Raw genomic sequence first — 57,671 nt, 5'->3', positions numbered from 1 at the left:
AAAAAAAATTTGAAGAATTTTTTTATCATTTGAGTTAAATAAAACTTTTTGTGAAGATTCTATTTTTAAATTAAAATCAAATTTTTGAATTAAAAAAGAGGTAAAATCATCATTAGTATATACAATTTTTGTAACTTTATTAAGAGTATTTTCAGCAATAAATTTTCTGTTGGTTGCCATAGGAATTGCTCTTAATGAATCAATAAATGTTGTTTTTGAATCTAATAAAATTGCTTTAATTTTTCTATCATTTTCAAAACACACTACAACATTAGATTTGTTATGGTCTACAGATGTATAACTTTTATCTTCTTTCTTTAATTTTAAAGACATCATTCCTGAAAATTCTTGAGAAAAACCAATACAAAAACATAAAAAACTAATCAGAACAAAAATTGATTTCATATAATCTTAATTAACTAATTGTACTTCCATTTTCAACTATATTACAACCTGTACTGAACGAAGGAGAAGTATCTGGATTTACAAAAACCAATTTTCCATCAGGTAAATTCGTCATTAAAATCATTCCTTCACTTTCAACACCACGCAATACTCTTGGAGCTAAATTTGCTAAAATTGTAACTCGTTTTCCAATTACTTCTTCTGGCGAAAAATGTTCTGCAATGCCAGAAACTATTGTTCTAACATCCATTCCTGTATCCACTTTTAAAACCAAAAGTTTGTTGGCTTTTGGCATTTTTTCTGCTTCAACAATTGTTCCTACACGTAAATCTAACTTTAAAAAATCTTCAAATGTTGCTGTTGGTTTTTGTGGGCTTGTTTTCGCGAAAGCGGAAATCTCTTCCATATTTGCGGTTTTTGTAGCTTCTAATTTTTCTATTTGTTTTTGAATTTCTGAATCTTCTATTTGAGCGAATAGTATTTCTGCATCGCCAATTTTATGACCAGCTTTGGTTAAATTCCAATCTTCAAATTCCAAATTCCAATTATTAGTAGTAATATTCAATATTGTTGCTAGTTTTTTAGAACTAAATGGAAGAAAAGGTTCCGATAATATTGCTAAAGCGGCAGCAATTTGCAACGCAACATACATTTGAGTTTTTACTCGTTCTGGATCAGTTTTGACCATTTTCCATGGTTCTTCATCTGCCAAATATTTATTTCCAAGTCGTGCAACATTCATTAATTCTACTTGTGCTTCTCTAAATCTGTAACGTTCTATCGATGATGAAATTACTGCAGGATATGCTTTTAATTCTGCCAAAGTTCGTTCGTCAACTTCATTAAAATCATTCGGACTTGGTACAATTCCGTCATAATATTTATTGGTCAACACTACAACTCTGTTTATGAAATTTCCAAAAACGGCTGCCAACTCATTGTTATTTCTCGCCTGAAAATCTTTCCAAGTAAAGTCATTATCCTTTGTTTCTGGAGCATTTGCAGTTAATGCATAACGCAAAACGTCTTGTTTTCCTGGAAAATCTATTAAATATTCGTGCAACCAAACTGCCCAATTTTTAGAAGTTGACAATTTATTTCCTTCTAAGTTTAAAAATTCATTTGCAGGAACATTATCTGGCAAAATATAACTTCCTTCGGCTTTTAACATCGCAGGAAAAATTATGCAATGAAAAACAATATTATCTTTTCCTATAAAATGAACAAGTTTGGTACCAGAATCTTTCCAATAATCTTCCCAATTTTTGCCTTCTCTGGTTGCCCATTCTTTGGTTGCAGAAATATATCCAATTGGCGCGTCAAACCATACGTACAATTTCTTTCCTTCTGCACCTTCAACTGGAACATCAATTCCCCAATCTAAATCTCTAGTTACTGCTCTTGGTTTTAAACCATCATCCAACCACGATTTTACTTGACCCAAAACATTTACTTTCCAATCTTTAGCATGATCTACCAATATCCATTTTTGAAGAAAATCTTGGTATCTGTCTAAAGGTAAAAACCAGTGTTTAGTCTTTTTTAAAACAGGAATTTCACCAGTAATTGTAGATTTTGGATTAATTAAATCGGTAGCATTTAATGTAGAACCACATTTTTCACATTGATCGCCATAAGCTTCATCGTTTCCACATTTCGGACACGTTCCAACCACAAATCTATCGGCAAGAAACTGATCTGCTTTGGCATCATATAATTGCTCAGTAACTTCTTCTATAAAATCGTCATTATCATACAATTTTCTAAAAAATTCCTGAGCAGTATCGTGATGAATTTTAGACGAAGTTCTAGAATAATTATCAAATGAAATTCCGAAATCTATAAACGATTTTCTAATAATTGCATCATATTTATCAATCACTTCTTGTGGCGAAATGCCTTCTTTCTTTGCTTTCATCGATATTGCAACGCCATGTTCATCGCTTCCGCAAATAAACGCGACATCTTTTCCTTGCAATCTCAAATAGCGAGAATAAATATCACTTGGTACATAAACACCAGCCAAATGACCTATGTGAATTGGACCATTTGTATAAGGCAAAGCAGCAGTAATTGTGTATCTTTTAGGGTTTTCTAACATTGTAATTTAGGTATATATTCTGCAAAAATAAGCAATAGAATTGAGAGTTTTATTTATCCTGAATTTATTTCAGGATTTGAAGCTATTTCCAGCTTTACACTTCAATCTTTTCATTTTTAAAGAAAAAATGAAAAGGATTTTCGTTTCAATCTGGGCTAGAGCAATCGTTTTCAATTCAACTTAATTTATATATTTGTAGTTCAGTTTTAAAATTAAAAATGAAGAAATCTATAATCTATATTCTAATTTCTATTTTCTCAAGTAACCTTCAAGCCCAAAAAACTATGATTGCACCAGCATATTTAAAAAAAGGCGACACCATTGCTATTGTAGCAACAGCTCGTAAAAACATTGATGACAATTTAAAACCAGCCATTTCTTGGTTAAAAAGTTGGGGTTTAGAAGTTGTAATTGGCAACACAATAGGATTAGATAAAAACCAACTTGCAGGAACAGATGAACAACGTGCAGCCGATTTTCAATCTCAACTTGACAATCCAAATATTAAAGCAATTTGGTGTGTTCGTGGTGGTTATGGTACAGTACGAATGGTTGATTTATTAAATTTTACAAAATTTAAACAATCGCCAAAATGGATAATTGGCTTTAGCGATGTAACGGTTTTACACAGTCATTTAAACACAATGGGTTATCAATCCATTCACGGAATTATGCCTGTAAGTTCTAAAGCTACTGAAGAAGCTAAAGAATCTTTACGCAAATCATTATTTGGCGAAAGCTTGCAATATACAGTTCCGTGTGACCAAATGAACCGATTAGGAAAAGCAAGTGGCATTTTAGTTGGCGGAAATCTTTCCATTTTATACAGTCTTTTAGGTTCACCTTCGGCAATAGATTGTACAGATAAAATTCTTTTTATAGAAGATCTAGACGAATATTTATACCATATGGATAGAATGATGATTAACCTAAAACGCAATGGTTGTCTAGAAAGTTTGAAAGGAATTATCGTTGGCGGAATGACAAAAATGAAAGACAACGACATTCCTTGGGGAAAAAACGTGCTAGAAATTATTGATGATGTTACTAAAACGTATAATATTCCAATAATTTATAATTTTCCTGCTGGACATTTAGCCGATAATCATGCATTAATTCTTGGAAGAAAAATTTCGCTTGAAGCTAATGATTTGGAGAGTACAATTGTTTTTGAGTAATGATTTTTGAACTTTAAATTATTTTTGAAATCTAAAATCATAATTCGTTAATCAACAATCTAAAATCTAATGGCAGAACATAATGAATTAGGAAAACTCGGAGAAGAACTAGCAATAGCATTTTTAGAAAAAAACGGCTATAGAATTCGCGAAGCCAATTGGGTTTTTCAAAAAGCTGAAATTGATATTATTGCCCAAAAAGAAAATATACTAGCAATTGTAGAAGTTAAAACACGTTCAACATTAGATTTTGGTTTGCCACAAGACTTTGTAAAACCTAAAAAAATCCAACTTTTAGTAAAAGCCGTAAATGAATATGTTGTTATAAACGATTTAGATTTAGAAATTAGATTCGACATAATTGCAATCAATAAAGAAGGAAAACAATTTGTTATTGAACATCTTGAAGATGCTTTTTATCATTTTTAATCCTTCAACAAAAGATAAAATTATGTTTATTTAATTAAATGTAAACTTTTTACTCTATTTTTACTATCTATTAAACCAAAATACTATGAAAAAACTACTAACAATTGCCTCATTGTTTAGTTTCTTTTTACTTTTTTCGCAAAATGAAGTTGCCAAAAAAGTTCAAGAGTTACAAAAATTAAGAACTGCATTTAAACCATTTTCGGTACTAACCATCAATCAAAATGTACAAGATGTTGATAATGATAGAATTGTGTCTAACGCAACTTTTGCTACAATAAAAACGCTAACGGTTAATGATATTTATTCTAATAAGTATGAAAATATCGAATTAACAATTCCTTATAATGGTAATGACGTTACTATGCAATTGTATAAAGTTGACGTTTTTTCTGAAGGATTTCACGTAGATTCTGACAAACAAAAAAATATTTCGTATCAAAAAGGTGTTTTTTATAGAGGAATTGTAAAAGGAGATTTCACATCAGTTGCTTCTTTTAACTTTTTTAATAATGAGTTTAACGGAATTGTATCTGGAAACGGATTTGCGAATTTAGTTGTTGGAAAATTAAACAAGACAAATAATACACAAGATTATGTGGTTTATGATGATGCAAATTTAAAAGTTTCTAGCGATTTTAATTGTGAAGTTAAAGATGATGAAACACTTCACTCTTCAGAAAACGCTCAAGAAAATAAAAATATTGGAAGTGCAAGATGTGTAACTGTATATTTTGAAATGGATTTCGATTTATATGAACAAAACGGCAGTGATACAGCAACTACTACCAATTGGATGACTTCACTTTTTAATCATGTACAAACTTTGTATAATAATGATGGAATTACAGTTTCAATAAAATCAATATTTATTTGGACAACTCAAGATCCGTATGATGGAATAGGAACTTCATCATCGGCATATTTGTATAAATTTAATGAAGTAAGACCAGTTTTTGATGGTGATGTTGGACAACTTGTAGGCATTGACGCTGGAGGTTTAGGTGGAGTTGCTGTTGGAATAAATGCCTTGTGTACACAAAGTAATTTTAGTTATTCTGATGTAAGTTATTCTTATGCAGCTTTTCCTTCCTATTCGTTTAATGTTATGGTTGTAACCCACGAATTAGGACATTTATTTGGATCAAGGCACACACACTCTTGTGCTTGGAATAGTAATAATAATACTTCTATAGATGGTTGTGGTACACAAGCAGGATTTGCTGAAGGAAGTTGTGCTCAAGGACCAATTCCGTCAACAACTACTAAAGGGACAATAATGAGTTATTGTCATTTAATTAGTGGAGTAGGAATAAAATTTAGCAATGGTTTTGGACCACAACCTGCAGCTAGAATTTTATCAAGAGTAAATAATGGACCATGTTTAAGTACAGATTGTATAAATACTTGTATAAATACTGTTGGATTAATTGAAGTTAATAATGTTAGTACTAATTCTGCATTAGTAACTTGGGCAGATTCTGGAACATTTACCACTTGGCAAGTTGCGGTTTATCCTTTTGGAAGTACTGCTATTGTTTATGAGACTGTTACTACTAATAGTTACACTGCAATTGGCTTGTTACCAAATACCTATTACGTGGTTGAAGTAAAACCATCTTGTACTACAGGATTAGTTTCTTCTTCTAGAGAAGTAATTTTTGCCACTTCAACAACGTATTGTGCAGGAGTTTCAATAACAGACACTGGTGGCGCATTTGATGTTTACACCAATATGGAAAATATTGTTAGAGTAATGATTCCAGAATTATCAAACAATATTATTACCTTAACTATAAATGAATTTTCATTAGAACTAGATTATGATTACTTATATATTTACAATGGAAATTCTACAAGTGCAACATCATTTGATACTGCTGGATATACAGGAATAACCATTCCAACATCATTTACTTCTACTGCAGCAGATGGTTCTTTAACAATGCGTTTTTATTCAGATCAAGGTGTTGTAGATACTGGTTGGGTTGCAACAACTTCTTGTACTCCAAATTTAGGAATTAATGGTTTTGAAGGAATTGATTTTACATATTACCCAAATCCAACAAACGGAATTGTAAATATAAATTCTAAAACGAATATCACAGCAATTTCTGTATTCAATGTTGCAGGACAATTGTTGTATGATTCTAAAATAAATGATTTAAAATCTAATGTAGATATTTCGGCATTTTCAAACGGAACGTACTTTTTTAAATTAAAATTTGATGAAAAAGAAGTGAATTTTAAGGTATTGAAAATGTAATTTTTTTAGTTTTTATACAAATAAAACATCCCTAAGTCTTTTAGATCTTGGGATGTTTTTTTATAATTTATATTTAGACTTTAAAGAATCTAGAAATTCAAATGCATCAACACCAGATTTTTTGGATTCTAAAACTCTTTTATCTAGCTCGTGTAATTTTGTATTAAACTCATATTGGTAAAATTCAGGATTTTCAGTTTGTTCAATAAATTTAAATTTCATCTTTTCTACTAATTTAATTGATGGAAAGTTTTCTTTTTTGATTAATCCGATGATAACTTCATAATGTAAGTTTTGTAGATAATTTATCATAATAGACATAATTTCAAATCCATAACCTAATCTCCAATATTTCTTTCCAAAGGAACAACCAATTTTACAGATTGTTTTTGATACTGGAGTTATAAGGAAAGTTCCAATTAAGTCATTAGATGATTTTTCTATAATTCCATATCGAAATTCTGTTTTAGTTTTACTATTTTCAATTACGCTTTTAATCATAATTGATGCTTCTTCAATATTTTCAAAACTTTTACTTCCTCTAAATTTCATTGCTTCTTTATCTGAGTAAAGCTCAAAAACTACAGCTACATCATCATTAGATAATTCACGAATATACAATCTTTCAGTTTCTATAATCATTAGTTATTTAAAATTATAAGTTAAACAAATCAGCACCAATTTAAATCAAACTAATCATTTCCAATGCTTTATTAATGCTTTTTACATTCTCAAAAGTTATCAATAATCGCAAACCATTTGGTGTTTGTTTTTCTTTCATTTTTACCAAATGTGATTGTTTTTGTACAAATTGCAACACTTTTTGAAACTGTTTAGAAGCATAATAATCACTTTGTTGATCGGATACAAAATAGCAAACCAACTTGCCTTGTTTCATAATTAATTTTTCAACACCAAGTTTGGTTGCCATCCATTTTATTCTAACACTATTTAAGAGTGAAATGGCTTGTTTGGGCAAAGCACCAAATCTATCAATAAGTTTTTGTTCATATTTCAGTAGCGTTTCATCGTCTTTTATCAAACTCAATTCGTTGTATAAATTCAATCTTTCTGTAATACTATTGATGTATTCGTCTGGAAAAAGCAACTCGAAATCAGTATCAATTTGTAAATCTTTTACATATTCTTTCGTTTCAATATCGTTTTCTGCTGGATATAAATCTTTAAATTCGTTTTCTTTTAACTCGTCTATGGCTTCGTTCATGATTTTTTGATAGGTATCAAAACCAATATCGTTTATAAAACCACTTTGTTCGCCACCAAGTAAATCACCTGCGCCACGAATTTCTAGATCTTTCATTGCAATATTAAAACCACTTCCTAATTCGCTAAATTGTTCCAAAGCTTGAATTCTTTTTCTGGCATCGTCAGTCATTACAGAATATGGCGGACAAATAAAATAACAAAAAGCTTTTTTATTACTTCGTCCAACGCGACCACGCATTTGATGCAAATCTGACAATCCAAAATTATTAGCATTATTAATAAAAATTGTATTGGCATTTGGTACATCCAAACCACTTTCTATAATTGTTGTGGCAACAAGAACATCAAATTCGCCGTTCATAAATGCCAACATTAATTCTTCTAGTTTTTTGCCTTCCATTTGTCCGTGACCAATTCCAACTCGTGCATCTGGAACCAATCTTTGAATCATTCCGGCAACTTCTTTTATATTTTCTATTCTGTTATTAATAAAAAATACTTGACCGTTTCGTTGAATTTCATACGAAATTGCATCGCGAATTAACTCTTCATTAAACCCAACAACATTAGTTTCTATTGGATATCTGTTTGGTGGCGCAGTTGTAATTACAGATAAATCTCTTGCTGCCATTAATGAAAATTGTAACGTTCTAGGAATTGGTGTTGCTGTTAATGTTAAGGTATCAACATTGGCAGTTATGGTTTTTAATTTGTCTTTTACGTTTACACCAAATTTTTGTTCTTCGTCTACAATTAGCAATCCTAAATCTTTAAATTGTACATTTTTATTCACCAATTGATGCGTTCCAATAATAATATCTAGTTTACCTTCGGCAAGTTCTTTTAGCGTTTCTGTTTTTTCTTTGGCAGTTCTAAAACGGTTTAAATAACCAATTGTAACTGGCATTTCTTTTAATCTTTCTGTAAAAGTTCTGTAATGTTGGTAGGCCAAAATTGTAGTTGGAACTAAAATGGCAACTTGTTTTCCGTTGTCAACTGCTTTAAAAGCTGCTCTAATGGCAACTTCTGTTTTTCCAAAACCTACATCGCCACACACTAATCTGTCCATTGGTCTGTCGCTTTCCATATCGTTTTTTACATCTCTAGTTGAGGTAATTTGATCTGGTGTGTCTTCATAAATAAACGAACTTTCTAATTCTTTTTGTAAATAACTGTCTTGTGCGCAAGAAAATCCTTTTTCTAATCTTCGTTTGGCGTACAGTTGTATTAAGTTGAAAGCTATGTATTTAACTCTAGCTTTGGTTTTTTGTTTTAATGCTTTCCACGCACCAGAACCTAATTTATAAATTTTTGGTGGCGCACCATCTTTTCCGTTAAACTTGGCAACTTTGTGTAATGAGTGAATGCTTATGTAAACAATATCATTATCGGCATAAACTAGTTTTATTGCTTCTTGCGTTTTGCCTTCGACTTGAATTTTTTGCAATCCACCAAATTTTCCAATTCCGTGATCTATGTGAGTTACATAATCGCCAACCGAAAGTGAAGTCAATTCTTTTAAAGTAATAGTTTGCTTTTTAGAATAACCATTTTTAATGTTGAACTTATGATAACGTTCAAAAATTTGATGATCAGTGTAGCAAGCAATTTGATTTTCTTCGTCTATAAAACCTTGATATAAAGGAAGTACTATTGATTTGTATTTTTTCACTTCGACTGCGCTCAGTGTGACAGACGATTTGGAATCTTCCTCATCAATATCTTCAAAAATTTCTTTGAAACGATTTGCTTGATTTTCATTAGAACAAAAAAGATAATTTTTAATTCCGTTGAAGTGATTTTCGTTTAAATTATTCAGTAATAAATCAAATTGTTTATTGAAAGAAGGTTGCGGTTTTATACTGAATTGAATGGTTTTATCAATTTTAAAAACTGGCGAATTGCTTAATTCAACTACCGAAAAGTTTAGAGATTTTTTAAGAAATTGTTCTTTGTTTACAAATATATCTTCGGGTTTTGCATGTTTTATATCTTTCGATAATTTTTCAAATGCTTCAATTGCTTTTACAAATGCTCTGTCCAATTGTTGCACTAAAAGCTCGGTATTCTGAATAAAAAGTACCGTTTTTTCATTGATATAATCTAAAAAACTTTCTCTGTTTTCTTCAAAAAATTGATTTTCTACATTCGGAATTATCAATATTTTTTTTAATCGTTCTATAGATAATTGGGTTTCTACATCGAAACTTCTAATGGAATCTACTTCGTTTCCAAAAAATTCTATTCGGTACGGATTATCATTTGAAAAGGAAAAAACATCTACAATTCCGCCACGAACAGAAAATTCTCCTGGTTCAGTTACAAAATCTACACGTTTAAAATTGTATTCAAACAACACTTCGTTAATAAAATCGATTGCCAGTTTATCATTAACAGAAATTTTGAAGGTATTTTTTTCTAATTCTTTTCTGGTAACCACTTTTTCAAAAATCGCTTCGGCGTAAGAAACTATAATTGCAGGTTTTTTTCTAGAATTTATTCTGTTTAAAACTTCTGCTCTAAGCAAAACGTTGGCATTATCAACATCATCAATTTGATAAGGTCTTCGGTACGATCCAGGATAAAAAAGTACATCTTGATCGTTTATTAATTGTTCTAAATCGTTAAGATGAAACGCAGCTTCTTCTTTGTCATTAAACAATAAAAGAAAAGGCAATTCGGTTTTTTCAAAAGCAGCATTTACTACAAATGATAATGATGAACCCAATAAACCTTTGGCATTAATTTTAGCATCGCGTTGCAGTATTTCTTTAGCAAGAAGTTGCACATTGGCTGATTTTTGAAACGTAGAAACTACAGAAGATTTACTCAAGATTACTTATTTTATGCTTAATTATATTTATTTTATTATGGAAGATCATTAATTGTAGTAGTAGGAATTGCTCTTGAAGTATCTTTCATTCTAATGATATCTGGTTCGCCATCTTCCATCGGAATTAAACTTCGTGTAGTAATTTCTTCCATTTGCAATTGCAAAGACATTATTTCTACATTTATTTCATCAACAAATTTCAATACTTTTTTATCTGGAATTTGATTTAAATGAATAAATAAATCCATTGCTTTAATTTTGGTAGTAAGTACTGTAATTCTACTTTTTATTGGTGGTGTATTAAATTCAGGTGGAATGTTATTGTTTAATTCCATTACTTTTTTAGAAAGTACTTTGGCTTTTTTTTGAAAAGCACCGATAGATGCTTTTGGTTTTTGATTAATTTCTATTAAAAAAGCGCGCCATTCTAACCAATTACTTACTTTAGATTGAGTTGTGGCTTGTAAATTGGGTGTAACAAAAGTCCAACCTTGATTAATTCTATCAAAGATTTTCTCTTTTTTTTGGGCTTCTTTTTTTTGTTCAGCAAGTCGTTCTACAGTATCATCTTTACAAGAAATAAGTACTATTGAAAGCAATAAAAAACAGATTAATTTTAATTTCATTGAAAATTATATAGGATTACAAAAGTACAAAAGTAGAAGGAAAGTAAATGCTAAAAATAGTATAAAAAGAGTTGATTTATTTTTATAGAAATTCTAGATTAAGTAAGTTTGACTCGTTGGGAGTAATTAATAAAAATGTATTAAAACTCTCTTTTTCAGTTAAGTATAAAATCAATTAGATGAATAATGTCTGTCTGAGCTTGTCGAAGACCTTTAAAAGCGTACATTTCTACAAGCTCAATGTGACAATTCGTGAAAAATAATTACATTTGATTAATAAATAACTTTGTGTATGCAAAATATAAAATTTGTGTTATCTATTTTATTATTGATTTTTATATCTTGTAATAAAGAAGAAGAAAAACTAACCAATTCAATCGAGGTTAATTATGTTTCTACAGGTCATAAATATGGTAAATTATACAAATATTTTAATTTAACGGAAACTATTATTAAAAACGATGAATATACAATGCTTGTTTATTTAGATACTATTAGTTTTAAAAGAATTGATACTTTGAAATTGTATAAGGATGGTAAAATAATTTTTAATAATGTAGAAGTTAAAAACGTTGACTCTAAAAATATAAAAAACAAAAATAAAGTTATTAATGTTCAAAAAATATATATTCCTCATATAGGAGATGTGTCTGCTGATAATTTTTCTGGAGAAATTATATATCTTAATTTTGATGGTATAATTGCGAGATATGGTATTACGTCAAATTATATTTCTTTATATGAACCAAATATATACTCTGACATACACAATAAAATATTATATCAAAAAATTGATTTTAAAAGGAATAAAAATGAATTAGATGGAAAACCTTAGTTAATTTTAACTCCTCAAAACATAAAAACTAACTTTAACAAATCCCAACATCCCAAACTTTACGAAAACGTTATATTTGTAGCAACTAACAACTACAACTATGAATAAGATATTAATTATTGGCGCTTGCGGACAAATTGGCACTGAACTTACCGTAAAATTACGTGCCGAATATGGAAATGATAACGTAATTGCATCTGACATTAGAAAACTAAATAATGATATTGTAAACAACGGAATATTTGAAGTTGTAAATGCCTTAGACTACAATCAAATTGAACATTTAATAGAAAAATATCACATTACCGATGTGTATTTAATGGCAGCATTATTATCTGCAACTGCAGAAAAAAATCCAGCTTTTGCTTGGGATTTAAATATGAATTCGTTGTTTCACGTTTTAAATTTGGCGAAAGCTAAAAAAATAAAAAAAATATTTTGGCCATCAAGTATTGCCGTTTTTGGACCAACTACACCAAGAGAAAACACACCACAATACACCATAATGGAACCGTCAACTGTGTACGGAATTTCTAAACAAACAGGCGAACGTTGGTGCGAATATTATCATGTTCAATATGGCGTTGATGTGCGAAGCATTCGTTATCCTGGTTTAATTTCTTGGAGTACTGAACCTGGTGGAGGAACAACAGATTATGCTGTAGACATTTATCATAAAGCAATTACTGATGGAAAATTCACGGCGTTTTTATCTGAAAATACCGAACTTCCTATGATGTATATGGACGATGCCATAAAAGCTACGATTCAAATTATGCAAGCTGATGCTGATGCAATTAAGATTCGTTCTTCATATAATTTAGCCGGAATGAGTTTTAATCCGAAGGAAATTGCCGAAGAAATAAAAAAACATTATCCAGATTTTACTATTGACTATGCTCCAGATTTCCGTCAGAAAATTGCAGATTCTTGGCCTGCAAGTATTGATGATGCTGAGGCAAGAAAAGATTGGAATTGGAAAAATGATTACAATTTAGAAGCCATGACTGTTGAGATGTTTGATAAACTTACTCACAATGTTTATTCTAAAAAAGCTTCACTCTGATTTATATTTAAAAATCATTTTTACACTAATCCTCCAAAAAGGCGGACACGTTTCACGAATTTTCACGAATTTTATTGCGGTTATTTATTTCACTAATTTAAATTAGATTTCACACGAATTTCCACGAATTTTTTGCGGTTATTTATTTCACTAATTTAAATTAGATTTCACACTAATTTCACGAATTTCCACGAATTTTTTGAGGTAATTTATTTCACTAAACTGTCTTAATTTCTACTATTTTAATTCTTTAAATCTTTTAATAAATAAAAACGCTACCTAAAAAATTAGATAGCGTTTTCCCTCTAAACAAAACAAACTTATTTCGAAGTAACAAACTTCTATTCTATTTACGTCAAACAAGTTGTTTTGGATTTATTTTTTCTGTAATTTTTCTATAAGTGGATTTTCAATTGCCGATTTTATTTTTATTACTTCATTAGTAGTATCGTTTGGAATGGTCATTGAAAGTACGTAATGGCTAATTTTCCAACTTCCATCTGTTAAAACTAAAACGCCTGATGCTCTACAAATTTTCATTTGTGTATTTAATAATTCGTCAAACCAAGCTGTTTTTTTATCCTTAGAAAAATAAATGTTTCGTTCTAATGCTGTAAAACTCCAAGCTTTTCCTTTGTCAAAATAAGGTTTTGCAAATGCTTCAAATTGTGGTTTTGTCCAGTTTTCTGTTGCATCAGTTCCAATGTAAATAGCATTTGGCGAAAGCATGTTAAAATACTCATTAAAATTAGCATTTGCAGCAGCTTTATGCCAATTGTTTAAAAGTGAATTTATAGTAGTTTTTTGCTCATCAACATTTTTAATAGAAGAACAACTTGAAAATATAAATGCTAGAAAGAGTATTTTTTTCATATTTATAGAGTTTAAACAAATATAATTAAATTGAAAATTTAAAACCTATTTTCTAATTTTAATTGGGTTACCTTGCCAAGATACTTGCAAAATCGAGTGTGTTTATACAATGGAAAACAGCTTTGAAACTTTAATTGCAAGTTATATAGAAAATAATGTAGGTATTGCAAATCACTTTATAAGTGATGAATTGGCCAATCATTTAAAAGAAAATTTGCTTTCGCTAAACGAAAAACACTTGTTGCTTACCGCAGGAACAGGCAATGCAGATAAGTTAATTCACAACACCACAATACGAAACGATGTGATTTATTGGTTGGATAAAAAACACAACAATCAATATGAAAATGAATTTTTCGATAAAATTGAAGCATTTATTTTGTACTTAAATCAAGAATGTTTCGCAGGAATTACCGATTATGAATTTCACTATTCATTGTATGAAAAAGGAAGTTTTTACCGCAAACATTTAGATCAATTTCAAGACAATACCAGCAGACAATTCTCAATGATTTCGTACTTAAACGACAATTGGAAAATAGAAGATGGTGGCGAACTTTTAATTCATAATAAAGATAACAACCAAAAAATTGCACCCACACAAGGTAAGACGGTTTTCTTTAAAAGTAATGAATTGGTTCATGAGGTTTTGGTTACTAATGAGAGAAGGATGAGTGTTACTGGTTGGTTGAAGAGAGGATAGTTATTTCAGAAAAATACTGTCTAAATGATATTCCAAAAACTCTTTTCTTGGTAAATAACTTTGCGGTTCAATTATTTTTCTATTTTCGATTGAAGCGAAGTGATTGTTGAAAAAAGGAGAATCTTTTTTCTTTTTCAATTCGGTAGATAAAATTATTTCATAATTAGTATTTATAGCAATAATTCCTTTATCAAATGCTCTGTCGTAAAGTGGTGAAAGACAAATTCCGTTTTCTGGATTTAATCTTTCTTTTTCATTTTTAGACCAAGGAATTATGTGACTTGCTAATAATAATTGCGGAATATCAATTCCAGTAATCGCGCATTTACTAGCATAATTTGCTAAAACCATTTCTCTAAAAACTGATTGATTTACTCTCGTTTTTACTTCACGAGTTACCATTTCACCTTTTAAATCTTTAATGTCAAAAAGTAATTCTTTGTATTTATTTTCTATGGATGTGTTTTCTTTTTGAGCAAGGATTTGTTCGCTTAGAAAAACTAATTCTTCTTGATTGTAGAAAAACTCATCCCAAATGGGTTTAACGATATTTTTTCCTCCATCCATTCCTTTAATTCCTCTAGCTTGTAAAGCTGGATCAACACTTGCAAAATTTACTAATCTAATTGCAACCGAATTAGAAGTTCGACCTATTAAACTAGCCAAATGGATAATGTCTTTATTTGTACTATGCATTTTTCCAAAAGGAATTTTTAAGTATAAGTTGAATGCTAGGATTAATTCTTCTTTAGTCCAGAGATTTCGGGTTGCCATTTTAATTATCTACATTAAATTTAATGTATTCCAAGAGTTCTTTAAAATTTATTCGATGCTCGATTATATTCCTTCGTATAGAAATACATTGTTCACTGTCAAATTCAAAATCTTCTTTTCCAAATTGGCCAATAAGAACCATTTTTCCCTCTTTTTGTTTTGCTTTAGAATGTGCAAACTTATTTCGGATATCTATAACTTCATTGAAATAAGTTGAGTTTCTTTTTAAGAAAGTAATTATTTCTTTTGATTGAACTTGCTTATTATACTCTCGTAATAAATCTCTAAAAATACTCCATTTTCTATTTGCTTCTATACTTTGAAATATATTATCAAATCCTATTTCGCTGTACCTTTCTTTAAAACTTTCAGAACGAGTTGATAGAAATTTATCTGCATATTCGTCTATAATTTCTTTTAATCTGTCGGTATTAAGTTGAAGCCTATTATTTGCTAATTCTAATGTTAACTCTTCAATGATAACATCAAGTTGACTTGTTTCTGAGGTAATCAAACCTCTTGTAGCATTTAATTCTAGTAATTTATCTAAAGTTAGAATAATTAATTTTTCTACTTTATCTAAAAAAGTATCTCTATTAGTATGAAAAGTAATTCTATCCATAAAAGCAAGTCTTTCTTTAACTTCTGGACTATCTCGAAAATTTGACTTTGCAGAATAAAAAAGTATTTCAGTTGAAAATCGTCTGTTTTCTCTTATTTCTTGAATTATAACATCACCTGTAGTTGTGTTTAAATTGAAATCTGATAAAATTAAATCATATTTGTGTTTAGAAATATAATCATCAAGTTTTGCTTCATCATCTACTGTTTCAACATTAGATTCAAAACCCAATTCATTTAAAAATGTCCTAATACTTTCAACTTCTCCGTTTGCAATATATTCTTCTATATCATTATCAATCCAAAGGATGTTATATTCTAATTGCATATTTTTATTTTTTGAAAGATATTAAAAATTCTACTCCTTTTTTTAATTTATTGTTGACTTCTATTTTACTTTTAAGCTTTTCAATAATTTCCTTTACATGATACAAACCAAGACCAGAACCTCTTCGCGAAGTTGAAAAGCCAAAATCAAAAATATTATTAACAACATTTTCTTTAACTCCATCACCATTGTCTTTAAACGAAAGAATTACAGAATTTTCTTCTTGCCTTAACCAAGAAACTTCAATTTCTGAGGCATTGTTTTTAAATGAATTGCTTATAAGATTGTCTAAAACAATTATCATATCAATTGGGTTAAACTTAATTTTTAAACTTAATAATGTTGGTGTTGAAATATTGATTTTTAGTAATTCTCGATTATTTTTTAAATCTTCCCTGTGTTTATAAACGTTCTCTAAATATTCATTTGTAAAAGTAATTATATCAATTTCCATATTATTTGCGTGAATGTTAAAATTAACTTTCTTAAAATATTTTGAAAAAGAAGTTATTTTTTCATTTTGACGACTTATTCTTTTAGTAATTTCTATTAGATGGTTTTTATCTAAATTATTATTTATTGCCTTAGCAAGATTTTCTATATCAGATTTTATCAAATTGGTAGTTAAACCAATATGATGAAGAATACTTTCAAGATTTTTAGTGTCATCTGTTATTTCATGAGTTAAAAAATTATTTTGAGTTGATACAAATCCAAGTTTTTCAAAAATTTCTTTGTTCTCGTCTTTTACTAACTCAGTTTCTTTCTCAGCTGACCGAACACGTTCGTCAGATTCTTTTAAAATTCTTTCTATTTTTTGACTGTCTGCCAGTAACTTCGGATTATTAGTTTCACTTGCAATTCGTTTAAAATTGCTAACTAGCTTTTTAGCACTGTTTTCTTCTTGTTGACTTATAAGTCTTATTAGATCTTTATTATATTCTATACCAAGAATTGATTTGTCATCAGAAATATTGCCGATAAGTTTAACAAGTTTTTTATTAACTTCATCAACATTTAAATTTTCAATATTATCGTCATTAACTCCCCAAGAAGTTACATCAATTACATATTTTTCTAATCTTTTAAGAGTTTCAAAAAGGTAATATTCTAGTTGACTATAAGCTTTTGTTTTAACTAAACCTCCATCTCTGCTAGTTGTTTCTTTTAAATCCGTTTCTTCTCCTTCAATTTCAATTATTCCTATTAAATTTCTTAACCCAATATATCTATTGTATCCTTGAACAGCTCTGTTGTCAATGCCTAATATGTCATTATTCCTTTCTCCAAAAGGATAGATTCTAAAACCATTTTTATATACAAAAACATTACCATATTCAACTGCATCGATACCAATTCTTCTTTTAAAAATAATCTTTGCTGATCTATTTAAAAAATAAAGTTTGATAGATATTTTATTTAAAAGGTTATGCTTATTTTTCTCTTTAATTGTATAAATAAAGTTTTCTCTATCATTTAAAGAAGTTGTAACAACGTCGCCTAGGTCTGAAATTTCAGTTACTATTTTTGTTGTTTTAATATCAAGCTCTTCGAAAATAAAATTTTCTATTTTTCCATTTACAGTATTTCTATAAATTCTGTGTCCCTCTCCTTTTGATAAAAATTTTTGCTTTTCATTAATATCATTTTGTATTTCGTCAGGAACAACAATATTTATATTAAACGGATTTTCTTTAGCAGATTTATTTAAATCAGGTCTAATAAGTTTAGATAACTTATCTTTTAATTTTTTTAATTCATCTCTATTCCATTCTTCAGTGCTTATACCACTTATTTCCAATATTGTCCCATGTTCAATACCGTATTTATTTTGAGTAATTACACTATGTTCAACAGGTATTCTTATGAATTCTTCGTTTTGATTTTCTTCAAATTTTTTCCAATTAACATTAATGTTTTCGACTTTGCTATTTACTTTATTCTTGATTGTGATCAAATTTAAAAATTGACCAAGTCTATCACAAGAGAATCTACCTACACCTTTTGCACCAGCATAGTGACGATTAGACTTAATTTTGTTTCGATAATCAAAGTCCTCAGTCTTATCTTTTTTTGCAGAATAAGCCACAAATAACCATTTGTTGATCAAATCATTATAATCCATTCCTTTGCCATTGTCTTGGATTATAATCTTTGCATTTGATGAATAAATATTTTCAAAAGTTATATTAACCTCAGATGCATTCGCATCAAATGAGTTTTTCACTAATTCAAAAATTGCAACAAAATTGTCAGTAATTAATTCACTTCCAATAAGATTTTTTAAACCTGAACTTATTTTAAAATACTCTTTATTCATTCATAGGTTTATTAAACTTTTTAAAATCAATCCACTTTGCTCACTAAAAAGTGGTGGAATTGCATTGCCAATTTGAGTATATCTTGGCACTTCCTGAACTCTTAATTTACCACCAGTTGTATATTTTCCTTGAAATTTATACCAATCTGGAAACGATTGTATTCTGGCATATTCACGAACCGTTAGTATTCTTGCTTCTTGATAATGTATATAATCGTCTGGAAGTGTAGTTATTGTAGGTGTTTTGTCTTGAGCATTTAATGGTATAACAGTTCTCTTTTTAATATTATACTTTTCTTGAATTTCAGCACTGATATTAAAATTTCTTCTATCAGTAGTTTCTTCGAGAATGCTTTTAAATCGTTCTATAATTAATTGTGAGTGTTTTGGGAAACGATGACTATCCGCAATTTCATTTTTTATTCCTTGACGCATTAATTTTTGGTAATTACCTTTTTGCTTTCCATAAATTCCTGATTGAAAACTAGGAAAATCTGGAGTAGGTTCTAAACCATTTTGTTTAAATAAATCTGAAATTGCATCTTGAAGATTAGTCTTTTCATTTAACCCTTTTTCTTTTAGAAATTCAAATTTATTGTTTTCTAAAGAACTGAAAAATTCATTTGCTTTTTCTTGCGTAGCATTATCTAAAGTTTTTTTAATACCAACAAGTATAAAACGTGTTCTCTTTTGAGGTACACCATAATCTCCAAAATTCACTAATTGTCCTTTCACAAAATAACCTGCAGCATTTAATTTTTGTGTTACCTGTGAAGAATAGGCAATTCCTTTTTCTTTATTTTTCTTAAATTCCATTGTAAAACCTTTTACATTTTCGAAGAAAATAATTTTTGGTTCTACAATTTTTACAAAATTTATATAGGAATTAATTAAGTCGTTTCTTAAATCGTATTCATTTCTTTTTCCCGCCATTGAAAAACCTTGACATGGCGGTCCGCCTGCAATCATGGTTACTTTACCTTTTAATTTTTCAAGTTTAGATTTATATTTATCTAAAACTTCATTTATTTCCAATGCTTGTTGTGGTAACCATTTTGGCCAATCGAAATGTTTTTTTTGATCTATTAGATTGTATTCTAAAGTTTTGAATGCATCAATGCTTTTTTCAATAGCAAAAAGTCCTTTCCAACCAGACTGATGTAAACCTAATGAAAGACCACCACAACCAGCAAATAAATCGATGTAAGTTAACTTATTTTTCATAATCGAATAAATCTTTTATATTTATTTCGAAAGCGTTCGCTAACTTTTCAATTATTAAAAGAGATACATTCCTTTCGCCTTTTTCTATATCTGAAATATATGTTCTGTCAATATTTGCTATGTTTGCCAAATATTCAATAGAGTAATTTCTTTGTTCTCTTAGCGATTTTATTTTTATCCCAAATTTTTTTCTCAAATCCATAATCTGTAAAATTACATTTGCGAGGACAATTGACCTGTGGACAATAATCCTTTTCTTTTTACTTAAAAATGTTTATTAAAGTAAATAATTCAGATTTAGTCTAATAAAAAAATACAGAACTTCATTTTTAACAAACCCAATAAAATTCCAATCATAAAAAAAACTATATTTGAAATCTTAAAAATAGTATTATGAAAAAGTTAGTTGCTTTATTGGTTATAAGTATGTTGGGGTTAAGTTCTTGTAAAAAAGACGCCACTGAAGTTACAGAAGAAAGTGAAACTACAGTTACAGATACAGCCTTTGTTGCAACAGATAGTGTTGCTTCGGCAAGCGCATCGATGGTTCAGCCAATACAACCAGATGCAACTGGAGCAAATCCAAATACTATAATGAGACAAAATTCGGGTATGCCAATGCAACAAACTACAACTGCTGTGCAACAAGTACAACAACCAGTTGCAACTGCCAAAGGAATGAATCCTGCGCATGGTCAACCAGGTCACAATTGCGGAATTGCTGTTGGTGCGCCATTAAATTCTGCTGTAAAAAAAGCTCCTGTTGCTAGTACATCCGTGTCGCCTGTTCAACAAGTTCAAGCTTCGCCTCAATCAAATACGGTTCCAAATTCGCCAATGAGTTTTAATACTGATGGGAAATCTACTATAACTACAAGTACGCCAACAACTCCTGTTGTAACTGCGCCAGGAATGAATCCGCCACACGGACAAGAAGGTCACGTTTGTGCTGTTGCTGTTGGTGCGCCATTGCCAAAACAATAATTTATTTATAGAATTTTACAACTTAATTTTTTAATTGTGTAATATAATTTATTGAAGCTAGAAATATCTTTGATGTTGCTTTGCAAATGCAATTGCTTTATTTCTAACTATTAAAAATTAGTATTATGAATTTGAAACGTACTTTTGGTTTTATTCTTACCTTACTTGGTATTGGCGGAATGATTTATACAGCAATGTTGTTTGCTCAACCTTCTAGCGAGACCAACAATGTAAAATCTCTTATTATTTATGGAGTTTTAGGAATTGTGTTTTTTGTATCTGGAATTAGCTTGGTAAAGAACACTAAGGATGAAGCATAGGTTTTTAAATAGTGAACTTTTATCTAACGTTTTGCAATTAACATTTTCACTATAAAGAAATAAAATTCTTACACAATTATTTTATGAGTTAGACTGAAGAAAAAGTTTGAATTTTTATTTCTGTTTTATAAAACAACAAAATCTGTTTACAAAAGTGAATGGACTTTATTGTATAAGGGTTTTATTAAAATTAAAATTAATTTTTTAAACAAAAAAAGTCTAACATTTCTGCTAGACTATTAAATTGTTGTCTATTATGTCTCGAACCAATTCCGATAGCTATCGGAACTCTGATTAACAGTTTTTTTAAACAAAAAAAGTCTAACATTTCTGCTAGACTTTTAAATTGCTCCCTCTCTTGGGCTCGAACCAAGGACCCTCTGATTAACAGTCAGATGCTCTAACCAACTGAGCTAAGAAGGAAACTGTATATTTTAATTTTTTTAAGAACTTTTCTGGTTGCTTTTAGATAAATTATCATCGTTTAAGCGGTTGCAAATATAATATGTTTTTTACGTTTTACAAATTAAAAAGTAAAAAAATTATATTTATTTATAAAAGTTTATCTACAACCAATTGATAAATATCTTTTCCGAATGTTAAAGCCATTAGACTCAGTAAGATAATCATTCCAAAGGTTTGAACATAACCTGCAGCTTTTTCATTTAAAGTTTTACCCGTAATCATCTCTACAATTGTAAAAAGTGCGTGTCCACCATCTAATCCAGGAATAGGAAGTAGGTTCATAAATGCTAAACCGATTGAAAATAGTGCTGTAAAACCCCAAATAAATTCCCAATCCCATTCGTCTGGAAGCATTCTTGCAATTCCAATTGGGCTTTTTACTTGAGTGTAAGCTCCAGTTGCTGGTCTTAAAATCAATTTAAAACTATTAATATTATAAATGATTTGGCTCCAAGACAGACGAACTGCCTCATTTATTGAATTAAAAAAACTCATTTTATTCACAACAGTATACTTATCGAGTTTAGAATTGTCAAATTTTATACCCAATTTCCCTGATTTATTTATTTTTGATACTACATTAATTGTTTTATTATCTCTTTTAATTTTTAGTAGAATGGATTTTCCTTTATTTTCTTCTAATTGTTTTTTAAAATCAATATTCGAAATTTTACCATTTGCAGAAATAATTATATCACCAGATTTTAAAGATTCGTTATTTTGAATTTCTTTAATTGTTAAATCAGATAAATTATAATTTTGGTTAATAAAAATATTATTTCCAGTAAATGTTCCTAGAGAGTCTGTCTTAATCATGATATTCAAATCCTTTCCATCTCTGTTAACTAATAAATTTATATAATCATTTTTATGTAATTTTGATTCATTTAGAACTTCATCATAATAGGTATATCTAACTTCGTTAATTCCTAAAACTTTATCAAACCTCTTTAAGCTAGTAGATTTTGAATTTGTTATAGAATCAATAAAAATTTGATCTAATTTTATTCTTGCTTGAATAAAACTTTTACCTTCTTTTCTAATAATTTCTCCTTTTTGAGAATCTGTTAGGTGTAGATTAATTTCTTTACCATCTCTATTTACTTTTATATTATCTCCAAATAAAACTCCCATAACGGCATATTTTAAATCTGGAATAAACTCTCCATCAATAGAGACAATTTTATCTCCATTTTTAAATCCTACTTTTTGACCAACATCACCATAAGCCAAACCATCTTTCTGAACTTTTTCTAGTGAAATATATTTTTGTCCAACTGTAGAAAATAGTGTAGTATATATTACCAATGCCAAAACTATATTCACAAATATTCCACCCAACATAATTATTAATCGTTGCCAAGCTGGTTTAGATCTAAATTCCCATGGTTGTGCTGGTTGTTTTAATTGTTCACTGTCCATACTTTCGTCCATCATTCCCGAAAGTTTTACATAACCACCAATTGGTAGCCAACCAATTCCCCATTCAGTATCGCCAATTTTTTTCTTAACTAAAGAAAATCCTGCGTCCATAAATAGATAGAATTTTTCTACTCTAACTTTAAAAATTTTTGCTGTAATGTAATGTCCAAATTCGTGAAGTATAACTAATACTGATAAAATGAAAATAATTTGTGCAGTTTGTATCATTTAATATGTAATGTGAAATATTTTTAAAAAGCAAAAGTAAGGTTTTCACCTTACTTTTAATCAATTTTCTTGCCGTTGCTTATTTTTTTATAATTTTTTTATGAAAAACACCTTTATCTGTCACAATATCAACAAAATGAATTCCTGTAGAAAGTTGCGAAACTGAGAAATTTAGTTTGGTTGATTCTAAAACTTTTTGACCTAAACAATTAAAAACAATTATATTTTGTACTTCTAAATCACTAGGAACTTGAATGTTTAATTCATTAAAAGCTGGATTTGGAAAAACTGTAATTGCATTTTCTAATTCAAATGCAGAATTAGTTAAAGTAAACGTATTATTTTTAGAAATTATATTTTGATTAACATCAAAAATTACATCTACAACTTGAAATGGTACATTAACTATAAATTCCTGTCCATCAAATGTGTTTTCAACTATTACATCTAAAAAGTTTCCATTTACATCATATAATCTAACAGGAACAGGCATTTCAAAATAGCTCACACTAGCATTAGATTGTGTTTGATTAACTGTAATTTTAGCTTGTCCTGTTCCAAAATTTTGAGCTGTTATTAAATATGTTGGGTAACCTTGATTTATAATCCAATCATTAAAAAACTCTGTTAAATCCAGTCCAGATGTTAATTCCATATGTGATTTAAAATCAGAAGTAATTGCATATTTGTAAGCTAAATTAGTATCTGCTAAGTAGTTTCTAACACCTTGAAAGAAAACAGCATCTCCAAGTTTAAATCGAAGCATGTTTAACACCATCGCACCTTTGTTATAGGTTAATCGTCCGCTAAAAATTCTATTTACATTTGCAGCTTGTGTATCTGTTAAATATACATTTCCGCCTGTTTGAGAAGTAATATTTCCTATCATATACTCTTTCTCGGCAACAAAAGCTTCTGCTCCATCAAAATTTTCAATTACTAGTGCGGCAAGGTAAGTTGCAAATCCTTCATTTAACCAAATGTCTTTCCAAGTTCCACATGTTATTTTATCGCCAAACCATTGATGCGCCATTTCGTGAGCAATTAATCCTCTATTAAAATTATTCATAAATGAAACTGTAGTATGTTCCATTCCTCCACCCCAACCAAATTGTGCGTGGCCGTATTTTTCATTTCTAAACGGATATAATTCGAATAAATTTGAAAAAAAATCTAAAATTAAAGGTGTTTGATTTAATTGTTCTTGTACAGCAGGAGTAAAATTCTCTGGATATATATAATTTACTATTGGATATGTATTTGCGCCACTTCCTGCGGTTTGAGTATAAACAGTATAATTTGTAACTGCCATACATATTAAATAGGCAGGAATTGGATAACCATGGTGAAAATGAGTAGTTTTATTTGTACCATTTAAAATTGGCGCTTCTGGCTCAACACCATTAGAAACTGCAACGTATTGACTTGGAGCAGTAATGTAAACATCAATTGAATTTATTTTATCATTTAAATCTTGTTTGCATGGCCACCAATCTCTAGCTCCAAAAGGTTCAGAAAGTGTCCATAAAACTGGTGTTCCATTATGAGTTTGTGATGCAAATGCACTAAATCCTGAAACTGGTGGTTGTCCAGAATAAATTATTTCTACTGTTTCAGAACTTCCAATTGAAAGCGAAGTAGGTAATGTTATAACCAATTCATTATTGCCATTTTGAACAAAAGTTAAATTGGTATTATTCTTCTTTACAGAAGAAACCACAATAGGATTTGCTAAATCAAATGTTACGGTATTCATATTTGCTAAAGCTGTAAATGTTGTAGTTACTTTGCCAGATATGAAGTAAATTGCAGGATTGACTGTAAATTCTAATTTATGATAAGTAATATCATAATTCAACGTATTCGGATTTACAACAACATTTAGTAATCTAGATGCAGAATGCATTTCTGAAGTAATCATATCATCAAACTCTTTTCTATGATTTTGTCCAAAAGAAAATGAAATTGATAAGATAAATAATATAAAATAGGATTTTTTCATGGTATTGAGCAGTATTTTTGCGAATATACTAACTATATTAAAGCCAAACTGATAAACATATCTTAAATATACGTTTAAATTTCTATAATAGATGCAATTATAATCTAAACTTTAAATTTTATATTATTGAATTAATAAAAAGCAATTTCATAAATTTGCTTCCTTATAAAAATTAAGTCATGTTACAGATAGCATTTATTAGAGAAAATCAAGAGAAAGTAATTACAGCTTTGGCAAAAAGAAATATGGATGCCAAAGAACTTGTTGAACAAGTTGTGCAATTAGACGAAAGTCGAAGAAGCGTTCAGGCAGAAATGGATAATTCTCTTGCAGAATCCAATAAATTATCTAAAGATATAGGTGATTTAATGAAAAATGGTGAAAAATCTAAAGCAGAAATTTTAAAACTTAAAAATGTTTCATTAAAAGAAAATAGTAAAGCTGCTTCAGATAAATTAGAAGTTTTAACCCACGAGTTGACTCAGAAAATGTATCTTTTGCCAAATCTTCCTGCAGAAATCGTTCCTTTTGGAAAAACACCAGAAGAAAATTTGAACGTATTTGAATCTGGCGAAATTCCTAAATTGCATGGCGAAGCTTTACCACATTGGGAATTGGTAAAAAAATATGACATTATTGATTTTGAATTAGGTGTAAAAATTACTGGCGCAGGATTTCCTGTTTATAAAGGAAAAGGTGCCAAATTACAACGTGCCTTAATTACTTATTTTTTAGATAAAAATACAGATGCTGGTTATTTAGAATATCAAGTTCCGCATTTGGTAAACGAAGCTTCTGCTTATGGAACAGGACAATTGCCAGATAAAGAAGGTCAAATGTATCATGATGCAACTGATGATTTATATTTAATTCCAACTGCCGAAGTTCCGGTAACCAACATTTTTAGAGATGTAATTATTGCAGAAAATGATTTACCAATTCTTTGTACAGGTTACACGCCATGTTTTCGTCGCGAAGCAGGTTCGTATGGCGCACATGTTAGAGGATTAAACAGATTACATCAATTTGATAAAGTAGAAATTGTACGTGTAGAACATCCAGATAAATCGTATGAAGCACTTGAAGGAATGGTAAATCACGTGAAAGAAATTCTTGACGAATTAAAATTACCATACCGAGTTTTACGACTTTGTGGTGGCGATATGGGTTTTGCATCAGCATTGACTTATGATTTTGAAGTTTTTTCAACAGCTCAAGATAGATGGTTAGAAATTTCATCAGTATCAAATTTTGAAACGTTTCAAGCCAACAGATTAAAATTGCGTTTTCGCGATAAAGATGGAAAAAACCAATTGGCACACACATTAAACGGAAGTTCACTTGCATTACCAAGAGTTCTTGCCGGAATTTTAGAAAATTATCAAACACCAGACGGAATAGTAATTCCAGAAGTGTTACGTAAATATACAGGTTTCGATAGTATTGACTAATTAATTAAAAGTTAATAAATTTTATCGATGTACTAAACTGGCACAAAATGTGTTACTTTAGTACATTGTATTTTAAAGTTATTTTATGAAAAAACTTTTTATTTTATTGTTTTTATCACTTTCGCTTTTTGTTCAATCGCAAGAATATAATTCTTTAATTATAAAACAAGGCAAGACAATTGAAGAATTTGTTCCAAAAAATTGGAAAATAATATATAAATCTGATGGCGATTTAAATAAAGATAAGATTAAAGATGTTGCATTTGTAATAGAAAATACAGCCAAAGAAAATTTTATTTTAAATGATGGATTAGGTGGCGATACATTAAATATCAACCCAAGATTCTTATTAATTTTATTTAAAAATGAACTAGGTTACAAGCTTCAATCTGTTAATGAAGATTTTATTCCATCTCAAAATGATGCAGAAAGTACTTGTTTAGCAGATTCTTTTTTGCAAGATGGCGGAATGGAAATTATAAATGGTATTTTAATAATAAATTTAAGATATTGGTTGAGTTGCGGAAGTTGGGAAGTTTCAGATAAAGTTTTTAAATTCAAATTTCAAAACAACAAATTTGAATTAATTGGTTATGACAGTTGGAATTTTCATAGAGCTAGTGGTGAAAAAAATACTGAAAGCATCAATTTCTTAACAAAAAAGAAACAGTTGGTAACTGGATTAAACGAATTTGAAGAAAGTAAACCAATAACTGTTTGGAAAAATATTAAAATAAATAAACTTCTAAATCTAGAAGAATTAACAGCAGATTCAGAAATTAATTTTTAAGTATGAAAAAAATACTTTTATTATTGTTTTTATCGCTTTCGCTTTTTGTTCAATCGCAATCAGAACAATTGGCGCAAAACTATTTTGATAGAGGCGAATTTGAAAAAGCACAAATTGCCTTTGAAGAATTACTAAAAGCACAACCCAATAATTTTAATTATTTTCAAAAAACAATTGAATGTTATCAGCAATTATCACAATTTGAAAAAGCCGAAAAAAGTATTCAAGATCGTTTAGACAAATACAAACAAGGTAGTCTTTTAGTTGAACTTGGTTATAATTTTCAATTACAAAAACTGCAAGATAAAGCCAATAAACAGTACAATCTTGCTTTAGATAAAATCAGAAAAACGCCAAATGAAGTATATAATATCGCTTATGTTTTTGAACGTAAAGCGCTAATAGATTTTGCACTTCAAGCATATCAAATTGCAATAGATTTAGAACCAAAGTTTAATTTTAATTTTCAAATGGCATTGCTTTATGGTCAAAAAGGCGATACTGATATGATGATTGAAAAATTCTTAACCGAATCTCAAAACAATCCTCAAAATTCGATAATGATTCAAAATCAATTGTCTCGTTTTATGACAGAAGATGCGAGTGAAACTTTTAATACTGCCTTGAAAAAAGCATTATTAGTTAGAGTTCAAAAAGGACAAGATATTTTTTGGAATCAATATTTAAGTTGGTATTATGTTCAAATAAAAGAATACGGAAAAGCATTTATTCAAGAAAAAGCAATTTATAAGCGTGATCCCGAATCGTTTTCTAATATTGTAAATCTAGGTCAACTTGCAATTGAAGAAAATGATGACGAAACGGCAACAGAAATTTTAGGATTTGTTTTAGAAAACACTAAAGATTTAGATTTACAAATTCAATCGCATTCCTATTTAATAGATATGAAAATTAAAAAAGCGCAGCCAAAAGATTTTGTTGCGATTAATACAGAATTGGATAATTTAATAAAAGAATTTGGCGTTAGTCCATATTCATTATCACTTTTAAAACTAAAAGCACATTTTGTAACCTTTAATTTAAAAAATGCCGAAGAAGGAAAAACAATTCTAAAAAATGCTTTAGAAATGCCTTTAAAACCTAATCAAATTGCCGAAACCAAAATGGAATTGGCAGATATTTTATTATTTGAAGAAAAATTTAATCAAGCATTATTGTATTATTCTCAAATAGAAAACGAATCTAATAACAGTCCAATTGGTCAAGAAGCAAGCTTAAAAATTGCTAAAACTAGTTATTACAAAACCGATTTCGATTGGGCAGAACATCAATTAAAAGTATTAAAATCGGCTTCAACACAATTAATTGCCAACGACGCATTAGATTTATTTCTGTTGTTAAACGACAGTAAAGCCGAAGATTCACTTCATGTAGCATTAAAGAAATTTGCTAAAGCTGATTTTTTGGTCTTTCAAGATAAAAAACAAGAAGCATTAATCTCTTTTCAAGCAATTTTAAAAGAGAATAAAGGATCAGAAATTGAACCTGCAACATTAATTAGAATTGGAAAAATCTATGAAAAGTTAAACGATTTTCCGCAAGCTTTATCCCATTACAAACAAATTATTGATAATCATAAAGAATGCATTTACATTGATGAAGCCAATTTTTATTCGGCAGAAATTTACAATCAATTAAACGATGTTGAAAAGGCAAAACCACTTTATGAATCCATAATTATGAATCACGCAGATAGTATTTTCTTTGTAGAATCGCAAAAAAAATATAGGAAACTTCGTGGCGATAAGGATATTTGATTAATTTCAATTTCAAAATCAATTTCAAAAGACAATTTCAAAAATCAATTTCAATTTCAAAAATTTAAGAAATTTAGTCATCTTGAGCGCAGTCGAAGGAACACAAAAAATTATATGTCAAAAATTAATTTCAATTTCAAAATTCAATATCAATTTTGTCATCCTGAGCGCAGTCGAAGGAACATAATTAATTCTATAAAAAATCTGAAATCTAAAATCGTTAATCAACAATCGAAATCAATATGATAATTTACAACGTAACAATAAACATTCACGAAAGCGTTCATGACCAATGGATGCAATGGATGCAAACGAAACACATTGCAGATGTACTTGCTACAGGAAAGTTTTCGTCTGCAAGAATGGTTAAGGTTTTAATAGAAGAAGAAATGGGCGGAACAACATATTCTATTCAATATACAACCGATACTAAGGAAACTTTGCAAAAATATTACGATGAAGATGCGCCAAGATTAAGAGACGAAGGTTTAGCACTATTTGGAGATAAAATGTTAGCTTTTAGAACCGAATTAGAATTGGTTTCTGAACATTAATTTTAAATTTTAAATGATGGAAATTAAATTTCCTGTAAAAAATAAAATTGACAAGAATAAAGATAATTTTCAAATAATTATTAAACCAAGAAATAATGATTAAAGTATAAATTATTAATTTCTAAATTTAAAACAAACCGCTTTGTGCCTTTGCGAGAAAAAACTTAGCGACTTAAAAGTAAATAAGAATAAGATACTGAAATAAATTCAGCATAAATGGAAAAAGTAAAAGCCAAAAAACACCTCGGACAACATTTTTTAAAAGATGAATCTATTGCCAAAGCAATTGCAGACACCTTAAATCTTGAAGGTTACAACGATTTATTAGAAATTGGTCCAGGAATGGGAGTTTTAACCAAATATTTATTGGAAAAACCAGTAACTACTTATGTAATAGAAATCGATACCGAATCGGTAACTTACTTAGAGGATAATTTTCCAAAATTAAAAGACAAAATCATTGCTAAAGATTTTTTGCGCTACAACATCAACGAAATTTTCGAAGGAAAACAATTTGCCATAATTGGAAATTTTCCATACAATATTTCAACCCAAATAGTCTTTAGAACTTTAGAATATCGAAGTCAAATTCCAGAATTTGCAGGAATGTTTCAAAAGGAAGTTGCCGAAAGAATTTGCTCTAAAAAAGGAAGTAAAGTATACGGAATTCTATCAGTTTTAGCACAAGCGTTTTATGATGTAGAATATCTTTTTACAGTAGACGAAACCGTTTTTATTCCGCCACCAAAAGTAAAATCTGGCGTGTTAAGAATGCGAAGAAAAGAAAATTTTACATTGGCTTGTAATGAAAAAATGCTTTATACAGTTGTAAAAATGGCATTTCAACAACGAAGAAAAACTATGCGAAATAGTTTAAAAGCATTAAATTTGTCCGATAATTTAAGATTAGATACTATATTTGACCTTCGACCAGAGCAATTATCGGTAGAACAATTTATAGATCTTACTCAAAAAATAGAAGCCAATGCAGTTTAAAATCAGCAAAGAACTTTTAGTTCAAATAGAGCAATTTATTCAACAAAAAAACGATCAAGAACTTGAAGTTTTGTTGAATGAAATGCACCATGCTGATATTGCCGAAATTTTTGAAGAATTAGAACCATACCAAGCAACCTATCTTTTTAAAATTCTTGATAGTGAAGTTACCGCAGAAATTCTGCCAGAACTTGAAGAAGATTTACGAGAAAAAATACTTCGTGGCTTATCTGCCAAAGAAATTGCCGAAGAACTTGACGAATTAGATACAGATGATGCTGCCGATATTATTTCTGAATTGCCACAACGCAAAAAAGAAGAAGTAATATCAGAATTAGAAGATTTAGAACACGCCAAAGACATTGTAGATTTACTACGTTACGACGAAGATGAAGCTGGCGGATTAATGGAAAAAGAACTCGTAAAAGTTAACGAAAACTGGACAGTTCTTACTTGCGTTAAAGAAATGCGAACCCAAGCAGAAAACGTAACGCGCGTACATTCAATATATGTTGTAGACGATGAAAACCGTTTAAAAGGTCGATTATCATTAAAAGATTTACTCACAACATCTACCAAAACACACATTAGCGAAGTCTATATAAAAAAAGTAGATTACGTAAAAGTACATACACCCAATGTTGAGGTTGCACGAATAATGCAAAAATACGATTTAGAAGCCATTCCAGTTGTAGACGAAATGGGACGATTAGTTGGTCGTGTAACCATTGACGATATCGTTGATGTAATGAAAGAAGAAGCCGATAAAGATTACCAATTAGCAGCCGGAATTTCGCAAGATGTTGAAGCAGATGATAGTATTCTCGACCTAACAAGAGCACGATTACCATGGTTAGTCTTGGCACTTTTTGGCGGATTTATTTCCGTTCACATGTTAGGTTTGTTTGAAGGCGCAATGAAAAACCACAAAGAATTATTCTTTTTTACACCATTAATAGCGGCAATGGCAGGTAATGTTGGTGTACAATCATCGGCAATAATTGTTCAAGGTTTGGCAAATAATACACTTAGCGGTTCGCTTTTTAACCGATTAATAAAAGAAGTTTCACTAAGTTTATTAAACGGAGTAATCCTTGCTATAATACTATTTTTAGGAAGTTATTTTTTACTTGGCGCAAGCACAAAAATCATTTTAACTATCACTACAGCATTAATTTCAGTAATCATAATCGCCTCATTATTAGGAACATTTGTACCATTATTGCTAGACAAAATCGGTGTCGATCCAGCACTTGCAACTGGACCATTTATTACAACCAGCAATGACATTTGTGGCATATTAATTTATTTTTCTATTGCTAAATTAATTTTAGGATTTTAATTTTTAGAAGCAATTGGCTTGAGCTTTTTTATCAACCATTTTCCAGCTTTCATTCCATAAATCCCGATGAAAAATCGGGATGTTATTCCATTCAATCTGGGCTAAATAATTTTTGTCTTTTCTTTCAATTTCAGTTACACAAAAACAATTATCTTTATACATTAAAAATAACTTTGCGCCTTAGCGACTTAGTGGCAAAATAGTAAACTTTGAAACCCGAAACAATAAAAATCCTTCACCTAGACAACAATCATCCATTATTAAAAGAACAATTGCAAAATGCAGGTTTTATTAATGAAGAAGATTTTACATCTACCAAAGAAGAAATAGAAAATAAAATTCATAATTATAACGGAATAGTTATTCGTAGCCGATTTAAAATCGATAAAAAATTTCTGGACAAAGCCACCAATTTACAATTCATAGCACGCGTTGGCGCAGGATTAGAAAGTATAGATTGCAATTATGCAACCCAAAAAGGAATTCATTTAATTGCTGCGCCAGAAGGAAATTGCAATGCTGTTGGCGAACATGCAATAGGAATGTTGTTGTCATTATTAAATAAATTAAACAACGCCAACAATCAAGTAAAAAATGGCAAATGGATTCGCGAAGGCAATCGTGGTTTCGAACTAGAACATAAAACTATAGGAATAATTGGTTATGGAAACATGGGAAAATCATTTGCCAAAAAACTTCGTGGATTTGATGTAAACGTAATCTGTTATGATATTCTAGAAAATGTTGGCGATGCTAATGCCAAACAAGTTTCATTAGAAGAATTACAATTAAAATCAGATGTTTTAAGCTTGCACATTCCTTGGGATGAAACTACAGATAAACTAGTAAATACAACTTTTATAAATCAATTTGCCAAATCATTTTGGTTCATCAATACATCTCGCGGAAAAAACGTTGTTACTGACCATTTGGTTTTGGCTTTGCAATCTGGTAAAATTCTTGGCGCAGGTTTAGACGTTTTAGAATATGAAAAACTATCCTTTGAAGATTTATTTTTATCATCAACTAATGAAATTCCATTGCCATTACAGTATTTGCTTCAAGCAGAAAATGTTTTATTAACACCTCACATTGCTGGTTGGACATTTGAAAGTCACGAAAAATTAGCGCAAACAATTGTAGATAAAATCAATAAATTTTATAATAAAGAAAAAGTTGAAGAACCCATATTGCAACGAGTAACTGGTCTTGGCGGAGTTTTCTTTAAAGCACAAAACTCTAAAGAATTATTATCTTGGTATGGAAAACATTTAGGATTAAAAACAGACGATTATGGTTCAACCTTTTGGTGGAAAGATAAAAATGGTAACGATTGTGCTACACAATTTTCGCCAATGAGTGAAAAAACCAATTACTTCAATCCAAGCGAAAAGCAATTTATGTTAAACTTTAGAGTAGCTAATTTAGAATCGCTTCTAGAAGTTTTAAAACAAGAAGGAATTACAATTGTAGGCGAAATAGAAAGTTATGACTACGGAAAATTTGGTTGGATTTTAGATCCAGAAGGTAATAAAATAGAACTTTGGGAACCAATTGATAGTGTATTCCAATAAATTTTATAATTTCGCAATCCTAGAATTAATTTAAATATGGAAAACAACATCATTAAACAAACTTTGCCAAATTCAGTCACAGTATTAGTTTTAGGAATATGTTCTATAGTGTTATCGTGTATTGGCGTAGGATTAATTCTGGGTATAATAGGATTGGTACTTTCTAGTAAAGATAAAAAACTGTACAATGAATCTCCTAGTTCTTATGAAGGTTTTGCACAATTAAATGCAGGATACATAATGTCTATTATTGGTACTTGCTTAGGTGGTCTTTACTGTTTGTTTTTACTGATTTATTTTACAATAATTGGTGGAGTTTTAGCAACGGCATTAGCAACAACTGGTGTTAAATAAATGTTTTAGTAATAAAACACTTCGACAAGCTCAGTGAGCAATTTGTAGATTTAATTGTCAATAAATAATTGTTTATAAATCTTGTAAGAACTCAATTCTGAAAATTACTGTCAGTCTGAGCTTCGCCTTCATTGACATAGGACAATCGAAGACTTTTTGAAACTAAACTTAAACAAAACACTTCGATACTTCCTACGTCAGCACAGGCAAAGCTCAGTAAGACATTTGTAGAAATAATTGCCAATAAATAATTGATTATAAAATTTGCAATAAAAACAATTCTGAAAATTACTGTCTGTCTGAGCTTGTCGAAGACTCATCTATGTTAGGTTTTCCAAATTGAGAATAATTCTTAGAATACAATTCAATTTTGTCCCAATTATTTTCAATTAAGGCCTCTTTTTTTATTCTGCTCCAGCCTTTTATCTTCTTTTCTGTAGCAATTGCATCAAGAACATCATTAAATGTTTCAAACCACATTAATTCCAATGGATGTTTGTTAAAAGTATAACAACTTTTGTTTCTGCCAGAAACATGCTCGTTAAACCTTCTCTCAATATCATTTGTAAAACCAGTATAATACGAGTTATCGCTGCATTTAATGATGTATACAAAATATGATTTCATGTAATTATTTTTAATTAAACACTTCGATGCTTCCTACGTCAGCACAGGCGAAGCTCAGTGAGACATTGTAAATTTAATAAATTTACATCTGACTTCAATATAAAAAACACTTCGACAAGCTCAGTGAGACATTTGTAGTTTTAATTGGCAATATAAAAGATTTTACAAATCTTGCAACAAACACAATTTTATGCAGCACTGTTAGTCTGAGCTTGTCGAAGACATTTAATACAAAACTATATACAAACAAAACACTTCGACAAGTTCAGTGAGACAGTGAATTTTAAATTGGCAATATAAAAAATTTTACAAATCTAGCAATAAACACAATTTTATGCACCATTGTCAGTCTGAGCTTAGCTTGTGATGACGCAGGAAGTAAAGACCTATGTTAATTTAATAGCTAAAACTACATTCCTTCTTTCTCACCAAGTTTTCGTTCCAATTCTGCTTGAAATTCTTCCATAACAGGTTTCATAGTACTCTCTGGAATATCAGCAATTCTTATGTACATTAAACCATCAATAGCATTGTTAAACAAAGGGTCAACATTAAAAGCTACCAATCTTGCATTTTGTTTAATATATTTTTTTATTAAAACTGGTAATCGTAAAACTCCAGGTTCAAGTTCGTCAATAATTTTGTCAAATTTATTTAAATCGGCTTCGGCTTCATCAAAAATAAAATCCTTATCAGCATCTTTCAATTTAACTTTAAATTCCTTTTTTGGATGTACATATTGGGCAATGTATGGATCATAATAATTAGATTTCATAAATTCTATCATTAACGATTTAGAAAAATCTGAAAACTGATTGCTAATACTTACGCCACCAAGTAAAAATTTATGCTCAGGAAAACGTAACGTAATATGAATAATTCCTCTCCATAATAAAAACAATGGCATTGGTTTTTGTTGGTATTCTTTTATAACAAATGCGCGTCCCATTTCTATAGAACTTTGCATCATTTCGTTCAGTTCATTTTCAAATCTAAATAATTCGTTCAAATAAAAACCTTCAATTCCATATTTAGGAAAAATTTCACTTCCCAATCCCATTCTATAAGCACCAGCAACTTGCTTGGTTTCATCATCCCAAAGAAACATATGGTGATAATAGTCGTCGTATTTATCTAAGTCTAACGATTTATTTGTTCCTTCGCCAACTTCTCTAAAAGTTATTTCTCGTAATCGTCCTATTTCGTGAATTACATTCGGAATTTTATCGGCTTTGGTAAAAAACACTTCATAGTTTTTACTTTGCAATAATCTGCAATCACTATCTCGAAGTTTATTTACTTCTTCAACCATTTTTTCCTGATTGGCTGGCGTTGCAATTTGTTTCGGACTTCTTGGTAATTTTAAATTAGGAACCGTTAAAAACTTACTTCCATCATTAAAAGAATTGGCAAGCATGTAGGTTTTCTTTCTTAAAAATTCTGAATATTCTTCAATAGTTTTAAGCTCATTTTGTTCGTTTACAGAAATTGGTTTTCCAATTCTAACCTTAATAACTCTATCTTTTTGTGTCAATAATTCTGATGGTAATTTAGCAGTTCTAAGCGTATCATCAATTTTAGAAAGCAAGTAAAACAACCTACTATTTTTTGCATGAAAATATATTGGTACAACAGGAACTTGTGCTTTTCTAATCACTTTCATTGCACCTTCTTCCCAAGGTTTATCAACCATTAGTTTTCCGTCCTTATAAGTAGAAACTTCTCCAGCAGGAAACATTCCAAGTGGTTTTCCATCGCTTAAATGTCGCAATGTTTCTTTAATTCCTATAACGCTAGATTTGGCATCTTTATGGTTTTCAAACGGATTTACTGGCATAATGTAAGGTTTCATAGGTTCAATTCTATGAAGCAAGAAATTGGCAATAATTTTAAAATTAGGTTCTCTTTCAAGCATTAATTTTAAAAGCAAAATACCATCAATTCCTCCAAGTGGATGATTGGAAATGGTAATATATGCGCCATCTTTGGGTAATCTTTTTAAATCTTCCTCTGGAATTTCAAACCTAATTTGAAATTCATCTAAAATGGCATTTAAAAAAACAACATCTTTTAAATGTTTATTTCTATCATAAATCTTGTTTAATGTAGAAATTTTAAGCGTTTTCATTAGTAACCAACCAGCAAAAGTTCCTAAAACTCCATATTTTTCGGCGTTTATTGCTTTCGCAACTTCTTTAGCAGTGACTAATCCCATTTATATAATTTTCGTTTTGCAGTAAGTAACAAATATAGTAATTCTACAGTTACTTAATTTTCTAAATTACAAAATTCTAAAAATGGGTAAACATTTACTATAATTTATAACTTTTCTAGTATTTTTTTATTGTTTTTATTTACATTTGAAATTCATAAATCAACAACAATGCGAATTATATCATACAACGTAAACGGAATTAGAGCAGCAATTACTAAAGGATTTCTAGACTGGTTGCAACAAGCCAATCCAGATGTAATATGTCTTCAAGAAATAAAAGCCAACGAAGATCAAATTCCTACCAACGAAATTACAGCCGCAGGTTATCCGTACCAATATTATTTTTCTGCCAATAAAAAAGGTTATAGTGGTGTAGCAATTTTGTCTAAAACCGAACCTAAAAAGATACTTTACGGAACAGGAATAGAAAGTATGGACTTTGAAGGCAGAAACATCCGAGCCGATTTTGATGACATTTCTGTAATGAGTTTATACTTACCATCAGGCACAAATATAGATAGATTAGGACATAAGTTCAATTACATGGAAGAATTTCAAGACTACATCAATAAGTTAAAAGTAGAAATTCCAAACCTTGTAATATGTGGCGATTACAACATTTGCCATCAAGCCATAGACATTCACGATCCCATTCGCAACGCCAATGTTTCAGGGTTTTTACCACACGAACGCAATTGGTTAGACCTTTTTATGAAGGCAGGTTTTATAGATTCTTTCCGTCATTTTAACAAAGAACCGCACAACTATTCTTGGTGGAGTTATCGCGCTGGAGCAAGAACAAACAATAAAGGTTGGCGCATAGATTACAATTTGGTTAGCGAAAACCTTCGCAATAGAATGTCGCGCGCAGTAATCTTGCCAGAGGCGAAACACTCTGACCATTGCCCTATTTTGGTCGAGATAGATTAGAAGCCAATCGCGCTGTACATTACACTTTTTCACTTTAAAATTGGCTTTTTCTAGTTAAAAAAAGAGCTTCCGTTGGTCGCTTTTTTTCAACAAGAAAAATCACAATTTTAAAGTAAAAAGAGTTCCATTTCCATCACGGCTAAGAAAAATTTCAATTTCAAAAATCAATATCAATTTCAAAAATCAATCTCAATCTCAAAAATCAATTTCAAAAAATCAAAAATCGTTAATCTTCAATCAAAAATCAAATCCAATAACATCAAATTTAATATTCAAAAATTTAATTTAACAATAAAAAACTTGGCGTCTTTGAGTCTTTGTGGCAAAAAACCCGAAACCATTTTTGTCAATAACAATGTCAACAACATTTTTAAATACTAGATTAACTACAAGTTGTATAAATTAATTTTGGTAGCAATATTAAAAATTAAAAAAACAATGATTAAAAAAATAACAGCAGGATTATTACTTCTTGCGCTATCAACATCGTGCGTATCTAAAAAGATATACAACGAACTAGAAAATAAATATGCCGATTTAAAAAAAGAAAATAGAACACTTGCCGATGGAAATGAAGATTTAACAAAATCTAAAAATCAATTAGAGCAAGATTTAAACGCTTTAAAACTAGAAAGAGACAAATTAAAACTAGAAAGAGATAAATTGCAAGCCGATTTTTCAGCATCCGATAAAAGTTTAAAAACACTTCAAGCATCGTACAACGCATTAGAAAAAGACAGTAACGATGCACTAGAAACCAATATTAATAAAAATAGAGAATTGCTAGCAAAACTAGAAACCAAAGAAAAAGCACTTGCAGCAGAACAAGACAGATTAAACAAATTAAAAGCCGAATTAGAAGCAAGTTCTAAACGATTAAGCGAACTAGAAAATTTCATTGCTGCCAAAGATGCAAGTATGAAAAAACTAAAAGAATCACTTTCTAAATCGCTAAAAGCATTTGAAGGAAAAGGTTTGACTATAGAACAACGCAACGGAAAAGTATATGTTTCTATGGAAAATAAATTGCTTTTTGCCACAGGAAGTTGGGCAGTTGGCACAGAAGGAAAAGTTGCTGTTGTAGAAGTTGGAAAAGTCTTGGCACAAAATCCAGACATCTCTGTATTAATTGAAGGTCATACCGATAATGATAAAATTCTAGGAAATATTGGTGGCGGAATAGAAAGTAACTGGGATTTATCTACAAAACGAGCTACGGCAATTGTAAATATTTTATCAGAAAACAAAGGTGTAAATAAAGAAAATCTTACTGCTGCAGGAAGAGGAGAATTTGCACCATTACTAAGCAACGACACACCAGAAGGAAAAGCAAAAAATCGTAGAATAGAAATTATATTAACTCCAAAATTGGATGAGATTTCTAGAATGCTTAATGAACTTTAGGAGAGTTTAAAGTTGTTTAAGGGTTTAATGTTTAAAAGTTTAAAGTTGTTTAAGTGTTTAAAATTGTTTAAATCTACCAATTACCATGCAAAAATTAAATAATTTACTTAACGAGCTAGAAAACAACATTCCAAATCTAGAAAAAAGCAATCTAGCAGTTTCCAAAGCTAGTGTTGGTTGGCAAATAGATCATTGTTTGTTGGTTTTAGCAAGAATAATTTCGGCTTTAGAAAAATCTAATCCAGATGATTTTAAACCTAAATTCAATATGAAACGGTTTATAGTTTTTACAACAAACACCATTCCAAGAGGTAAAGCCAAAGCTCCAGAAGTTGCAATGCCAACAGGAGAAATATCTATAAATTCTTTAAAAGAAAACTTAGAAAAAGTAAGAATTAAAATTTTAAAGCTAGAAACGTTTCACAAAAACAACTTTTTTCCGCATCCATATTTTAATGATTTAAATGTAAAACAAACTCAAAAATTTCTTGTTTTGCATACAACTCATCATCTCAAAATTATTAGAGATATTGTAAAACAATAATTTTAAAAAAGGTTCTAAAGTAGTTTTTAGAACTTTTTTTAACATAAAATTCTAAAAGCAAAATTCTAAATCTAAAAACTATGTTTTACTTTTACACAAAATAATTTTTCACATTTCATTAGAAAATGAATTACACCAATCTTCCAAATACATCAATAAAAATTAGTAAGATTTGCCTTGGCACAATGACTTTTGGTAACCAAAATAGTGAAGCCGAATCGCATTCGCAATTAGATTATGCTATAGAAAGAGGCATAAATTTTCTTGACACTGCCGAAATGTATCCTATTGGTGGCAACGGAACTATTTTTGGAAGTACAGAAAGACACATTGGAAGCTGGATTAAAAAAATTGGAACTTCGCAAAGAGAAAAAGTTATTGTTGCCACTAAAATTGCTGGTCCAAATCGTGGTTTAGAATACATTAGAAAGCCATTAGATTTTTCTAAAAAAAGCATTTACGAAGCAGTAGAATTGAGTTTAAAAAATCTTCAAACAGACTATATCGATTTGTATCAAATGCATTGGCCAGAACGTGTTATGAATATGTTTGGGCAAAGAGGAGTTTCTAAAATTGATACTAATTGGCAAGATAATTTCTTCGAAGTATTGTCTATTTATGACAATTTAATAAAAGATGGGAAAATAAATAGCATCGGAATTTCTAATGAAAATCCGTACGGAATGATGCGTTTTTTACATGAAAGTGAAAAACATAATTTACCCAGAATAGCTACAATCCAAAATCCGTTTTCATTATTAAACAGATTGTACGAAGTTGGATTATCTGAAATTTCTATGCGAGAAAATGTTGGCTTATTGGCTTATTCTCCATTAGCTTTTGGCTTTTTATCTGGCAAATATTTACATGGTTATCCAGAAAATTCTCGTTTAAAATTGTTTCCAAATTTTGTTAGATACAACAACGAAAATTGTTTTAAAGCAACAAAATTATACCAAAAATTGGCAGAATCTAATGGTTTAACGATTACTCAAATGGCTTTAGCATTTGTAAACCAACAGCAATTTGTAACTTCTACAATTATTGGTGCTACAACATTAGAACAATTAAAATACAACATTGATGCTTTTGAAATAGTATTATCTGACGAGATTTTATTTGAAATAGAAAAAATTCAAGAGTTGATTCCTAATCCAGCACCATAGTTCAGTGTTCAGTAATCAGTGTTCAGTGATCAGTTTTTAGTGTTCAGTAATCAGTGTTCAGTTTCTAGTGTTTAGTTGTGAGTATTTAATTGTGAATTTTAGTTTTTGCGTGAAGTTCGTCATTCCGTAGGAATCTCAATAGTATCAATTAAATATTCAATTTACAACTTAATATGAATTGCTTGTAAACTTTCATTTCCAACTACACTTGCTTTGTGACCATGAATTTTATTATTAAAAACAATAGTTTCAGGTAAATTGTCTTTTGCTATAAAAGATGCTCCAATAGTAAAAATTTTAGATTCTCCATTTTGCAATTCTATTTTTAAACTTCCTTTTTGTATAGTAATAAAAGTTGCATCGCCAGTCAAATGAAAATCGGTAGTATAACCAACATCACTTTTTCTAATTCTAAAATTTTTAGACGGAATTTGATTGGTTAAAAATAAACCACCTCTTTGTTCTACTGTAAAATCAACTTCAGAAAAAATTGAAATTCCGTCTTCATTTACAGTAATTATTGGAATTATAAAAGATTCATTCATAAGAAAAAATTTATTCAAAAAGAAAAATTCACTCCAAAATTATAAAATAAAATTGAAGTGAATTTCGGTTTGTATAAAATTTTAAATCTTTTAGTTGATTACTAATTTACTAGTAAATGAATTTCCAGATTTATCTTCTAAAACCACTAAATACAATCCGCTAGAAAGAGAAGATATTGATATTGAAGTATTTTCGTTTTCTATATTTTGAGAAAGCAATTTTTTACCAGAAATGTCAAATAATTCTAGATTAGAAAGTTCAATGTTTTTAGAATTTTTAATAAAAAATTCAGATGTTGCAGGATTTGGATACAATGAAAATCCATTTTTTTCAAAACTTGAAGTTGAAAGCGAAGTATCTGTAACTTTATACATTGTACCATTACTTCCCAAAACTAATATTTCACCATTTATATCTTCGCCAAAAGTTGTAATAAAGTTATTTGTAGAAAATGTTGTAGAATACGTGATTGCGTTTGTAGTAGCGTCTAGATATCCAATTCTGTTTAAACAATAATCTGCAAAAATATATTTGTTTAACAAATTTGGATATAAACTTCCAGTATATAAATAACCACCAGTAATTGAGCAACTTCCGTCAGCATGAGAATATTGACCTACAGGCGCAACCATAGTGTTTTGAGCTACGCAACCAGATGTATTATAAGATAAATTTCCTTCATAACAACGCCAGCCATAATTTAATCCAGTATTTGGTAAAGGACTTACTGTTTTGTTAATCTCTTCAGCATTTTGTTGACCAACGTCTGCAATCCATAAATCGCCATTTAATCTATTGAACGAAAATTTCCAAGGGTTTCTTAAACCTCTTGCCCAAATTTCTTCTTTTCCTGCTTGTCCAACATAAGGATTTGTGCTTGGAATGGAATAATTCAATGCTCCATTTGTGCCGTTAACATCAATACGCAACATTTTTCCTAAAAATACTCTAGTAGGATTTGCAACATCAATTGTTAAATTTTGAGAATATCCTTGAGGATCGCCACCACTTCCACCATCACCCATTCCGATATATAAAAATCCATCTGGACCAAATCTTAAACATCCACCATTATGATTGGCGTATGGTTGGTTTATTGTCATTAAAATTGTTCCAGTTGTGTTGGCAACATTTGGCGTTGATGCTAAATTTACACTGTATTTTGCAATAACAGTATTTCCTGCGGTATTCGTATAATTTACAAAGAAAAGTCCGTTGGTTGCATAGTTGGGATGAAATGCTAAACCAAGCAAACCTCTTTCGCCACCAGTACTTATAATTGATGATAAATTTAAAAAAGGAATAGAATTTACAACTCCTGCTGAACTTACAATTCTAATCAAACCTCCTTGTTGTACAACAAAAAGTCTTGAATCATTAGCTGGATGATTTATTTCTACTGGAGATGAAAACCCAGTAGCAAATTGATTTAGAACAAATGTTTGTGAGAATCCAAATGTGGAAACTAAAGTTACGAGTAATAGTAGGTATTTTTTCATAGCTTATTTTTGAAAAGTAAAAGTATGAAAAAATGTAATAGGTTAGTTATTAATGAGTTAAAATTTTAATTAATTTATGTTTTGTTTAGTTTGGTTTTTCGTTTTCTTTCTAATTTCTTTCCAATTACTTGTCATTCTGACGAAGGAAGAATCTCTACAAACAATGCTTTAAAATTAGGGTTTAATTATTTGCTTTGTATTTGGCTCACGGATTGAACGGATTAAACTGATGTTCACGGATTTTAATTTTTATAATTATTTTCTCTCCAACTAGTTTGTCATTCTGACGAAGGAAGAATCCCATGTATAATTTTTACTTTAGTTGTAGAGATTCTTCGTGCCTCAGAATGACAAAGTTTGAGGTTAAAAAATCGCTTAATTTCAAAAATTGATTTTAAATTAATAAAAATCTCCAATAATTTCCACACAGTTTGTCATTCTGACGAAGGAAGAATCTCATGTGTAATTTTTGCTATAGTTGTAGAGATTCTTCGTGAGATTCTTTCTTCGTCAGAATGACAAAGTTTGTGTGAAACCCGAAACCCGAAACCCGAAACTCGAAACTCGAAACCCAAAACTAATTATAGATTTTCAATAATTTTATCTTTAGGATATTTTACTTTATAACTTATTCGTATTTTCTTGGTTTCATTTGGCGCAAGCTTTAATTGCCAAGTTAAAATTCCGGTTTCAACATTTACTTTGGCACTTCCATCTTCAAGTAAAGTTACTGTAATTTCTTTATCGGTACTTATTGGATATTGATCTTTCAACAACATATTTACAGCTTCTTTCTTGTTGTTTCTTAGTGTTAAATCATAGGTAAAAGTTTGCTCTTTGAAGGATGATAAGAACTTTGTTCCAGATTTATCAGCCACTTTTTCACGTTTAATATTAATTTTTTTATCTCTTCCCATACTTAAATTTAAAGTATCAGATGTTTGATTAGGATTTATAAATGTCTTGCCAACATACATGCCTTCAAAAATAATATTCGCTTCGCCTGGCAATAAATTGTATTTAGAATAATCTTCAATTTCTGCTAGTAAAAATGCTTCTTTTTCTACTCTTGGCGCAGCATAATATTTGTAAGTTGCTGGTAGTTTTATTTCTTTCAAGGCAACGCTGTGTACTTTTCCATTAGATAAAATATCATAAGGAATGTCTATTTCGAAGGATACGTTTAATTGGTTTTCGTTGATGTCTGTGTAATTAGAAATGTTAGAATCGTTAATTTCTTCATATCCTGCATTTGCTGTTGTATCAGAATATTTGAATTGAGCAGGTTTACTTTGCAAAACATTCATAACCGAATTTGAATCACCATCTCTATAAACATATCCATTAGAGAATTCCTGATATCTCAAAAACCAAGCATTCAACAACGGCGCTTGATTATTTTGGTTAGGATTTCCGCTAGACAAAGTTAGTTTTACTTTTTTCCAATCAATTCCTGAGTTTTGAACAACTTGTGCTTTATACATCATATTTATTGGAGAAGTAACATTATCGGCACGTAAATCGTAAAATGGTGTCCAAGTTGCTGAGTTGGTTATGTAAGTAATATCAAGCGGAATTGTACCTGCAACGTCATTCATTACTTGTATAATCAACTTACCATAAGATGTTTTTTCTTCATTTTTGGTATTGGTTTCTAGTTTGTTATTTAGCAAAGCCAATTTTTTATTTAACGCAACTTCTTTTTCTTGAAGTTCTACAACTGCATTGTCTAGTTCAGTTCTTTTGGTTTTGTAATAATCTACAAGTTTCATTAACTCGGTAACATTTAATCCTGAATTTGCTCCTGCAACGGATTGATTTTGATCTAAAAGTCCAATAGTTTGTTGGTTAGAATAAGTAAGAATTTGAACTTTTTTAATTTCTTTTTGAACCAAAGTAATACTGTCTCTTACTTTCTTTATGGCTGGCGAATTTTCGTCTACTTCAAATTCTGATATATAATTATTAGTAAATTGAACTGATAAAACGGTTACAGAACTTGGTGCGCCAATTTGAATTGTACTTTCGTTTAAATTATTAGCCACATTTTTAATTACAACTTCGCTTGTGCCAGCAGGAAGATTTAAAGAAGTAGTTTGCAATAATTCGGCAGCATTATAATAAACTGTAGCCGATTTTACTTTAGCCGTTGCAAAAATTGGTTTTTGAGCAAATGAAATTGCTGAGAATAATACCGTTAGTAAAAAAAGTTTTTTCATAATTTATTTTTCTATTTTTTTATAATATTCATTTTTAGTTTCTATGTCTTCTATCCAAATTTTGGTTGCAGTATTTTTTGCTTTTATTTTTAGGAGTTCTGCATTAGATAATTTACTTTTAATAGTTTGGTTGGTAACGCTTTTTAGCGTTTTTGGATAACAAGAACGCAATAACTTAATACCTTTTAATACTGTTTTATAATTTATTTGCTCATAATTATTTTGCCCAGTTACATAACAAGTTTTGTTTTTATCTTTAGTAATAACAAGTCCAAATGTTCTGTTTATTGGATATATTTTTTTAGTTTTTAGGTCATATTTCAACGTAAAAATTTGCTCATCGTTTACAGTAGGATTTGATAAAGAATTATACCTTCCAAGATTTTTAGGAATTAAATTATCTACAAAAACTTCTTTACCTTTTGCAATATTTTTATTTGAAGTTTCATTTATTGCAACTTCATTAATTGTTACTTTAAATCCAAGTGAATCGGATTGAGTTACTTTTCCATAAAAAATAACGTCGGCATGTAAAATTGTATTGTATTGCGAAATTGCAATTCGTTTAATGTTTACACCAAATGCCAAAAATGTAAATGTTATTACTATTAAAATTATTTTTTTCATTAGTTTTTAAGTTTTTTATAATAGTTGTTTCTGCTTTCTATTTCTTCAATCCAAAGTTTAGTTGCGCTATTAGATTCTTTAATTATTGACAATTCAGTATCAGTAACTTTAAATTTAAATATTTCTTGATTCCATAAATTTTGAGAATTAGCAACGCATTTTTTCAGCTTTTTAATGCCTTCAATAACTTTTTTAGGTTCTAATAATTCTTGTTTTTGACTGCTATTGACATAACATTTATTGTCTTGATTTTCTAAAACAGCAATTCCAAAACTATAATAAAAAGCAACAATTTTTTTAGTTTTTTCATCCTGTTTTAATGTAAAAATAAATTGAGTATTTTTTACTGGAGTATGAGTATAATTATAGCGTCCTACATTTTCAGGATATAAACTGTGTGAAACAAAAATTTGTTTGGTTTTAAAAAGGTTTTTATCTGATGTTTCATTAACAACTTCTTCATTTACTGAGGCATAAAATCCAAGCGAATCGACTTTGGTTATTTTACCCAAGAAAATCACATCTGCATATAAAACAGTATTTACTTGTGGCACCATCGCAATTTCTTTTTTTGATACAAACGAATACATAAAAATTGTAGAAAATAGAATTAGAATATTTTTCATAATTATCTTTTTATATATAGAGTACTTTTTTTAGAAAAAGGTTGGGACGTAATTTTAAATTAATTGGATTTTTTTATTTCTAATCCAACTCCTATAACATTTGGTAAATAATCTCCTTTATAACTATTAGAAATAGTAACTTTATAATTTCCTTTTTCAAATTTAGATTTTTCTTTTATTTTGAATTTTAAATCACAAATATCGCCAGAGCAATCTCCAATTTCTTTTCCGGAACTATCTTTAATTAATAAATCAATTGTAAATTTTTCTTGTTTTCCTTTTGGATTTTCTATTACAAAATCTATTGGAATGCTTGCAAATTGATAATCATAAACGTGACTAAAATCAAATATCATGTCATACAATTGTGCAGCATCATCTATAGAAAATTCGAAAGTTTTGGCATCAGATTTTAACCAACGATTATCTTCTTTATTTTTATAAAACTCGTTATGTACAGAAGATTTATTACAAGAAATTACTAGAAAAAAAGTAAAAAGAGTAAGCAATAGTTTAGTTTTCATAAAGAGCTGTTTTTAGTAAAACGATAAAAAGTAATCAATTATTATCCAAACAAATTTTCTACAACTTCTTCAATTTTAGAAACTAATATTACTTTAATTCCAGGAAATTTTGTTGCAATTTTATTATATTTAGATACAAATATGGTCGCAAAACCTAATTTTTCTGCTTCTTGAATACGTTGTTCTACTCTGTTTACTGGACGAATTTCACCAGAAAGCCCAACTTCTCCTGCAAAACAAACGTCTTTTGGTACAGCAATATCTTCATTTGACGAAAGTATTGAAGCCACAACTGCCAAATCTATTGCTGGATCATCTACAGAAATTCCGCCAGTTACATTTAAAAAAACATCTTTTGTACCCAATCTAAAACCTGCACGTTTTTCTAAAACTGCTAGTAACATATTCAATCTTTTGGCATTATAACCAGTTGTGCTTCTTTGTGGCGTTCCATAAACTGCGGTTGAAACCAATGCTTGAATTTCTATCATTAACGGACGCATTCCTTCTAATGTTGAAGCAATTGCAGTTCCAGAAAGTTGTTCTTCTCTATGCGAAAGTAAAATTTCTGAAGGATTGGAAACTTCTCTTAAACCTGAACCTAGCATTTCATAAATTCCGAGTTCTGCTGTAGAACCAAATCTGTTTTTTAAACTACGTAATATTCTGTAAACGTGATTTCTATCGCCTTCAAATTGTAGAACAGTATCAACCATGTGTTCTAAAATTTTTGGTCCGGCAATGCTTCCATCTTTAGTAATATGACCAATTAAAATTACAGGAACATTACTTTCTTTGGCAAATTTTATCAATTCTGCTGTACATTCTCTAATTTGAGAAATACTTCCTGGTGATGATTCAATATAATCAGTATGAAGTGTTTGAATGGAATCTATAATTACAATTTCGGGTTCAATTTCTTGAATTTGACGAAAAATATTTTGCGTTTTAGTTTCTGTAAGAATATAACAATTATCTCCATTTGGAGTAATCCTTTCGGCACGCATTTTTATCTGTTTCTGACTTTCTTCGCCCGAAACATAAAGTGTTTTATAAGGTAATTTTAAAGAAATTTGAAGTAAAAGTGTACTTTTTCCAATACCAGGTTCGCCACCAAGAAGTATTAAAGAACCAGGCACAATGCCACCACCAAGAACTCTGTTTAGTTCGCCATCAACTGTATCCATTCGCACTTCTTGTGCAGCATCTATTTCGGCAATTTTTAACGGTTTGCTTGCTTTTTTAACCTCACTTGTAGTTGGTTTCCAACTTGCTTTTTCTTCTTTTTGAATTATTTCTTCTACAATAGTATTCCATTCTTTGCACGAATTGCATTGTCCTTGCCAACGAGCATATTGCGCTCCACAATTCTGACAGAAAAAAGAAGTTTTTACTTTAGCCATTTTATGCTGAACTAGTTTTAGTTTTTATTTATGCTGAATTCAGTTCAGCATCTTATGATTATGCTGAATTCAGTTCAGCATCTTATGATTATACCGAACTTATTTCAGTATTTATTTTTTTATTTGTACTCTAAGTTCGTCTGCTTTGTTTAACATCATATCTTTAGTTAAACTACCAATTTCTTCCATCTGAAATGCATTTTGATACGTTTTAGCTGCTCTTTTAAAATCGCCTGTATTTTCATAATACATTGCTAAATGATAATCGCCAAGCATGGTTTTAGGATACATTTTATGAGAAAGTTGCGATAATAATTCAAATTCATTGTATGCTTTGTTTTTTAAAATTGCAGCTTCAATTGCTTTAAAATCATTGTAACGAATGTTCATTTTCATTCCCATAGCTTTTTCTAAAATATCATATTTAGCGGTTAAATAATCAACGTAACCAGATGGAAGTTTAACGATTTTTTCTTGAAATTCTGATGTAGATATTGGTTGGTAAGCCGCAAAAAATTGATACAATGCATTTGGAATTGAATGTAAAACCAATGAATAATGAGAAGCACCTTTTATTTCGTCAAATAAATAATTAAGGTTTTCATTTTTTATAGTTTTTATATTTTCGTCAAGAATTTTAATCTTTTCTTTCATTTTTTTAATATCGCCATCAGCAGATGATTGATAGTAAAAAATATTCTTTTTAATTGCAGATAATCTGTCGGCAACAATGTTTTCCATTTCCAATGGTAATTCTGGACTTAAAGAAATGTAAGCAGTAAACAATGGATCGTCTTTGTATAAAAAATAGTTTACAAAACCTGCTGTAACATCGTGACCAGCAATGATTTTGAATGGAGAAATTCTATATTTAGTTTGCAAATAAGGCAATAATTCGCCTCCAATAAATTCGAAAAATTTAGAACCTTTTGTATCTGGCAAACCAGTTTCTTTATCTACAGAACAATCAACAAATCGTTCATTATCTTTGTTTTGAGAAATTCCAACAATGATAACTTCTGGCAAATCGTCCCAATAATTTCCGTAACTTAATGCGCCTTGAAAAGCATCAAACAAATAATCGCCATCTAATAAAACTAGTACAGGAAAAGATTTTTTAGCATCTTTATCATAAGATGGAGGAAGCGAAATGGTTAATTCTCTGTATTTATCAAGTTTTCTAGATAAAATACTGTCTTTAGTTTTTTGAGAAAATCCAAAAGTTGTAAAAATAAGAAGTAGTAAAAGGTATACTTTTTTCATAATTTATTAAGGTTTGATTTGAATAAAACGTCTTCTATTAAAATCTAGCAATATAACAAATTATTTTCTATTAAATATAGGTAAATATAAAAACGATAATCCACCAAGAACTATGGTTAAAGATGTTTGCGAAGTCCAAACTAACCATCCAAAAGCTGTACCTGCAGTATTAGAAATTCCGTAAAGCATAAAAATTTGAGCCACAAGAACAGGAAAAGCTCCAAAACCACTATTTGTAAAACCTATGGCTAAAGTTCCGAAAACAAAACCAATAATTACTGCATTAAAACCAATGTTACTAGTTTCTTTTAGTGCGAAAATGGTAATGTAAAACATCATTAAATAACTAAACCAGATAAAAAAGGAATGAAACAAGAAAGCCCATTTTTTTTCCATTTTTAATATACTTGTCATACCTTCTATTAATCCAGATAATTTCTGCTTTAATTTATTGATAATTGACCAATTAGAATAAATCCAAATCAATACAAATCCGATAAAAAACACCACTCCAACAACTAATAAAATTAGTAATTTTTTAAACGGAATGGTTTCTAAAATAAAATTTTTTAATATGTCAAATTGTAAAATAAATGCAACAATTACAAACATAAAAAAGAGTATAGTATCTACAACTCGTTCGGCAATTATTGTTCCAAATGCCTTGTCAAATGGTACATCTTCATATTTTTTTAAAATAATTGCTCTAGATATTTCTCCAGATCTTGGCACTGATAAATTCATAAAATAGCAAGCGCAAACTGCCATTAAATTATTTTGAAATTTAGATTGATAACCCATTTGTTCTATGGAAAATTTCCATCTGTAGGCACGAGAAATAAATCCGAAAGTTGCTATAATTAATGACAAGAAGATGTAAAAATAATTGGCGTTTTTAAAATATCCTTTTATTTCTAATAGTTGTTGTGCTGTAAACGAGTTGTATTGATAAACAATAAGTGCAATTCCTAATGCCAACGGAATTAGTATTGAAAGCCATTTACTTATTGTTTTTTTCAAACTATTTTAAGGAATTATCAACTTCGTTAGGAAAAACTAGCCAAGGTTTAAAGGTTTTGGCTTCTTCAAAATCTAAAGTTGCATAAGAAATAATAATAATAATATCGCCAGCATGAACTTTTCTTGCTGCTGGACCATTTAGGGTAATTTCTCCAGAATTTCGTTGACCTTTAATTGCGTAAGTTTCAAAACGTTCGCCATTATTGATGTTTACAATAGATACTTTTTCACCTTCAATTAAATTGGAAGCATCCATTAATGCTTCATCAATGGTAATACTTCCAATGTAATTTAAGTCGGCGCCAGTTACTTTAACGCGGTGAATTTTAGATTTTACTACTTGAATTTGCATGGGACAAAGTTAATTTATTTTTTTTATTTTAAAGAGAAATTGTATCAATCAATCTAACATTATTAACAAAAACGGCAATAAATGCTCTGTAATTTATAATTTCACTTTTTCTTTTACATGTTTTTAATGTTTGTTCATCGGCAATTTCAAAATATTCCAATTCAAATTTTGACTGATTTTTAAACACATTAATTACATATTTAGAAACCTCATTAGCAGTTTTCGTGCCAAATAATTCTTTGGCAGTCAATAATGTTTTATAAATTAGTGATGCTTCATTTCTATCTTCTATAGATAATCTTTCGTTTCTAGAACTCATTGCCAATCCGTTAGATTCTCTAAATATTTCGCAACCAACAATTGTTACAGGTAATTTATATTTTGTTGTTAACTTTCTTACAATTTGTAATTGCTGAAAATCTTTTTCTCCAAAATAGGCATTGGTTGGTTTTATTATTTCAAATAACTTTTTCACTACTGTACCAACGCCATCAAAATGTCCTGGTCTAAATTTTCCTTCCATTTGATTTTCTAATCCGTCAAAATTATAATGAATAGAAGTTGTATTTCCGTCATAAATATCATCAACAGTTGGAGCATAAACTACTATTTTATCTGATACCGATTTAACTTTTTCTACATCATTATCTAGTGTTCTTGGGTATTTAGCAAGGTCTTCTTGATTATTAAACTGTGTTGGATTAACAAAAATACTTACAACAGTAACAGAATTATTTTCTAAAGATTTTTTTAGTAAAGACAAGTGACCATTGTGCAAAGCGCCCATTGTTGGTACAAATCCTATTGTAGAATTAATACTACCAAGACTTGATAAATAATTGTTTAAACTTGCTTTATTGTTAAAAATTTGCATCGACTTTTATTTGAAATAGGGTACAAACTTACTATTTTAGTAAATAACTGCATAAATTTTTGTAATTTTGCCTGCTTTTATTTTAAATAAATAAACATAATACTGTAATGGAAGACAAGCGAATCTTGTATGTATCATCTGAAGTGGTGCCTTATTTAGCAGAGAACGAAGTTTCTCTTATGTCGTACGATGTACCAAAAATGATTAACGATCAAGGCGGACAAATTCGTATTTTTATGCCAAGATATGGTAATATAAACGAAAGAAGACATCAATTACATGAAGTTATTCGACTTTCTGGAATGAATTTAGTTGTTAATGATATAGATATGCCATTAATTATTAAAGTAGCTTCAATTCCTAAAGAAAGAATTCAGGTTTATTTTATTGATAACGATGAATATTTTAAAAGAAAAGCAACTTTTTCTGATGAAGATGGAGTTTTATATCCAGATAATGATGAACGTGCCATTTTCTTTGCAAAAGGAGTTGTAGAAACAGTAAAAAAATTAAATTGGGTTCCAGATATTATTCATGTTCACGGTTGGATGGCTTCAATGCTTCCAGTTTATATGAAACATTTTTACAAAGATGAAGCGTTGTTTTCTCAAACTAAAATTGTTAGTTCTGTTTACGCACAATCATTTGACGGAAGTCTAGATGTAGAAATGATAAACAAAGTAAAATTTGATGGAATTCCTTCAGATGCTGTTGAAAATCTAGAAACGCCTGATTATGAGAATTTAATTAAAACTTCTATACAGCATTCTGATGCAGTAATTATTGCTAGCGAAAACCTATCGTCAAGTTTAACAAAATTTATAGAATCTTCAGGCAAACCTTTTTTACCTTTCGCACCAAAAGAAGAATTTGCAGCAGCATATACTTCATTTTATAAAAATATGCTATAATTATAATTACAAAAACATGAAATTTAATTTCTTTTTTAAAACTTTTATTCTTGGATTACTAGTTCTTTTCGTTGCATCATGCGATAAAGAATTTACAGAAATTGGTGCGGATATTATTGGTGACAATCATTATGGTTTAGACAGTATTCCTAGTGAAGTTATTGCCTATAATCAAAATCTTGGGGCAGTTCAAACCAATAATTTACCCATAAATTCTTTAGGTGTTTACAACAATCCAGTTTTTGGAAAAACAACTGCTAGTTTTATAACTCAAGTAGAATTGGCATCGGTAAACCCAACATTTTTTGATACTCCTACTATAATTGTAGATTCTGTTTATTTATATGTTCCTTATTTTTCTACATTTGAAAGTACAGATGTTACCTCTGGAGATAGTTCTTATAAATTAGATTCAATTCAAAAAAACAATTCAGACTTAGCAAACAATAAAATTAAACTAAGTGTTTACGAAAATAATTATTATTTAAGAAGTTTAGATGCTGATACAGGTTTTACACAGGAGCAAAAATATTTTTCAGATCAGCAACCAGATTTTGAAGCAGCAATTGCAAATGGTGGTAACAGATTAAATGATGCAACTGATGCAAGTCAAAACGATCAATTTGAATTTAAAGCTACCCAAATAAAATTCTTTAAAAACAATGCTGATAATACACCAGGAACAACAACAGTAAGAGAACGTCTTGCTCCGGGTATGTTTTTAATGTTAAACAAAGATTTTTTTAAAAACAAAATAATTAATGCATCAGCAGATAAATTAATTAATAATAACAGTTTTAAAGAATATTTTAGAAGTTTATTTTTTAAAGTAGAAAATGCAACTGGTTCACCAAATGATGGTGCCATGGCAAAGTTAAATTTTGCTCAAGGCAAAATTACAATAATTTACAGAGACCAAATTTCGGCAACCAACACTACTAAAGAAAAAAAATCTTTGGTTTTAAATTTATCTGGAAATACGGTTAATACACTAAGCACTACTTGGACAAATCCTGTAACTTCACCAAACACAACTGTTGGAGACAATGATTTATATTTAAAAGGTGGCGCAGGTTCAATGGCAATTTTAGAATTATTTGGCGGACAAATTAATGATAATGCTACATTATTAAACAATTTAAGAAGTCAAAATGTTTTAATTAATGATGCTTACTTGGTTTTTTATATTAACAAACCGTTAATTGGAACAGTTGCTCCAGAACCAAACAGAGTGTATTTATATGATTTTACAAATAAAAGACCTTTGTTAGATTACTTTTTTGATGGTACAACAAGTGCTAAGCCAAAATATGGTAAATTTATTCATGGTGGAATTATAGAAAAAGAAACCGATGGAAGAGGAACTAAATATAAAATTAGAGTTACTAATCATATTAAAAATTTAGTAAAATATGGTGGTTCTTCTGTTGCAAAAGATTCTACAAATGTAAAATTAGGATTAGTAGTTACAGAAAATATAAATAATGCAAGTAATGCCAATTTAAAAAATCCATTTACTGCATCTGGCGTTACTAATAAATTGGTTCCAGTAATGTCTGTAATAAATGAACTAGGAACTGTACTTTATGGAACAGGAGTTGGTACACCAGAAGCTAAAAAAATTAAGTTAGAAATTTATTATACCAAACCTGATTAATTAAAAAATTATGTGTGGAATTGTTGGATACATTGGTCATAGAGAAGCATATCCTATAATAATAAAAGGATTAAAACGTCTAGAATATAGAGGTTACGACAGTGCAGGAATTATGCTTTTTGATGGAATAGATTTAAAAGTCTCAAAAACTAAAGGTAAAGTTTCAGATCTTGAAGAAAAATCTAAAGAAATTGAAACCAATGGTACAATTGGAATGGGACATACTCGTTGGGCAACTCATGGTGTTCCTAATGATATAAATTCGCATCCACATTTATCCAATTCTGGAAATTTGGCAATAATTCATAACGGAATTATAGAAAATTACGAGCCATTAAAAAAAGAATTAATCAATAGAGGTTACACTTTTAAATCGGATACAGATACAGAAGTTCTTATAAATCTTATTGAAGATGTTCAGAAAAAAGATAATTTAAAACTTGGTAAAGCAGTTCAGGTTGCATTAAACCAAGTGGTTGGCGCTTACGCTATTTGTGTTTTTGACAAACAAAAACCAGATGAAATTGTAGTAGCAAGATTAGGAAGTCCACTAGCAATTGGAGTTGGAGAAAATGAATATTTTATTGCATCAGATGCATCTCCGTTTATAGAATATACTTCTAATGCTATTTATCTTGAAGATGAAGAAATGGCGATTGTGAGTTTACACAAACCATTAAAAATTAGAAAAATTAAAGACGATTCATTAGTTGATCCTTACGTTCAAGAATTACAAATGAATTTGGAACAAATAGAAAAAGGTGGTTACGAACATTTCATGTTAAAAGAAATTTACGAACAACCAAATGTTATAAAAGATACTTACAGAGGAAGACTTCATGCAAGTACTGGCTTAATTCAAATGTCTGGCATAGAAGACAATCTTGAAAAATTTCTTCAAGCAGAAAGAATAATCATCATTGCTTGTGGAACTTCTTGGCATGCAGGTTTAGTTGCCGAATATATTTTAGAAGAATTTGCAAGAATTCCAGTTGAGGTAGAATATGCATCAGAATTTAGATATAGAAATCCAATTATAAATAAATCAGATGTAGTTATTGCAATTTCACAATCTGGAGAAACTGCCGATACTTTGGCTGCAATAAAATTAGCTAAAGAAAAAGGAGCATTTGTTTTTGGAGTTTGTAATGTTGTAGGTTCATCAATTTCTAGAGAAACTCACGCTGGAGCTTATACTCATGCTGGACCAGAAATTGGAGTTGCATCAACCAAAGCGTTTACTACTCAAATCACAATTATGACATTAATTTCTCTTCGACTTGCAAAAGCTAAAGGAACTTTGTCTAATTCAGATTATTTTAGATACCTTCAAGAGTTAGAATTAATTCCAGAAAAAGTAGCCGAAGCTTTAAAAACTAATGATATTGCTAAACAAATTGCAGCAATTTATAAAGATGCACCAAATTGTCTATATCTAGGAAGAGGTTATAATTTTCCAGTAGCTTTAGAAGGCGCATTAAAATTAAAAGAAATATCATATATTCATGCCGAAGGTTATCCAGCAGCAGAAATGAAACATGGTCCAATTGCTTTAATAGATGATAAAATGCCAGTTGTTGTGATTGCGCCTAAACAAGGTCATTATGATAAAGTGGTTAGTAATATTCAAGAAATAAAATCTAGAAGCGGAAAGATAATTGCAATTGTAACTAAAGGTGATACTCAAGTAAAAAATCTTGCCGATCACGTAATAGAAATTCCTGAATCATCAGATGCTCTTTCACCAATTTTAACTACAATTCCTTTGCAACTATTGTCGTATCATATTGCAGTTATGAGAGGTTGCAATGTAGATCAACCACGAAATTTAGCAAAGTCTGTTACAGTAGAATAATTATATTTATAACTATATTCAATTAAAGCGAGAACTATTTCTCGCTTTTTTTTGCAATTTTTTATTTTTTTTAATTATGATTTATTTAATAAAATTCTAAATTTTATATGTATGCATAGTAAATTTATCTTAATAGTATTAAAATGTTAAGAAAAGTTTAAAATTATTAAATTATCAAATAAATAACAAACATTGTTTTAAATTATAGATAGTGAAAATAAATTGCACTTTTTTTAGTAATTTAAAAAATAGTTGTATTTTGGCTACTTAAACCAACAAAATTTATACCTAATGAAAATTTATTATTTTATTTTGACACTGTTTTTTTGTGGCATTTCTTTTGCGCAAACTACAGTTTCAGGTTCGATAAAAGACAGCAAAAACGAACCAGTTCCTGGCGCCAACATCAAAATAGTTGGAGACGATTCAGGAACAATTGCTGATGGAGATGGAAAATTCACTTTAAAAACTTCAAAAAAACCACCTTTTACGGTTGAGGTTACAAGTGTAGGTTACACTTCTCAAAAAGCTCAAGTAACATCAGCTAATCAATCACTTGATGTGGTTATGCAATCTGAAGATACAAAGCTTGACGAAATTGTAATTTCTGCTTCAAGAGCTCCAGAAAGAATTAAAGAATCTCCAGTTACCATTGAAAGAATGGGAATTAAAGATATTAAAAAATCGGCTTCTCCAACTTTCTATGACGGATTAGAAAATCTTAAAGAAGTTCAAATGAATACGAGTAGTATGTCATTCAAATCTATCAATACACGTGGATTTGCAACTGTAGCTAACACAAGATTTTTACAATTAGTTGATGGAATGGATAATTCTTCTCCTTTATTAAACTTTGTTTTAGGAAATTTAATTGGAACTTCTGAAATTGATGTTCAAAGCGTTGAATTACTTCCAGGTGCATCTTCTGCATTATATGGTGCAAATGCGTTTAACGGAATTTTATTTATCAACAGTAAAAGCCCATTTACATCCCAAGGTATTTCGGCCTATGCTAAATATGGTCAAACCAGTCAAATAGCTGCTGGTGATAATCCATATTATGATTATGGAGTTAGAGCAGCCAAAGCTTTTACAAAACATTTTGCTGCCAAAGCCAACTTTACCTTTATGAAAGGTACAGATTGGTGGGCTAATAATTATACAGATCTTGCCAATCCTGGAAGAGACAGAAGCCATCAAAACTATAATGGATTAAATGTTTATGGTGATGAAGTTTCTACTAATATTAAAAATGTTGCAACCGGATTATTTAATGCTGGTGCAATAACTGGAGCTCAATTATCAGTATTTAATCAAATTTTACCAAACGAAAATGTTTC

50 protein-coding genes, 1 tRNA gene and 1 pseudogene (1 of these 52 running past the window's edge) are annotated in these 57,671 nt (G+C 29.6%); 25 read left to right on the top strand and 27 right to left on the bottom strand.

What is annotated here, in order from left to right; all coding sequences use genetic code 11:
• A protein-coding gene (locus ACH2BC_RS14460) for a hypothetical protein (RefSeq protein WP_395054870.1) crosses the window boundary here: on the bottom strand, window positions 1–405 show its beginning. The gene continues 990 nt to the left of window position 1, outside the view; 405 of the gene's 1,395 nt are visible here — the first part of the coding sequence; the start codon lies at window positions 403–405; the stop codon falls past the left edge of the window.
• Between the two features lie 10 nt (window positions 406–415).
• Window positions 416–2,506: a methionine--tRNA ligase gene (gene metG, locus ACH2BC_RS14455; RefSeq protein WP_395054868.1), complete on the bottom strand. Its 2,091-nt coding sequence runs from the start codon at window positions 2,504–2,506 to the stop codon at window positions 416–418.
• Between the two features lie 284 nt (window positions 2,507–2,790).
• Between metG and ACH2BC_RS14450 the strand changes: the two genes are divergently transcribed.
• The 3 genes from ACH2BC_RS14450 (at window position 2,791) to ACH2BC_RS14440 (ending at window position 6,379) form a co-directional block, all read left to right on the top strand.
• Entirely contained in the window at window positions 2,791–3,684 is an 894-nt protein-coding gene (locus ACH2BC_RS14450) for an LD-carboxypeptidase (RefSeq protein WP_395054907.1), read from the top strand.
• Between the two features lie 69 nt (window positions 3,685–3,753).
• Window positions 3,754–4,113: a YraN family protein gene (locus ACH2BC_RS14445; RefSeq protein ID WP_395054866.1), complete on the top strand. Its 360-nt coding sequence runs from the start codon at window positions 3,754–3,756 to the stop codon at window positions 4,111–4,113.
• A gap of 85 nt (window positions 4,114–4,198) precedes the next feature.
• Window positions 4,199–6,379 carry a M12 family metallo-peptidase gene (locus ACH2BC_RS14440; RefSeq protein ID WP_395054864.1) on the top strand — a complete coding sequence of 727 codons (2,181 nt, stop codon included), beginning with the start codon at window positions 4,199–4,201 and terminating at the stop codon, window positions 6,377–6,379.
• A gap of 60 nt (window positions 6,380–6,439) precedes the next feature.
• Here the strand turns inward: ACH2BC_RS14440 and ACH2BC_RS14435 are convergent, their stop codons facing one another.
• The 3 genes from ACH2BC_RS14435 to ACH2BC_RS14425 all read right to left on the bottom strand — a co-directional run bounded on the left by ACH2BC_RS14435 (window position 6,440) and on the right by ACH2BC_RS14425 (window position 11,065).
• Window positions 6,440–7,021 carry a GNAT family N-acetyltransferase gene (locus ACH2BC_RS14435; protein WP_395054862.1) on the bottom strand — a complete coding sequence of 194 codons (582 nt, stop codon included), beginning with the start codon at window positions 7,019–7,021 and terminating at the stop codon, window positions 6,440–6,442.
• Between the two features lie 40 nt (window positions 7,022–7,061).
• Window positions 7,062–10,394: a transcription-repair coupling factor gene (gene mfd, locus ACH2BC_RS14430; protein ID WP_395054905.1), complete on the bottom strand. Its 3,333-nt coding sequence runs from the start codon at window positions 10,392–10,394 to the stop codon at window positions 7,062–7,064.
• Between the two features lie 80 nt (window positions 10,395–10,474).
• Complete coding sequence (locus ACH2BC_RS14425) at window positions 10,475–11,065, bottom strand: hypothetical protein (RefSeq protein WP_395054860.1); 591 nt, start codon at window positions 11,063–11,065, stop codon at window positions 10,475–10,477.
• A 292-nt stretch (window positions 11,066–11,357) separates the two neighbouring features.
• On the opposite strand from ACH2BC_RS14425, the gene ACH2BC_RS14420 reads away from it, so the two are divergent.
• Both ACH2BC_RS14420 and ACH2BC_RS14415 read left to right on the top strand, forming a co-directional pair.
• Window positions 11,358–11,900, top strand: a complete 543-nt coding sequence (locus tag ACH2BC_RS14420; RefSeq protein WP_395054858.1) for a hypothetical protein — start codon at window positions 11,358–11,360, stop codon at window positions 11,898–11,900.
• A 100-nt stretch (window positions 11,901–12,000) separates the two neighbouring features.
• Window positions 12,001–12,966, top strand: coding sequence for an NAD-dependent epimerase/dehydratase family protein (locus ACH2BC_RS14415; RefSeq protein ID WP_395054856.1), 966 nt, complete (start codon window positions 12,001–12,003; stop codon window positions 12,964–12,966).
• A gap of 375 nt (window positions 12,967–13,341) precedes the next feature.
• Here the strand turns inward: ACH2BC_RS14415 and ACH2BC_RS14410 are convergent, their stop codons facing one another.
• Window positions 13,342–13,839, bottom strand: a complete 498-nt coding sequence (locus ACH2BC_RS14410; RefSeq protein ID WP_395054854.1) for a nuclear transport factor 2 family protein — start codon at window positions 13,837–13,839, stop codon at window positions 13,342–13,344.
• Between the two features lie 109 nt (window positions 13,840–13,948).
• On the opposite strand from ACH2BC_RS14410, the gene ACH2BC_RS14405 reads away from it, so the two are divergent.
• Window positions 13,949–14,542, top strand: coding sequence for a 2OG-Fe(II) oxygenase (locus ACH2BC_RS14405; protein WP_395054852.1), 594 nt, complete (start codon window positions 13,949–13,951; stop codon window positions 14,540–14,542).
• Here ACH2BC_RS14405 and ACH2BC_RS14400 read toward each other — a convergent pair whose 3' ends face one another.
• Genes ACH2BC_RS14400 through ACH2BC_RS14380 form a run of 5 tightly spaced genes read right to left on the bottom strand, consistent with a single transcriptional unit; the run spans window position 14,543 to window position 20,011 of the window.
• On the bottom strand, window positions 14,543–15,316 hold the full coding sequence (locus ACH2BC_RS14400; protein ID WP_395054850.1) for an HNH endonuclease: 774 nt from the start codon (window positions 15,314–15,316) through the stop codon (window positions 14,543–14,545).
• Between the two features lies 1 nt (window position 15,317).
• Window positions 15,318–16,265, bottom strand: a complete 948-nt coding sequence (locus tag ACH2BC_RS14395; protein WP_395054848.1) for a response regulator — start codon at window positions 16,263–16,265, stop codon at window positions 15,318–15,320.
• 4 nt (window positions 16,266–16,269) lie between these two features.
• Entirely contained in the window at window positions 16,270–18,585 is a 2,316-nt protein-coding gene (locus tag ACH2BC_RS14390; protein ID WP_395054846.1) for an ATP-binding protein, read from the bottom strand.
• Window positions 18,586–19,809, bottom strand: a complete 1,224-nt coding sequence (locus ACH2BC_RS14385; RefSeq protein ID WP_395054844.1) for a DNA cytosine methyltransferase — start codon at window positions 19,807–19,809, stop codon at window positions 18,586–18,588.
• Window positions 19,799–20,011 (bottom strand): helix-turn-helix domain-containing protein, encoded by a 213-nt coding sequence (locus ACH2BC_RS14380; RefSeq protein ID WP_395054842.1) that lies wholly within the window; start codon window positions 20,009–20,011, stop codon window positions 19,799–19,801. Before ACH2BC_RS14380 ends, ACH2BC_RS14385 begins: the two co-directional genes overlap by 11 nt.
• Window positions 20,012–20,202: 191 nt before the next feature.
• Here ACH2BC_RS14380 and ACH2BC_RS14375 point away from each other — a divergent pair, with 191 nt between their 5' ends.
• Together ACH2BC_RS14375 and ACH2BC_RS14370 are read left to right on the top strand one after the other, a co-directional pair.
• Window positions 20,203–20,793: a hypothetical protein gene (locus ACH2BC_RS14375; RefSeq protein ID WP_395054840.1), complete on the top strand. Its 591-nt coding sequence runs from the start codon at window positions 20,203–20,205 to the stop codon at window positions 20,791–20,793.
• A 125-nt stretch (window positions 20,794–20,918) separates the two neighbouring features.
• Window positions 20,919–21,113: a hypothetical protein gene (locus ACH2BC_RS14370; RefSeq protein WP_395054838.1), complete on the top strand. Its 195-nt coding sequence runs from the start codon at window positions 20,919–20,921 to the stop codon at window positions 21,111–21,113.
• A gap of 349 nt (window positions 21,114–21,462) precedes the next feature.
• On the opposite strand, the gene ACH2BC_RS14365 is transcribed toward ACH2BC_RS14370, so the two are convergent.
• The 3 genes from ACH2BC_RS14365 to ACH2BC_RS14355 all read right to left on the bottom strand — a co-directional run bounded on the left by ACH2BC_RS14365 (window position 21,463) and on the right by ACH2BC_RS14355 (window position 25,230).
• A tRNA-Asn gene (locus tag ACH2BC_RS14365) sits at window positions 21,463–21,536 on the bottom strand.
• Between the two features lie 129 nt (window positions 21,537–21,665).
• A complete protein-coding gene (locus ACH2BC_RS14360) occupies window positions 21,666–23,228 on the bottom strand; it encodes a site-2 protease family protein (protein WP_395054836.1) in 1,563 nt (520 codons plus the stop codon).
• A 79-nt stretch (window positions 23,229–23,307) separates the two neighbouring features.
• Window positions 23,308–25,230: a M1 family aminopeptidase gene (locus ACH2BC_RS14355; RefSeq protein ID WP_395054834.1), complete on the bottom strand. Its 1,923-nt coding sequence runs from the start codon at window positions 25,228–25,230 to the stop codon at window positions 23,308–23,310.
• Between the two features lie 179 nt (window positions 25,231–25,409).
• Between ACH2BC_RS14355 and serS the strand changes: the two genes are divergently transcribed.
• The 9 genes and pseudogenes from serS (at window position 25,410) to ACH2BC_RS14310 (ending at window position 34,069) form a co-directional block, all read left to right on the top strand.
• Complete coding sequence (gene serS / locus ACH2BC_RS14350; RefSeq protein WP_395054832.1) at window positions 25,410–26,681, top strand: serine--tRNA ligase; 1,272 nt, start codon at window positions 25,410–25,412, stop codon at window positions 26,679–26,681.
• 85 nt (window positions 26,682–26,766) lie between these two features.
• Entirely contained in the window at window positions 26,767–27,471 is a 705-nt protein-coding gene (locus ACH2BC_RS14345) for a hypothetical protein (protein ID WP_395054830.1), read from the top strand.
• 2 nt (window positions 27,472–27,473) lie between these two features.
• Window positions 27,474–29,249: a tetratricopeptide repeat protein gene (locus ACH2BC_RS14340; protein ID WP_395054828.1), complete on the top strand. Its 1,776-nt coding sequence runs from the start codon at window positions 27,474–27,476 to the stop codon at window positions 29,247–29,249.
• Between the two features lie 242 nt (window positions 29,250–29,491).
• Window positions 29,492–29,803: a DUF4286 family protein gene (locus tag ACH2BC_RS14335; protein ID WP_395054826.1), complete on the top strand. Its 312-nt coding sequence runs from the start codon at window positions 29,492–29,494 to the stop codon at window positions 29,801–29,803.
• 216 nt (window positions 29,804–30,019) lie between these two features.
• Window positions 30,020–30,799, top strand: coding sequence for a 16S rRNA (adenine(1518)-N(6)/adenine(1519)-N(6))-dimethyltransferase RsmA (gene rsmA, locus ACH2BC_RS14330; RefSeq protein ID WP_395054824.1), 780 nt, complete (start codon window positions 30,020–30,022; stop codon window positions 30,797–30,799).
• Window positions 30,789–32,141 (top strand): magnesium transporter, encoded by a 1,353-nt coding sequence (gene mgtE / locus ACH2BC_RS14325; protein ID WP_395054822.1) that lies wholly within the window; start codon window positions 30,789–30,791, stop codon window positions 32,139–32,141. The genes rsmA and mgtE overlap by 11 nt, the downstream gene beginning before the upstream one ends.
• Before the next feature lie 209 nt (window positions 32,142–32,350).
• A pseudogene (locus ACH2BC_RS14320) lies at window positions 32,351–33,325 on the top strand (2-hydroxyacid dehydrogenase); the annotation flags it as partial.
• 6 nt (window positions 33,326–33,331) lie between these two features.
• Window positions 33,332–33,715, top strand: a complete 384-nt coding sequence (locus ACH2BC_RS14315) for a VOC family protein (RefSeq protein ID WP_395054903.1) — start codon at window positions 33,332–33,334, stop codon at window positions 33,713–33,715.
• Between the two features lie 36 nt (window positions 33,716–33,751).
• Window positions 33,752–34,069 carry a CCC motif membrane protein gene (locus ACH2BC_RS14310; RefSeq protein ID WP_395054820.1) on the top strand — a complete coding sequence of 106 codons (318 nt, stop codon included), beginning with the start codon at window positions 33,752–33,754 and terminating at the stop codon, window positions 34,067–34,069.
• Between the two features lie 288 nt (window positions 34,070–34,357).
• Here ACH2BC_RS14310 and ACH2BC_RS14305 read toward each other — a convergent pair whose 3' ends face one another.
• The gene (locus ACH2BC_RS14305) at window positions 34,358–34,696 is read right to left on the bottom strand and encodes a GIY-YIG nuclease family protein (protein ID WP_395054818.1); all 339 of its coding nucleotides are present in this window, start codon (window positions 34,694–34,696) and stop codon (window positions 34,358–34,360) included.
• Window positions 34,697–35,105: 409 nt separating this feature from the next.
• A complete protein-coding gene (locus tag ACH2BC_RS14300; RefSeq protein ID WP_395054816.1) occupies window positions 35,106–36,911 on the bottom strand; it encodes a GNAT family N-acyltransferase in 1,806 nt (601 codons plus the stop codon).
• Window positions 36,912–37,079: 168 nt separating this feature from the next.
• Between ACH2BC_RS14300 and ACH2BC_RS14295 the strand changes: the two genes are divergently transcribed.
• The 4 genes from ACH2BC_RS14295 (at window position 37,080) to ACH2BC_RS14280 (ending at window position 40,955) form a co-directional block, all read left to right on the top strand.
• Entirely contained in the window at window positions 37,080–37,841 is a 762-nt protein-coding gene (locus ACH2BC_RS14295; protein ID WP_395054814.1) for an exodeoxyribonuclease III, read from the top strand.
• 438 nt (window positions 37,842–38,279) lie between these two features.
• Window positions 38,280–39,245: an OmpA family protein gene (locus ACH2BC_RS14290; protein ID WP_395054812.1), complete on the top strand. Its 966-nt coding sequence runs from the start codon at window positions 38,280–38,282 to the stop codon at window positions 39,243–39,245.
• Window positions 39,246–39,330: 85 nt separating this feature from the next.
• Entirely contained in the window at window positions 39,331–39,789 is a 459-nt protein-coding gene (locus ACH2BC_RS14285) for a DUF1569 domain-containing protein (RefSeq protein ID WP_395054810.1), read from the top strand.
• A gap of 125 nt (window positions 39,790–39,914) precedes the next feature.
• Window positions 39,915–40,955 carry an aldo/keto reductase gene (locus tag ACH2BC_RS14280; protein ID WP_395054808.1) on the top strand — a complete coding sequence of 347 codons (1,041 nt, stop codon included), beginning with the start codon at window positions 39,915–39,917 and terminating at the stop codon, window positions 40,953–40,955.
• A 161-nt stretch (window positions 40,956–41,116) separates the two neighbouring features.
• On the opposite strand, the gene ACH2BC_RS14275 is transcribed toward ACH2BC_RS14280, so the two are convergent.
• From ACH2BC_RS14275 to panC, 11 genes are all read right to left on the bottom strand, one after another.
• Window positions 41,117–41,500 (bottom strand): hypothetical protein, encoded by a 384-nt coding sequence (locus ACH2BC_RS14275; RefSeq protein WP_395054806.1) that lies wholly within the window; start codon window positions 41,498–41,500, stop codon window positions 41,117–41,119.
• A 90-nt stretch (window positions 41,501–41,590) separates the two neighbouring features.
• Complete coding sequence (locus ACH2BC_RS14270) at window positions 41,591–43,000, bottom strand: PQQ-dependent sugar dehydrogenase (protein ID WP_395054804.1); 1,410 nt, start codon at window positions 42,998–43,000, stop codon at window positions 41,591–41,593.
• A 581-nt stretch (window positions 43,001–43,581) separates the two neighbouring features.
• Window positions 43,582–45,219 (bottom strand): DUF4139 domain-containing protein, encoded by a 1,638-nt coding sequence (locus ACH2BC_RS14265; protein WP_395054802.1) that lies wholly within the window; start codon window positions 45,217–45,219, stop codon window positions 43,582–43,584.
• A gap of 3 nt (window positions 45,220–45,222) precedes the next feature.
• Window positions 45,223–45,846 carry a hypothetical protein gene (locus ACH2BC_RS14260; RefSeq protein ID WP_395054800.1) on the bottom strand — a complete coding sequence of 208 codons (624 nt, stop codon included), beginning with the start codon at window positions 45,844–45,846 and terminating at the stop codon, window positions 45,223–45,225.
• Complete coding sequence (locus ACH2BC_RS14255; RefSeq protein WP_395054798.1) at window positions 45,846–46,472, bottom strand: hypothetical protein; 627 nt, start codon at window positions 46,470–46,472, stop codon at window positions 45,846–45,848. The genes ACH2BC_RS14260 and ACH2BC_RS14255 overlap by 1 nt, the downstream gene beginning before the upstream one ends.
• 59 nt (window positions 46,473–46,531) lie before the next feature.
• Window positions 46,532–46,996, bottom strand: a complete 465-nt coding sequence (locus ACH2BC_RS14250; RefSeq protein ID WP_395054796.1) for a hypothetical protein — start codon at window positions 46,994–46,996, stop codon at window positions 46,532–46,534.
• 41 nt (window positions 46,997–47,037) lie between these two features.
• On the bottom strand, window positions 47,038–48,399 hold the full coding sequence (gene radA / locus ACH2BC_RS14245; RefSeq protein ID WP_395054794.1) for a DNA repair protein RadA: 1,362 nt from the start codon (window positions 48,397–48,399) through the stop codon (window positions 47,038–47,040).
• 111 nt (window positions 48,400–48,510) lie between these two features.
• Window positions 48,511–49,662 (bottom strand): alpha/beta hydrolase, encoded by a 1,152-nt coding sequence (locus ACH2BC_RS14240; RefSeq protein ID WP_395054792.1) that lies wholly within the window; start codon window positions 49,660–49,662, stop codon window positions 48,511–48,513.
• Between the two features lie 60 nt (window positions 49,663–49,722).
• The gene (locus tag ACH2BC_RS14235; RefSeq protein ID WP_395054790.1) at window positions 49,723–50,682 is read right to left on the bottom strand and encodes a YbhN family protein; all 960 of its coding nucleotides are present in this window, start codon (window positions 50,680–50,682) and stop codon (window positions 49,723–49,725) included.
• Between the two features lies 1 nt (window position 50,683).
• Window positions 50,684–51,034: an aspartate 1-decarboxylase gene (gene panD / locus ACH2BC_RS14230; protein WP_395042904.1), complete on the bottom strand. Its 351-nt coding sequence runs from the start codon at window positions 51,032–51,034 to the stop codon at window positions 50,684–50,686.
• A gap of 28 nt (window positions 51,035–51,062) precedes the next feature.
• A complete protein-coding gene (panC, locus tag ACH2BC_RS14225) occupies window positions 51,063–51,908 on the bottom strand; it encodes a pantoate--beta-alanine ligase (protein WP_395054788.1) in 846 nt (281 codons plus the stop codon).
• Between the two features lie 107 nt (window positions 51,909–52,015).
• Here panC and ACH2BC_RS14220 point away from each other — a divergent pair, with 107 nt between their 5' ends.
• The 4 genes from ACH2BC_RS14220 to ACH2BC_RS14205 all read left to right on the top strand — a co-directional run.
• Window positions 52,016–52,819, top strand: a complete 804-nt coding sequence (locus ACH2BC_RS14220) for a glycogen/starch synthase (RefSeq protein ID WP_395054786.1) — start codon at window positions 52,016–52,018, stop codon at window positions 52,817–52,819.
• Window positions 52,820–52,835: 16 nt separating this feature from the next.
• Window positions 52,836–54,476 carry a DUF4270 domain-containing protein gene (locus tag ACH2BC_RS14215; RefSeq protein WP_395054784.1) on the top strand — a complete coding sequence of 547 codons (1,641 nt, stop codon included), beginning with the start codon at window positions 52,836–52,838 and terminating at the stop codon, window positions 54,474–54,476.
• Window positions 54,477–54,486: 10 nt separating this feature from the next.
• Entirely contained in the window at window positions 54,487–56,331 is a 1,845-nt protein-coding gene (glmS, locus tag ACH2BC_RS14210; RefSeq protein WP_395054782.1) for a glutamine--fructose-6-phosphate transaminase (isomerizing), read from the top strand.
• 291 nt (window positions 56,332–56,622) lie between these two features.
• A partial coding sequence (locus ACH2BC_RS14205) for a carboxypeptidase-like regulatory domain-containing protein (RefSeq protein ID WP_395054780.1) occupies window positions 56,623–57,671 on the top strand: 1,049 nt, incomplete at its 3' end.

Origin of the sequence: Flavobacterium sp., assembly GCF_043760115.1 — a bacterium.
Taxonomy (GTDB): Bacteria; Bacteroidota; Bacteroidia; order Flavobacteriales; family Flavobacteriaceae; genus Flavobacterium.
Note: the sequence above shows the minus strand (reverse complement) of the source record. Positions and strands in the feature narration are given on the sequence as shown.

What these genes read in the sequence shown, in the direction of transcription:
- mgtE (WP_395054822.1), top strand. Translation starts at nt 30,789, where the DNA reads ATGCAGTTTAAAATCAGCAAAGAACTTTTAGTTCAAATAGAGCAATTT.
- ACH2BC_RS14335 (WP_395054826.1), top strand. Translation starts at nt 29,492, where the DNA reads ATGATAATTTACAACGTAACAATAAACATTCACGAAAGCGTTCATGAC.
- ACH2BC_RS14410 (WP_395054854.1), bottom strand. Translation starts at nt 13,839, where the DNA reads ATGAAAAAAATACTCTTTCTAGCATTTATATTTTCAAGTTGTTCTTCT.
- ACH2BC_RS14280 (WP_395054808.1), top strand. Translation starts at nt 39,915, where the DNA reads ATGAATTACACCAATCTTCCAAATACATCAATAAAAATTAGTAAGATT.
- ACH2BC_RS14300 (WP_395054816.1), bottom strand. Translation starts at nt 36,911, where the DNA reads ATGGGATTAGTCACTGCTAAAGAAGTTGCGAAAGCAATAAACGCCGAA.
- ACH2BC_RS14285 (WP_395054810.1), top strand. Translation starts at nt 39,331, where the DNA reads ATGCAAAAATTAAATAATTTACTTAACGAGCTAGAAAACAACATTCCA.
- ACH2BC_RS14345 (WP_395054830.1), top strand. Translation starts at nt 26,767, where the DNA reads ATGAAAAAACTTTTTATTTTATTGTTTTTATCACTTTCGCTTTTTGTT.
- ACH2BC_RS14265 (WP_395054802.1), bottom strand. Translation starts at nt 45,219, where the DNA reads ATGAAAAAACTTTTTTTACTAACGGTATTATTCTCAGCAATTTCATTT.
- ACH2BC_RS14270 (WP_395054804.1), bottom strand. Translation starts at nt 43,000, where the DNA reads ATGAAAAAATACCTACTATTACTCGTAACTTTAGTTTCCACATTTGGA.
- ACH2BC_RS14340 (WP_395054828.1), top strand. Translation starts at nt 27,474, where the DNA reads ATGAAAAAAATACTTTTATTATTGTTTTTATCGCTTTCGCTTTTTGTT.
- ACH2BC_RS14295 (WP_395054814.1), top strand. Translation starts at nt 37,080, where the DNA reads ATGCGAATTATATCATACAACGTAAACGGAATTAGAGCAGCAATTACT.
- ACH2BC_RS14260 (WP_395054800.1), bottom strand. Translation starts at nt 45,846, where the DNA reads ATGAAAAAAATAATTTTAATAGTAATAACATTTACATTTTTGGCATTT.
- ACH2BC_RS14355 (WP_395054834.1), bottom strand. Translation starts at nt 25,230, where the DNA reads ATGAAAAAATCCTATTTTATATTATTTATCTTATCAATTTCATTTTCT.
- ACH2BC_RS14445 (WP_395054866.1), top strand. Translation starts at nt 3,754, where the DNA reads ATGGCAGAACATAATGAATTAGGAAAACTCGGAGAAGAACTAGCAATA.
- ACH2BC_RS14400 (WP_395054850.1), bottom strand. Translation starts at nt 15,316, where the DNA reads ATGGCAACCCGAAATCTCTGGACTAAAGAAGAATTAATCCTAGCATTC.
- ACH2BC_RS14415 (WP_395054856.1), top strand. Translation starts at nt 12,001, where the DNA reads ATGAATAAGATATTAATTATTGGCGCTTGCGGACAAATTGGCACTGAA.
- ACH2BC_RS14440 (WP_395054864.1), top strand. Translation starts at nt 4,199, where the DNA reads ATGAAAAAACTACTAACAATTGCCTCATTGTTTAGTTTCTTTTTACTT.
- ACH2BC_RS14255 (WP_395054798.1), bottom strand. Translation starts at nt 46,472, where the DNA reads ATGAAAAATATTCTAATTCTATTTTCTACAATTTTTATGTATTCGTTT.
- ACH2BC_RS14220 (WP_395054786.1), top strand. Translation starts at nt 52,016, where the DNA reads ATGGAAGACAAGCGAATCTTGTATGTATCATCTGAAGTGGTGCCTTAT.
- serS (WP_395054832.1), top strand. Translation starts at nt 25,410, where the DNA reads ATGTTACAGATAGCATTTATTAGAGAAAATCAAGAGAAAGTAATTACA.
- ACH2BC_RS14380 (WP_395054842.1), bottom strand. Translation starts at nt 20,011, where the DNA reads ATGGATTTGAGAAAAAAATTTGGGATAAAAATAAAATCGCTAAGAGAA.
- ACH2BC_RS14290 (WP_395054812.1), top strand. Translation starts at nt 38,280, where the DNA reads ATGATTAAAAAAATAACAGCAGGATTATTACTTCTTGCGCTATCAACA.
- ACH2BC_RS14425 (WP_395054860.1), bottom strand. Translation starts at nt 11,065, where the DNA reads ATGAAATTAAAATTAATCTGTTTTTTATTGCTTTCAATAGTACTTATT.
- ACH2BC_RS14250 (WP_395054796.1), bottom strand. Translation starts at nt 46,996, where the DNA reads ATGAAAACTAAACTATTGCTTACTCTTTTTACTTTTTTTCTAGTAATT.
- ACH2BC_RS14390 (WP_395054846.1), bottom strand. Translation starts at nt 18,585, where the DNA reads ATGAATAAAGAGTATTTTAAAATAAGTTCAGGTTTAAAAAATCTTATT.
- ACH2BC_RS14310 (WP_395054820.1), top strand. Translation starts at nt 33,752, where the DNA reads ATGGAAAACAACATCATTAAACAAACTTTGCCAAATTCAGTCACAGTA.
- ACH2BC_RS14435 (WP_395054862.1), bottom strand. Translation starts at nt 7,021, where the DNA reads ATGATTATAGAAACTGAAAGATTGTATATTCGTGAATTATCTAATGAT.
- ACH2BC_RS14420 (WP_395054858.1), top strand. Translation starts at nt 11,358, where the DNA reads ATGCAAAATATAAAATTTGTGTTATCTATTTTATTATTGATTTTTATA.
- ACH2BC_RS14305 (WP_395054818.1), bottom strand. Translation starts at nt 34,696, where the DNA reads ATGAAATCATATTTTGTATACATCATTAAATGCAGCGATAACTCGTAT.
- ACH2BC_RS14385 (WP_395054844.1), bottom strand. Translation starts at nt 19,809, where the DNA reads ATGAAAAATAAGTTAACTTACATCGATTTATTTGCTGGTTGTGGTGGT.
- glmS (WP_395054782.1), top strand. Translation starts at nt 54,487, where the DNA reads ATGTGTGGAATTGTTGGATACATTGGTCATAGAGAAGCATATCCTATA.
- rsmA (WP_395054824.1), top strand. Translation starts at nt 30,020, where the DNA reads ATGGAAAAAGTAAAAGCCAAAAAACACCTCGGACAACATTTTTTAAAA.
- ACH2BC_RS14450 (WP_395054907.1), top strand. Translation starts at nt 2,791, where the DNA reads ATGATTGCACCAGCATATTTAAAAAAAGGCGACACCATTGCTATTGTA.
- ACH2BC_RS14360 (WP_395054836.1), bottom strand. Translation starts at nt 23,228, where the DNA reads ATGATACAAACTGCACAAATTATTTTCATTTTATCAGTATTAGTTATA.
- ACH2BC_RS14370 (WP_395054838.1), top strand. Translation starts at nt 20,919, where the DNA reads ATGAATTTGAAACGTACTTTTGGTTTTATTCTTACCTTACTTGGTATT.
- ACH2BC_RS14215 (WP_395054784.1), top strand. Translation starts at nt 52,836, where the DNA reads ATGAAATTTAATTTCTTTTTTAAAACTTTTATTCTTGGATTACTAGTT.
- panD (WP_395042904.1), bottom strand. Translation starts at nt 51,034, where the DNA reads ATGCAAATTCAAGTAGTAAAATCTAAAATTCACCGCGTTAAAGTAACT.
- ACH2BC_RS14375 (WP_395054840.1), top strand. Translation starts at nt 20,203, where the DNA reads ATGAAAAAGTTAGTTGCTTTATTGGTTATAAGTATGTTGGGGTTAAGT.
- radA (WP_395054794.1), bottom strand. Translation starts at nt 48,399, where the DNA reads ATGGCTAAAGTAAAAACTTCTTTTTTCTGTCAGAATTGTGGAGCGCAA.
- ACH2BC_RS14275 (WP_395054806.1), bottom strand. Translation starts at nt 41,500, where the DNA reads ATGAATGAATCTTTTATAATTCCAATAATTACTGTAAATGAAGACGGA.
- ACH2BC_RS14405 (WP_395054852.1), top strand. Translation starts at nt 13,949, where the DNA reads ATGGAAAACAGCTTTGAAACTTTAATTGCAAGTTATATAGAAAATAAT.
- metG (WP_395054868.1), bottom strand. Translation starts at nt 2,506, where the DNA reads ATGTTAGAAAACCCTAAAAGATACACAATTACTGCTGCTTTGCCTTAT.
- ACH2BC_RS14395 (WP_395054848.1), bottom strand. Translation starts at nt 16,265, where the DNA reads ATGCAATTAGAATATAACATCCTTTGGATTGATAATGATATAGAAGAA.
- ACH2BC_RS14240 (WP_395054792.1), bottom strand. Translation starts at nt 49,662, where the DNA reads ATGAAAAAAGTATACCTTTTACTACTTCTTATTTTTACAACTTTTGGA.
- panC (WP_395054788.1), bottom strand. Translation starts at nt 51,908, where the DNA reads ATGCAAATTTTTAACAATAAAGCAAGTTTAAACAATTATTTATCAAGT.